We start from the raw sequence: 53,158 nt of genomic DNA on the forward strand, positions 1-53,158 counted from the left end.
CTTCACATAGTCGGCGTGGCCGGGGCAGTCGACGTGCGCGTAGTGACGGTTCTCGGTCTCATACTCCACGTGCGCGGTCGAGATCGTGATCCCGCGAGCCCGCTCTTCCGGCGCGCCGTCGATCTGGTCATAGGCCCGGAATTCGCCGAAATACTTGGTGATCGCCGCCGTCAGCGTCGTCTTGCCGTGGTCAACGTGGCCGATCGTGCCAATGTTGACGTGCGGCTTGTTGCGTTCAAACTTTGCCTTGCCCATTGCGAATTCCGCCCTTGTCCTGATCGGGCCGAAGCCGGGCCCGAGATTACACGGGCGGCGACTTAGCTTGGCGGGGCGGGAAATTCAAGCCTGATTGGCCGCCGGTCGGGGGGCACGCTTTGCCCCGGGGCCCGCGCGCCCTATGTTTCAGGGATCATGCTGGATACCCCGTCCCCCGTCCCCGCCCGCGTCGCCCTGCACACCGAGCCGATGGGCGTCTGGCAAAGCTTCCGCGCGGCCCAGCGCAACGTGCTGGAACTGATCCCCGAAGTCGCGACGCGGGTGCCGATCCTGTCGGGCCGGACCGGCAAGCGCTGGCACATGCTGATGGACCCCGACGGTCTGAAGCAGGTTCTGCGCGACCGTGTCGACGACTATCCGAAGTCCGTGGTCACCAAGCTGATCCTGGAACCCGCCATTGGCGACAGCCTGTTCGTGGCCGAGGGCGCACACTGGATGTGGCAGCGGCGGACGGCCGCGCCGGTCTTCTCGCACCGCAACGTGTCGGCATTGGGTCCCGTGATGACAGCGGCAGCCGAGCGGTCTGCCGCGCGTCTGGACCGCGCAGTCGACCGCGCAGCCGACCTCTTCGACGAGATGGTGACGGCGACATTCGAAGTGATCGCGGACGTCACCTTCTCGGACGGATCAGGCTTCGACCGCGAGTCGGTGCATGACGCCATCGAGCAGTACATCGGGGCAACGGCGAAGGTGTCCCTGCTGGACGTGCTGGGTGCCCCGCCTTGGGTACCCCGCCCCAACCGCCTGTTCACCGGATCGGCAATGCGTCAGACAAAGCGACTGGCCGACCGGGCGATCGAGGCGCGGAAGGCCGAGGGCGCGAAGGCACCGCCAGACCTGCTGGACCTCTTGATGGCCGGGTCCGACCCGGAAAGCGGGCGGCAGATGACGACGGCCGAGTTGCGCGACAACCTTCTGACCTTCATCGTCGCGGGGCACGAAACCACGGCGCTGACCCTTAGCTGGGCGCTGTATCTGTGCGCCTTCGATCCCTCGGTGCAGGCCGCCGCGCGGACCGAGGCGCAGGCAGTGCTGGGCGACCGGGCGGCGACGGTGGCAGACCTGTCTGCCCTGCCTCTGGTGCGCCGGATCGTCGACGAGGCCTTGCGCATGTATCCTCCGGCGGCCTTCCTGTCGCGGACGGCGATGGCCTCCGATACCCTCTGCGGACGCGAAGTCCGTCCCGGCGACACCGTGATCCTGCCGATCTACGCACTGCACCGGCATCGGCTGTTGTGGGAGGATCCAGATGCCTTCCGCCCCGACCGTTTCGCCGATCAAAAGGCCATACCGCGTTTCCAGTATCTGCCCTTCGGCGACGGCCCGCGCATCTGCATCGGCGCGTCTTTCGCCCTGCAGGAGGCGGTTATCGTGCTTGCAACCCTGCTGGCGCGCTTCCGGTTCATGCCCATTCCGGGCAAGGAGCCGAAGCCGGTGATGATCCTGACGCTGCGGCCCCAGGGCGGGGTCTGGCTGAAGGTAGAGCGGGCGTGACGGGTTCGGGCGCTTGTTGAATTGAGCGCGTTCCGCGCCGGTCCTTTGTCTCGCCCCTGCGTGTGAAGAACACGCAGGGCCTCGGCAGTGCCTCCGGCGGGGATATTTGCGAACAGGTGAAGGGCGGGGCGGCCCGTCAGGTAAATCGGTTGTCCCGCGGAAAGCCGCGCGGGGCCATCTTGCCGGCGCTGGCGCGCGCGCCGGTCCATTCCAGAAGGTGGGTCTCGGTCCGGGTGCGCCCTGCCGGGTCCTTCCACGACAGGCCCTCGGCCCTGGTGAAGGTGATCGCGTCCGAGAGACCACCATCCTTGTACTTCTGCAGCCTGACTCCCTTGCCCTTGGCCATCTCCGGCAGTTCGGACAGCGGGAAAACCAACATCTTCCTGTTGTCGCCCACCACAGCAATGGTGTCGCCGACCACGGCCACGCAGACGGCGGTCTTGACCCCGTCGCGAGTGGTCAGAACGGCCTTCCCCGCCTTGGTCTGGGCCAGCAGTTCTTCGGACGGCACGATGAACCCGTCACCCGCAGAGGACGCCAGAAGGTACTTCTGACCCGACCGATAGATCAGCAGGTCGGTGATTCCGGTGTCATTCGGCATGTCCACCATCAGGCGCACCGGCTCACCCATCCCGCGCCCGCCGGGAAGGTTCGCGCCCAGAAGCGTGTAGAACCGGCCGTTCTCGGCCACCAGCAGGATCTTGTCCGTCGTCTCGGCATGAAACGCAAAGCGGGGACCGTCGCCGTCCTTGAACTTCTGTTCCACCGCAAGGTCCACATGGCCCTTCATTGCCCGGATCCAGCCCATCTTCGAGCAGATGACCGTGATCGGCTCGCGGTCGATCATCGCCTCGTAGGGGATGTCCTCGACCTCGGTCGCGTCGGCGAAATGGGTCCGGCGGGCACCCAGAGCCGTGCCTTTGCCGTAAAGCTTGCGGACTTCGTCCAGCTCTTTGGCGATGCGCTTCCACTGGCGGCGCTCGCTGTCCAGAAGGTCGGCCAGGTCAGCGCGTTCCTTCATCAGGGCGTCGCGCTCTGCGTTGAGCTCCATCTCCTCAAGACGCCGCAAGGACCGCAGGCGCATGTTCAGGATAGCTTCGGCCTGGACCTCGTTCAGCTGGCCTTCGCCACCCCGGGCCGGAGGTTTATAGTCCTTTTCCGACATCGCCCGGACGTGCGATTTCGACCAGTCCTCGGCCATCAAGGCGGCCTTGGGGTCGTTGTCATATCGGATAATGTCAATCACACGGTCGAGGTTCAGGTAGGCGATCAACAGGCCTTCCAGCACCTCAAGCCTTGCGTCGATCTTTTCGATGCGGTGCAGGGACCGCCGCCGCAGCACATCGCGGCGGTGGTCGAGGAAGGCGCGCAGCACCTCCTTCAAGGAGCAGACCTTCGGCACCTTGCCGTCGATCAGGACGTTCATGTTCAGCGAGAAGCGGACTTCGAGGTCCGAGTTCCTGAACAGGCTGCCCATCAGCACATCCGGGTCGACGTTCCGGGCGCGCGGTTCCAGAATCAGGCGGATATCCTCGGCAGACTCGTCCCGGACATCGGCCAGCAGGGGAACCTTCTTGATCTGGATAAGCTCGGCCAGCTTTTCGATCAGCTTCGATTTCTGGACCTGGAACGGGATTTCGGTGACGACGATCTGCCAGGTGCCGCGGCCCAGGTCCTCGACTTCCCACTTCGCTCGGGTGCGGAACGCGCCGCGGCCGGTCCTGTAGGCCTCCAGGATCGCATCGCGAGGTTCGACGATCACGCCGCCGGTGGGAAAATCGGGACCGGGGACCAGGGCCACCAGCGCCTCGTCGGTCAGGGCCGGATCGGCCAGCAGCGCCTGGCAGCCGTCGATAAGTTCATCCAGGTTGTGCGGCGGGATGTTCGTGGCCATGCCGACGGCAATGCCCGAGGAGCCGTTGGCCAGCAGGTTCGGAAAGGCGGCGGGCAGGACGACCGGCTCTTCCAGGCGGCCGTCATAGTTCGGGCGGAAGTCGACGGCGGTCTCGTCGATGCCCTCCATCAGCGCCTCGGCGGCGGCGGTCACGCGCGCCTCGGTATACCGACTGGCGGCAGGGTTATCGCCGTCGATGTTGCCGAAGTTGCCCTGCCCGTCGACCAGCGGGTAGCGCATGTTGAAGTCCTGCGCCAAGCGCGCCATCGCGTCATAGATCGCGGAATCGCCGTGAGGGTGGAAATCCCCCATCGTGTCGCCCGCGATCTTGGCCGATTTCAGGAAGCCCCCCGTCGGCGTCAGCCGCAGCCGCCGCATGGCCCAGAGGATTCGGCGATGGACCGGCTTCAGCCCGTCGCGCGCGTCCGGCAGCGCCCGGTGCATGATGGTCGACAGCGCATAGGTCAGATACCGCTCTCCGATCGCGCGGGACAGCGGTTCAGAGGTGGTCAGGCCCTGCGGCCCCTCGATCTTGGGTTCGTCGTCGTCTGCGCTCATGGATGTTGTGTAGGGAAAACCCGGTCACGGGTCCAGATGGCAATCCGTGGAACAGGGAACCAACGTGGCGGTTGTGCATTTTTCTTACACTCCCGCAAACCGGCTGTGCTAAGACCGCAGCCAACGACAGAAACGGATTCATTCATGCTGCGCCTCACTTTGCTTCTTTGTATCGGCATGTTCGCCGCCCTTATGATTGCCGGGGAAGACCGCGGGCAAATGCGCCCCGGACTGGCTGCAGCAGCCGCCCAGAAGGTGCTACCAGAGACGGTCGGTGGCGCCGAATCGCAGCCGATCGCGTCGCGCGCTGCGGCTGAGCCGGTGGCCGAACTGGCCGCCGTGGCCCCGTTGGACGACGAGCCCGCACCTGTCTTGGCCGCCCTAGAACCCGCAACCGCCCCCGATGTCGAACCCGCCGCCTATGTCGAACCGGAACGCAAGCTGGTGACGGCCATCGAAGAACCCGTGTTCTCGCTGTCCTCCGTCGGCAACGAAACCTCACCGTCCGCCCCCGAAGCGCCCCAGCCCGAAGTCGCCGCCGGGGGCGAGGGCACGATCTGGTACGTCAACGCCAGCTCGGTGAACGTGCGGGCCGAGCCGTCGACCCAGGCCGAAGTGGTGGGCAAGCTGGCCTCGGGCGAGGCGGCTTTGATGGTGCAGGCGGTCGACAGCGACTGGGCCCGCATCGTGATCCAGGGCGACGGGGTGGAAGGCTTTGTCGCGATGCGCTACCTCAGCGCCGAGGCTCCGTGACGGGCCGCGCGCCCCGGAGCCACTGATGACCCAACGTTCGATCCTGATCACCGGCTGCTCCTCTGGCATCGGGCTTGACGCTGCGCGGGGCCTGAAGGCGCGCGGCTGGCGGGTCTTCGCGACCTGCCGGCAGGAAGCCGATTGTGACCGGCTAAGGACCGAGGGACTGGAAAGCTTCCACCTGGATTACGCCGACGAGGCCAGCATCGAGGCGGCGGTGTCGGAAGCATTGGGCCGCACCGGGGGCACACTTGATGCGCTGTACAACAATGGCGCCTTCGCCTGCCCCGGCGCGGTCGAGGACCTGCCACGTGGCGCCCTGCGCGAAATCTTCGAGACGAACCTTTTCGGCTACCACGACCTTACGCGCCGGGTGATCCCGGCAATGCGGGCGCAAGGGCACGGGCGGATCGTCAACTGCTCTTCGGTTCTTGGCCTGGTCGGTGCCAAATGGCGCGGAGCTTACGTCGCCACCAAGTTCGCGATGGAGGGGCTGACCGATGTCCTGCGGATCGAGATGCGGGGAACGGGCATCGACATCATCCTGATCGAACCCGGCCCCATCGCCACCAAGATCCGCGCCAATGCGGTGCCGCATTTCGAAAGGTGGGTGGACTGGGAAAACTCGGCCCGGCGTGATCAGTATGTCGCCTTGCGGGGGCGGCTCTACGACCAGAAGATCAAGAAGGACGTCTTCGAGCTTGGTCCCGAGGCGGTCACCGTCAAACTGATTCATGCGGTCGAGGCCAAGCGCCCGAAAGCGCGATATTATGTGACAACGCCGACCTATCTGATGGGGGCCTTGCGTCGGGTGTTGCCGACCCGGGCGTTGGACTGGCTGATCGCCAAGGGCTAAGGGCAAGAATTTTAAGTAAAATTCTTGACAAATTTCTTCCTCAAGAGATTTGGCTTCGCTTTTGGCATCGGCGCGCCTAGATGAGGCTCAAAGGGAGTGCAGCCATGTTTTCCGACCCACTTGTCATCTTTGCAGCCATTGCCTGCCTTCTGGTGCTGGCAATCCTTCTGTTCGGAATCGGCACCTTCGCCAAGGGCGGCGAGTTCAACAAGCGCAACGCCAACAAGATCATGCGCTGGCGGCTCGGGGTGCAGTTCGTCGCCGTGGTGGTCATCGCCGGCTTCGCATGGCTGCGGTCGAAAGGGTAAATCATGGTCGTCCTGTCGAAAATCTACACCAAGACCGGGGATGCCGGGGAAACCGCTCTGGGCAACGGCGCACGGGTGGCCAAGCACTCGGTGCGGGTCAGCGCCTATGGCACGGTGGATGAGACGAACGCCACCGTCGGCCTCGCCCGGCTGCACGCGACCGGCGAAATGGCCGACGCCCTGAAGCGCATCTCGAACGACCTGTTCGACCTCGGGGCCGATCTCTGCACGCCTGATCGACACCTTGACCCGACGCTCAGCTACACGCCGCTGCGCATGATCGAGGGCCAGGTCGCGCGGCTGGAACGCGAGATCGACGCGATGAACGAGAAGCTGACACCCTTGCGCAGCTTCATCCTTCCCGGTGGCTCGGTGCTTGCCGCACAGCTCCACCTCTGCCGCACTGTCTGCCGCCGGGCCGAGCGTCTGGTGGTGGAAACCGCGACGATGGAGGACGTGAATCCCGACGCCGTTCGCTACTTGAACCGCCTGTCGGACTGGTTCTTCGTCGCCGGCCGCATCGCCAACAACGATGGCAAGGACGACGTGCTCTGGGTCCCCGGCCTGACGCGCTGACCAGGCAGACTTACCCAACCATGCCCGTCGTGAACTCCTCGCGGTCCTCAACGACGAGTGCACGAAGTGCTCGAGGAGTTTGCCCCCACCTCACCTGATCGCCCCCCACGATCAAAACGCGGCGTCGCGTCGCGCCAACCTGTCGTATTTGCTCTGTTGCGACGTTCCCTGATCCGGTAACAGGCGGGCGAGAGCTTGTGCGCCCTTGCGGCGCGTCGGATGAGGAGTGCGGCCATGAAGGTTCTGGTCCCGGTCAAGCGGGTGATCGACTACAACGTGAAGGTGCGGGTAAAGGCGGATGGGTCGGGGGTCGACCTGGCCAACGTCAAGATGTCGATGAACCCCTTCGACGAGATTGCCGTCGAAGAGGCGATCCGGCTGAAGGAAAAGGGCATCGCGACCGAGGTCGTCGTCGTCTCCATCGGCGTCAAGCAGTCCCAGGAAACGCTGCGCAACGCGCTGGCGATGGGCGCGGACCGGGCGATCCTGATCGAGGCGACCGACAACGTCCATGTGGACATCGAGCCCTTGGCCGTGGCCAAACTGCTGGCCGCCGTGGTCAAGGAAGAGGCTCCGGGCCTGGTCCTCTGCGGCAAGCAGGCCATCGACAACGACATGAACGCGACCGGGCAGATGCTGGCCGCCCTTCTGGGCTGGAGCCAAGCGACCTTCGCCTCGGAAGTCGCGATCGAGGGCGACAGCGCAAAGGTCACGCGGGAAGTCGACGGCGGTCTGCAGACGATCACCGTCAAGATGCCGACGATCATCACCGTCGACCTGCGCCTGAACGAGCCGCGCTATGCCTCGCTGCCAAACATCATGAAGGCCAAGGCCAAGCCGCTGGCCGCGAAGACGCCCGCCGACTACGGCGTCGACGTCGCGCCCCGGCTGTCCGTCGTGAAGACCGTGGAACCGGCGGGCCGCAAGGCGGGCGTCAAGGTCGGCTCGGTGGCCGAACTCATTGCGAAACTCAAAGACGAAGCGGGGGTGCTGTAAGATGGCCGTTCTTCTTCTTGCCGATGTTGTTGACGGAAAACTGGCGACTGACCAGGTCGCCAAGACCCTGACGGCGGTGAAATCGCTGGGCCCGGTGACGGTGCTGGTCGCGGGCACGGGTGGCGACGCCGCCGCGGCCGAAGCGGCGACGCTGGACGGCGTCAGCAAAGTGTTGTTCGCCGACGATCACGCCTATTGCCACGGCATGTCCGAACCCACCGCCGCCCTCGTGGTGTCGCTTGCCGGGGATTACGAGCATATCGTTGCCGCCTCGGGTGCTTTGTCCAAGTCGGTCCTGCCGCGCGTGGCGGCTCTGCTCGACGTGATGGTGATTTCCGAGGTGCTGGCAGTGCATGACACCGCGACCTTCGACCGGCCGATCTATGCCGGGAACGCGATCCAGACGGTCAAGACCTCGGATGCGAAGAAGGTGATGACCATCCGCACCGCGACCTTCGATGCGGCGGGCAAGGGCGGTTCGGCTGCGGTCGAGAAAGTCTCGGCCTCGGTCGATGGCGGGATGTCGGCCTGGGTCGAGGACAGGGTTGCGTCGTCGGACCGGCCGGAACTGACTTCGGCGGGCATCGTCGTCTCGGGTGGCCGCGGCGTCGGCTCGCAGGCCGACTTCGCGCTGATCGAGAAGCTGGCGGACAAGCTGAACGCCGCTGTCGGCGCGTCGCGCGCGGCGGTCGATTCGGGTTATGCGCCGAACGACTGGCAGGTCGGCCAGACCGGCAAGGTCGTGGCGCCGGATCTGTATGTGGCCGTCGGCATCTCGGGCGCGATCCAGCACCTTGCCGGGATGAAGGATTCGAAGGTCATCGTCGCGATCAACAAGGACGAAGAGGCGCCGATCTTCCAGGTCGCCGACTATGGCCTTGTCGCAGACCTGTTCACCGCGGTTCCCGAACTGATCGAAAAACTCTAAGGCAAGGTGGGCGGTATCGCCCACCCTACGCCTGCGCCAGGGGCCGCCTTCGGGTGGCCCTTTTCACATCAGCCGCTGCAGCGCCGGAACCAGTCGGTCCGCCACTTCGACATGCACCGCCGCACCGGGCAGGCAGGCGGCCTGGGCGGCCTCGGTCTCGGGGTAGGTCATGTCGAGGGGCTGCAGCGCCCGTGCGCGGGGGCTGGGCGTGGCGACAACCAGACCCGACACCTGGGGCATGAGCGCGTCAAGCAGCGGCTGGTCGATGAATGGCGGCGCGGGGTCCAGGGTTTCGGCCCGGTCAGGCGGCGGACCCTCGGCAAGCCACAACAGCAGTCGGCGGTCCGGCAACCGCGCCAGCAAAAGACGCATCCGGTCGAGCCAGGTCTGCTTCAATCCTGCCACCAGCCTGTCGTAGGCCGACGCATCGCTCCGCTCCAGCACCTGCATCAGGTGGCGGGTAAAGTGGATGTCGGTGAAATCGACCCGGGGGAACAGGTCGCGCAACGCAGGCGTTGCGGCCAGGAACCTGTCGTTCCGGCGGTGATGGACGCTGTAGTACGCGTTCGTCATCGCCTCGGCCCCGGTCACCTGCACGACAGCCACCCGGGCGCGGGCTGCGATGTCCAGCGCGGCGGAGTCCTGCAAGTAGAAGTCGGGCCCCGCGTTCAGGGCACCAAGATTGGCGACCGGGCATCCCAGCGCCTGTTCGACCAGGGTCGCATAGGGCCGTGTCACGTATTTGCCAAAGGTGGCCGACCCGCCCAGCATCGCGAAATAGGGACGCGACAGGTCCCGCTGCGGCCCCCGGAACACGGCTTTCGACGCGCCATAATGGCACGGAAAGTAATCCAGCCCCCCCGCTTCCGCCGGAATCGACATCATCCCACCACCCGATTGCAATCTACCCGCCGCAAAGCCTGCCCGATGGTGGTTGCCGAATGGCTAAAATCGGGCGCATCGCTAAAGGTCTAGGCATTTCCCCCCGCCTTGCGCGGGCGATACCCACGGGGCATAAGCGAAGGCGTCAGACGAGAGGTGCAGGCGATGGAGATCAAGCTGGTGGGCGTCGTGGGCGCCGGGCAGATGGGCAACGGGATCGCCCATGTCTTCGCCCTGTCGGGCTATGACGTTCTGATGACCGACATCTCGGAAGAGGGTCTGGCGAAAGCGCTGGCGACCATCGAGCGGAACATCGAACGCCAGGTGTCGCGCGGGAAGGTCCTGGCTGCCGACAAGCGCGCGGCGATGGAGCGGATCAAGACCACGCTGAAGCTGTCGGACCTTGGACAGTGCGACCTGATCATCGAGGCCGCGACCGAACGCGAGACGGTCAAGCAGGCGATCTTCGAGGACCTGCTGCCGCACCTGAAGCCGACGACGATCCTGACCTCGAACACCTCGTCGATTTCGATCACCCGGCTTGCTTCCCGCACCGACCGGCCGGAAAAGTTCATGGGCTTCCACTTCATGAACCCCGTCCCGGTCATGCAACTGGTCGAACTGATCCGCGGCATCGCGACCGATCAGGAGACCTGGGAAAGCCTGCACGAGGTGGTGCGCAAGCTGGGCAAGACCGCCTCAAGCTCCGAGGACTTCCCGGCCTTCATCGTCAACCGCATCCTGATGCCGATGATCAACGAGGCGGTCTATACGCTGTACGAAGGCGTCGGCTCGGTGAAGTCGATCGACGAGTCGCTGAAACTGGGCGCCAATCACCCGATGGGGCCGCTGGAACTGGCGGATTTCATCGGGCTGGATACCTGCCTCTCGATCATGAACGTGCTGCACGAGGGGCTGGCGGATACCAAATACCGGCCCTGCCCGTTGCTGACCAAGTATGTCGAGGCCGGGTGGCTAGGGCGGAAGACTCAGCGGGGGTTCTACGATTACCGGGGCGAGGTGCCGGTGCCGACAAGGTGAGAGAACTACTTTAAGTTGAGCTTGTCAGGAACGAGGCTCGGAACCCGGGACTTTCCGTTGTAGTTGAATACTGACCATCTAAAAGCATCGCGCCTCATCTCCAGAACGAGGTCATTTTGTGCTTTTGCGAGTGCCAAGAACTCTGGCGCAAGTGGTGGGCTCGAAGGCGTCAAGGCAGCGTTCGCTTCTTCATATTTCTGAAAGAGCACGCCCGAAGCTACTGCGACCGACTGGTCAGCGTAGAACAGAAGACTTGGAACGCGCTCCATCGCAGGACGAAGAGTCGCCATGAACTCCTCATCCTCAAGTCCCTTGTACGTGTCCTGAAGCGGTGGCAGAGCCTTCAGAAACTCCATGTAGTACTGGCGCTTCTCAGCTAATATTCGTTCAGATTCGGCATAAAAGCGGCCGATGATGAATCCCAAACTTGCGATGATCAGACTTCCAATAAACGCAAGAGCCGTAACCACTGAACCCTCCAAGCCGTCAAGCTAGACGTCTTCTGCTTGCACCGCCTACTTCCCCAACCCCAGCGTATGCTCCCGCAACCAAGCCAGGAACCCCCTCGGGTTCCCCTCCCACTTCTTCAACTCCTCTGCCGGGATCGGTTCCCCGATCACCGGGCGGGTCGGCTTGAACAGACACCGCTTGATCTCATACAGCAGCAACCCCTGCCGGACCGTGTCCGACACCTGGTTGGCGATCTGGAACAGGCGGGAGTTCTGGCCGGGGAAGTAGATCGGCAGGATCGTCGCGCCCGAGGATTTGACGATCTTGTGGGTGAAGACGTTCCACTCACCCTCGACCGCCTCACCCCACCAGCCGGGGCTCATCGCGACCTTCCCCGCGGGGAAGAGAATGATGACACCCCCGGCCTTCAGGTGCGCCATCGTCTCGTCGCGCATCTGCAGGCCGAGCTCACGCGCGTTGTCCTCGTGCGGGAAGGGGACGGGGATCATGAACTCCGCGACCTCGGGGATGCCGGTCAGCAGCGAGCGGGTCAGGATCCGGAAGTCGGACCGGACACGGTTGACCAACTCGGCAAGGACCATGCCGTCCACGAGGCCCGAGGGGTGGTTCGAGACGACGACCAGCGGCCCGGTCGCCGGGATGCGGGCGATCTCTTCGGCCGGAGTGTCGATGCGGATACCCATGTGGCGGATCGCCTTGGGCCAGAACGGCGCGCCGTGGGGGGCGCCGGATTTTTCAAAGCTGCGGATCAGGCGCAGAAGCTGGACCTTTGCGGTCAGCCATTCGATCACCCGGATCGAGCCAGCCTTCCACGGATTCTTGAACGTGCCTGCATAGGACAGCCGCCGCATGTCATACTGGCGGTCAGCCCGACCGGCCGCAGACGTCGGCGTCTCGGTGGCGATCTGGCTGTGGTCTGTCACTAAAAGGTGTTCCCCGGCAGATGCCCGGAACGAGTCAGGGCATCCGTCTCAATAATCCTCTCCGAAGCGGGCCGCAACAAGGGCCTCCAGAGCATCGGCGAGTTTCTCCGCATCATCCCCGCTGGTCGTGACGTCAATCGTGGTCCCGCGTGAGGCGCCCAGCATCAGAAGGCCCATGATGGAATCTCCCGAAACCTCCATCCCGTCCTTCGTCACGGTGGCACGGGCCTCGTGCGCCTCGACCACTTCGACGAACTTGGCGCTGGCGCGGGCATGCAAGCCCTTTTCGTTGACGATTCGAAAGCTGCGGCTGGTCATTGCTGTTCCTCAGGCCCCACCGCCGAGGTCGAGGCTGTTGATATACTTGCGCCCCGCGTCCAGTGCGGCCGCCACGGCCTCAGAAACACCCAGATCGCGCGACTTGGCAAGCTTGATCAGCATCGGCAGGTTCGCACCGTAAAGGATGCGACGTCCAGACGTGGCACAGGCGGGCAGCGACAGGTTCGAGGGCGATCCGCCGAACATGTCGGTCACCAGCACCACGCCATGCCCGGTATCGACGGCATCGGCGGCATCGCAGATTTCCGCCTGCTTGGCGTTGCGGTCGTGGTCGTCCTCGATCGCGATGGCGCGGACCCCGTCCTGACGACCGACGACATGCTCGACCGCAAGGAGATATTCCCGCGCGAGACCGCCATGTGCCACGATCACGATACCGATCAAGCGCCTGCCACCTTCATTGCCTGGGGCTCATGGACCGCAGCCTTGCGTTCCAGCTCCCGGTGCCGTTTTGACACCGGCCAGCCCGCCTCTGCAAGCGCCTTACCGACCAATTCGGCCATCGCGACCGACCTGTGTTGCCCTCCGGTACAGCCAAAGCCGATGGCGAGATGGGCCTTGCCCTCGTCCAGATGGGCCGGAAGCAGAAAGACCAGAAGATCGCTCACCTTCTGGAAGAATTCCGCAAAGCGCGGGTCGGCGCGGACGAAGGCTTCGACCGCCGGATCGCGGCCATCCAGCGGGCGCAGGGCGGGCTGCCAGTGGGGATTCGCCAGGAACCTGCAGTCGAAGATCATGTCAACGCCGCGCGGCGTTCCCCGCTTGTAGCTGAAGGACTGAACCGAAACCGACAGCCGCCCCGACGGTGTAATGTCGAAGATCGCAGCCAGTTCGGCCTTGAGGTCGTGCTGCGTGAGGTCCGTCGTGTCGATCAGGTGATCGGCCCGGACCCGGATCGGGGCCAGCAGGTCGATCTCGCGCTCGATGCCTTGCGCTGGGGTCTCGTTCGGGGCCAGCGGATGACGGCGGCGCGTTTCGGAATAGCGCTGGATCAGGACACCGGGCGCGCAATCCAGGTACAGGACCTCCAGGTCGACCCGGGGATCGCGCGTCAGGCTGTCGATCAGCTCGATCAGTGCCGTCGCGTTGAAGTCGCGGTTGCGGACGTCCAGGCCCAGCACGATGGGCCGGTCCAGCGGCGCGCCTTCGACCAGACGGGGGACCAGCGACAGGGGGATGTTGTCGATCCCCTCATACCCCAGATCCTCCAGCACGCGGATTGCGGTCGTCCGCCCGGCGCCCGAGGGGCCGGTGACGAAGACAAGACGGTGATCGGTCGCGGTATCGGGTGTCATCTGTTGTCCGGCGCAGTCATGCCTGCCGTCCGTGGCGAAGATAGAGCATCAGCGCGTCGGGAAAATGGTCATTCTGCGGGTGCAGCACAAGGGAAAGCGGAATTCCCAGTATCGTGACCGTGCGCGGGGCGGGCAGCCGTTCGGTCGCGGGCTGTCCCAGGTCGATGGCCAGGGTCAACGGCGCACTCTCGACCGACGGCGCGCGCAGGATCCCAAGGCCCCGCGACTCGACCAGGCCTTGCAGCGCGGGGTTCGGGCAGCTTGCCTGCAGCACACCGTCTTGCGCGGTAACTCGGGTGCGGTCATCGGACACCAGCTTGGCCCCCAGCGCGACCAGCCGGATCGCCAGAGCCGACTTTCCGGCCCCCGAAGGACCAAGGATCAGAAGCCCGCGCCCATCGACGGCGACAGAGCTTGCATGCAGGATGTCCGGGATCACACCGGCAGGCCGACGACGAACCGCGCACCCAGCGGTTCCGATGTCGGATCGGCGGCTGTGGGCCGGATGTTCTCGGCCCAGATCACCCCGCCATGCGCCTCGACGATCTGCTTGGAAATCGCCAGACCCAGGCCGGAGTGTTGGCCGAATTCGGCTTGCGGACGTTCCGAATAGAACCGCTTGAACACCTTGGTCAGCGCCTGTTCCGGGATGCCTGGGCCGGTATCCTCGACCACGATCAGCACCCGGTTTTCACGGCGGCGCGCCCAGACGCGGACCGCATCGCCGTCTTCGCAGAAGGAAATCGCGTTGGTCACCAGGTTCACGAAGACCTGTGCCAGCCGCGCCTCAAGCCCGTGGATGGCAATCGGGTCGGACGGCAGGTCGATGATGAAGTCCACCCCCTTCTCGCCCGCCTGCTGGCTTAGGTATTGGCAGAGGTTGGACAGCGTCTTGAGAAGGTTGAACTCTTCCTCGTCCTCCTTCACCAGCTCTGAATCCAGCCGCGAGGCGTTGGAGATGTCGCTGACCAGCCGGTCCAGACGCCGCACGTCATGCTCGATCACATCCAGAAGCTTGTCGCGGTGTTCATCCTTCTTGACGAACCGCAAGGACCCGACAGCCGACCGAAGGGACGCCAGCGGGTTCTTGATCTCGTGCGCCACGTCCGCCGCGAACTGTTCGTTGGCATCGATCCGGTCATACAGCGCCGACACCATCCCCCGCATCGCGACCGACAGACGTCCGATCTCGTCGGGACGGGCGGCAAGGTCGGGGATGCGGACCCGGCTTGGGGCCACCCGGCGCGAGTCGCGGTCGCGGCCCACTTCCGCCGCAGCCGCCAGGTCCGAGAGCGGGTTCGAGATGGTCGAGGCCAGCATCAGGCTAAGACTGATCGACAGGACCACAGCCAGCACGAACATCTGCAGGATCTGCTCGCGCTCATAGCGCACCAGACGGTCGATCTCCTGACTGTTCGAGGTGACGGCAACCACGCCAACCAGGTCCCCGCCGATGCTGATCGGGGTGGCGACGGTGAAATAGTTGCTGCCCTCGCTGTTGCGGGTGACGCGGGTCACCACGTCGCCGCCACGCGCGCCCTCGAAGGCGGCGCGTGCATTGTCGGCGGGGTCTATCGTCTCGGTCCAGTCGGCCTGGCCCTGGCGGAAGAGCACCGTGACCAGGTTCCAGACGCCCTCCAGGAAATCGGTCAGGATCGTCGGCTGGTCCGGGTCGGTGACCAGCGTCCCGGTCCCCTGCCCCACCCGTGACGCCAGAAGCGCACCCGTCGGGTCAAAGACGAAGACCTCCAGCACCGGGTCCAGTTCGATGTCCTGCAAGGGCGTGCGGAAGTCAAAGCCGGTATTGCCCGACCGCAGATGCGCCTCGTAGACCGCCGAGATCAGTTCGGCCTGGCGCACCATGCCCAGTTGCCGCTGCAAGGCCAGACTGTCACGGAAAGGGTTCATGAAAAGAACGCCCACAGCCAGCAGGACCAGCGCCATCAGGTTGAAGACGATGATCTTCCGCGCCAGGGGAGAGCGGTTCAGCCCGACGATGCTGCGGCCGCCGCGGCCTTCCTTCAGCCGCTCGACAGTGGCATCAGGCGATACCCAGTCCTCGCCCAAGAGAACGTCGCCCGACCTTTTCGGTCGGACGTCATCGGGGGCAATCCTGGGGGCCGAGGACATGGCGGCGGCTGTTATTCTTCGTTGTAGCGGTAGCCGATGCCGTACAGCGTCTCGATCGCCGAGAAGGTATCGTCGACCGAGCGCATCTTCTTGCGCAGGCGTTTGATGTGACTGTCGATGGTGCGGTCGTCGACATAGACCTGATCGTCATAGGCCACGTCCATCAGCTGATCGCGCGACTTGACGAAGCCGGGACGCTGGGCCAGCGCCTGCAACAGCAGGAACTCGGTCACGGTCAGCGCAACTTCCTTGCCTTTCCAGGTCACGGAATGGCGCAGCGGGTCCATCCGAAGGGCGCCCCGCTCCATCATCCGGGTTTCCTCGGTGGCAGCAGCCTCGCCCGTATTGATCGCCTCTTGCCGACGCAGAAGCGCACGGATGCGTTCGACCAGAAGGCGCTGGCTGAAGGGCTTCTTGACGTAGTCGTCCGCCCCCATCCGCAGGCCCAGAACCTCGTCGATCTCGTCATCCTTCGAGGTCAGGAAGATCACCGGGATCGAGGTTTTCTGCCGCATGCGCTGCAGCAGATCCATCCCGTCCATCCTGGGCATCTTTATATCCAGGACCGCCATGTCCGGCATCCGGCGACTGAACGCCTCGAACGCGGATTGGCCGTCGTTGTAGGTTTCCACCTCGAAGCCTTCGGCTTCTAGGGTCATGGCGACCGAGGTCAGGATGTTCCTGTCATCGTCGACAAGGGCGATGCGCGACATCTTCGAGCCTCCCTTAACTGCTGCTGCCTGTTATTTATTTTGCCCGATTTTCGGGACTTGCATCGGGATAATCAACAGAAAAGCGAATCACCTGTGAAACAATGCGGCCAAGGGTGACAATTTAGCCAATCATACCAACAATTCCCCACCCCGTCCGGCGCCGGTTCGCCGATGGTGGCGCTAACGGGGAAATGATTGCGCTAACTGTTTGAAATCACGCTATTCTCGTGCAAAAATCCCGTGCTATAGGCCGAGTGTGACCTGTCCTTGCACGGGCCTGTCACGGCATTCATTGGCCCGGATGCCGACCCTTCGGAACCGCCGCGCCAGATTTGCGGCAACGGGAGCTTGCAGGATGATCCAAGGACGCGTGAACCCCAATCAGACGTTGGAGATGCAGGGCATCACGGGTGTCGCGGTCGCCCACTACAACTATGCCGAGTCCTTGCTGGTCGAGGCGGCGGTTTTGCGGGGTGAGGGTCGTCTGGGTCGCGGGGGGGCGTTCCTTTGCACGACGGGCCAGTTCACCGGACGCTCGCCAAAGGATAAATTCGTTGTCCGCACCGCCGCTACGGAAGACACGATCTGGTGGGAAAACAACTCCGCCATGTCGCCCGAGGCCTACGCCCGCCTCAAGGCCGACATGCTGGCCCACCTCCAGGGGGCCGAGCTTTTCGTCCAGGACCTTTACGCCGGGGCCGACCCGATCCACCGGCTTGACGTCCGCGTGGTTACCGAGCTTGCCTGGCACGGCCTTTTCATCCGCCACCTCCTGCGCCGCCCGGACCGGGCCGAGCTGGACAGCTTCACCCCCGATTGGACGATCATCAACTGCCCGTCCTTCAAGGCCGACCCGGCCCGTCACGGCTGCCGGACCGAAACCGCAATCGTCCTGAACTTTGACGAAAAGACCGTGCTGATTGCCAACACTGCCTATGCCGGGGAAAACAAGAAGGCCGTCTTCACCGTCCTGAACTACCTTTTGCCCGCCAAGGGCGTGATGGCGATGCACTGCTCGGCCAACCACGCGCTTGGAAATCCCGTTGATGCAGCCGTGTTCTTCGGCCTTTCGGGCACCGGCAAGACCACGCTTTCCGCCAGCCCAGATCGCACGCTGATCGGCGATGACGAACACGGCTGGTCCGACCGCGGCATCTTCAACTTCGAGGGCGGCTGCTACGCCAAGACCATTGATCTCTCGCCCGAGCATGAGCCCGAGATCTATGCCACAACGCACCGCTTCGGCACCGTGGTGGAGAACATGGTCTTCGACCCCGAGACACTGGAATTGGACTTTTCCAACCGCAGCCTCACCGAAAACACCCGCTGCGCCTATCCTTTGGAAGCCATTTCGAACGCCAGCGCCACTGGCCTTGGCGGCCATCCCCGCCATGTCGTCATGCTGACCTGCGATGCGTTCGGGGTCCTGCCCCCCATCGCGCGCCTTTCCCCGGCGCAGGCGATGTATCATTTTCTCTCTGGCTTCACCTCCAAGGCTGCCGGGACCGAACGTGGCATAACCGAGCCGCAGCCGACCTTCTCGACCTGCTTCGGCGCGCCGTTCATGCCACGCCGCCCGGAAGTCTACGGCAAGCTTCTGCAAGCCAAGATCGCCAAGCACGGCGCCTCTTGCTGGCTGGTGAACACCGGCTGGACCGGCGGCGCCTACGGCACCGGCAAGCGGATGCCGATCAAGGCCACCCGCGCGCTTCTGGCCGCAGCACTGGACGGCACGTTGAACGGGGTAGAGTTCCGCAAGGACCCGAACTTCGGCTTCGAAGTGCCGATAGAGGTCGAGGGCGTGGCGCATGCCCTTCTTGATCCGCGCCGCACCTGGGTCGATCCGAACGCCTATGACGCCCAGGCGGCAAAGCTTGTGGCGATGTTCCAGAAGAACTTCGCGCAGTATGTGCCCTTCATCGACGCCGACGTGAAGGCCGCCGCAATCGGCTAGCCGGGGACACGGTTTGCCTCTGCTGGTTCCAGTTCAAGAACCGGTGCCAGCGGAGCCAGCCCTGCTCTCAACCCAGACCGTTCCCACAACCCCTTCGCCGCCTGCCCCGTTCCCGACCAGGGCGGCGCTGCTTCTTGGCACTGGCCTTGGCGGCTTTGTCGACGGGATTGTCCTGCACCAGATCCTGCAATGGGACCACAGCGCCTCATCGGCTGGGGTCCCCGTCGACACCGTCGAGGGGCTGAAACTGAACACCTTTCTTGACGGCCTCTTTCATGTTGCCACCTGGATCATGACCGTCGCCGGCATCGCGCTGGTCTGGCGCGGCGCAAGGCGCGGGGTGCGAAGTGTCCGGGGCAAGCTTGTCGGCGGCGTGCTGATGGGCTTTGGGCTGTTCAATCTGGTGGAAGGGCTGGTCAACCACCAGCTTCTGGGCCTGCATCATGTGAAGGAAACCGCCCCGCCCGATCGGTGGCTCGCCTGGGATCCGCGCCTCCTTGCATCGGGCCTGCTGCTTCTTGGCCTTGGCTGCGTGATCAGCCGAAAAGCGCCTGCCTGACCATGTTCAGTCCGGTTATGACCAGAAGGCCCTGGGTCCAGCGGCGGAAGCGGGCCTGGTCCAGCCGGTCTTGCACGGCATAGCCCAGGTAAAGCCCGACCAGCGCCGGCACGCACAACGCGGCCGAAAATCCCAGGCTTTGCGGATTTGCAATCCCGGTCCCCAAATGCGACGCCAGCAGCGCCACCGCTCCGATCAGGAAGACTACCCCCTGCGCCCGGACCATCGTCACCTTGTCCGCACCGGTCGACAGCAGCAGCACCAGCAAGGGCGGCCCCCAGATGCCGGAAACTCCACCGTAGAGCCCTCCGATCACCCCCAGCCCCCACTCTGCCCGGTCGCGATGGTGAAGCTTGATCGCCAGACTGCGCCCCATCAGTTGCATGGCCGCAAAGGCGGTGATCGGGACGCCCAGCATCAGAAGATAGGCCACGCGCGGGATCACATCCGCAAAAGGGGCCGAGACCGCGATGCAGATCACCGTTGCAATCAGGAACCTGCGGTAGGTCCGCGCTGTCTGGACCGCCGCCGCCATGCCCTGCCGGAAAGCCTGGCTCAGGTTCGTCACCAGCGTCGGCAGGATCAGGCCCGCCAGCGCCAGGTCCTGCGGCAGGAAGACCGCAAAGGCCGAGACCAGGATCATCGGCATGGCAAAGCCCACCGCGCCCTTCACGAAGCCCGCAAACAGCGTCACTGCCAGCGCCGCGACGAAAGCGTTGCCGGAAAGCCCAGCCAAGACCAGATCGAACATGACTTGCCCTTTCCGCACCCTTGTGGCGCAATCAAAGGCCAGGCGAAAGGCGCTGACGGGTGAAAATCGAATGTTGCGCGGATTGATCCTTGTTGTCTGGCTTGCCGCGCCCCTGCGGGCTGACCCTGCGCCGCCCGTGATCGGCCCCTCGGTCGCCGCGCTGAAAGTCGGCGTCTTCTGCGCTCTGCAGGAGATGAACCAGCGCCCCGCCCCCGGCACCCTGTCGGGCTGGATCCACGTCCCCGAGGGCGAGATCGACTTCCACTGGCCCGACGCCCGCGGCGTCCCCGCCCAGATCGGCCTGGCCTTCGGCGTCAAGTCCCGCATGGCCGCCGGGGTCTTTGCCTCGGGCGAAATGCGCGTCTACCGGCCCGGAAGCACCACCCCCGAAACCTGGAACTCCACCTTTACCGACCTCTCAGACCAGTTCGGCTTCTTCCGCTTCGACCGCGAGGACGAGCTGATCACCGGCACCTGGCGATTCGAGGCCTGGGCGGGCGAAACCCGGCTTTACACAGTCGACTTCGAGGTCGTCCCCACAGCAGCCCTGCCCCAGATCGCCCAGGCCTGCGGGGCGATCTCTTAAAATCGGCTGCGACATTTTCATTCGCACCAATGATCCGGGTTGAAATCTTGTTGCTCTGCGGATGCGAAGACGCTACCTCTTCGCAGGTGCAGAATCTCGCCGGAGCCGACCCATGCCTGACGGACAAGTCATGACCCAGACCCCGATCCTTGCCGACCTTCAGGTCCTGACCGCAGCCGCCCTTCCCGAGGTCGAGGCGCTGTTCGCCACGGCGCGCGACGGGCTCAAGGCGCAGGTCTCGACCAGCGGAAAGGTGTCGAACCAGGCGCTTGAGGCGCGGCAGTACCAGGCGCATGCCCTGGCCTGGCTTGCCACCTATGTCGAGGCGCTGCGCCAGCTTGACGCCTGGGCCGTGCGGCTGAAGACCGCCGGGCAGTTCGGCGAGATGGAAGCGCTGATCCTTCAAATTGGCTTCGGCGAATACCTGACCCAGATCGCCGGCGGCATCCCGATGAGCCAGACCGAATTCGTCCGTCTCACCGACCTCGGCCTGAGCTGGACCCCTGGCGCGGCGGCCACAAGGCTGATGACGCAGGGCAACTCGCCCGAGGCGCGGCACGCCCTTGTCGCCCGGATGCGCGACAACCACGGGCGGGCGACTTTTGGCGCGACCGGCCTTGACGAAGAGCTGGAGATGATCCGCGACCAGTTCCGCCGTTATGCCGACGAAAAGGTCATTCCGCGTGCCCACGACTGGCACTTGAAGGACGAGTTGATCCCGATGGAGGTGATCACCGAGCTTGCCGAGATGGGCGTCTTCGGCCTGACCATCCCGGAAGCCTATGGCGGCTTCGGGCTGTCCAAGGCGTCGATGGTCGTCGTCTCGGAAGAACTCTCGCGCGGCTATATCGGCGTTGGCTCGCTTGGCACCCGGTCCGAGATCGCCGCCGAGCTGATCCTTTGCGGCGGGACGGAAGAGCAGAAGGCGAAATGGCTGCCCGGCCTTGCCAGCGGGGAAATCCTGCCGACCGCCGTCTTCACCGAGCCGAACACCGGGTCCGACCTCGGGTCGCTGCGCACCCGGGCGAAAAAGGACGGCGACGACTGGATCATCACCGGCAACAAGACCTGGATCACCCACGCCGCCCGGACCCATGTGATGACCGTGCTGGCGCGGTCGGTCGAAGGCACCTCCGACTATCGCGGCCTGTCGATGTTCCTGGCCGAAAAGACCCCCGGCACCGACGAGACGCCCTTCGTCGACCCTGGCCTGTCCGGCGGCGAGATCGAGGTCCTCGGCTATCGTGGCATGAAGGAATACACCGTCAACTTCGACGACTTCGCGGTAAAGGGCGAGAACCTTCTGGGCGGCGTCGAGGGGCAAGGCTTCAAGCAGTTGATGCAGACCTTCGAATCCGCCCGCATCCAGACCGGCGCGCGGGCCATCGGCGTCGCGCAGTCGGCGCTGGAAACCGGGATGCAATATGCCGAGGACCGCAAGCAGTTCGGCCGCTCGCTGATCGAGTTCCCCCGCATCGAATCGAAGCTGGCGATGATGGCGGTGGAAATCATGATCGCCCGGCAGCTGACCTACTTCTCGGCCTGGCAGAAGGACCACGACAAGCGCTGCGACCTGGAAGCAGGGATGGCCAAGCTTCTTGGCGCCCGCGTCGCCTGGGCCTCGGCCGACAACGCGCTGCAGATTCACGGCGGCAACGGCTTTGCGCTGGAATACCGGATCAGCCGCATCCTGTGCGACGCGCGCATCCTGAACATCTTCGAGGGTGCCGCCGAGATCCAGGCCCAGGTGATCGCGCGACGCTTGCTGGAGTGACCGCTTGATTTGCTGGATGGCCGCCCTAATCCTGTAAGCAGGGCAAGGGAGAGTCTGGCATGGAAACGGTGCTTCTGACCGGGGTCTCCGGCTTCATCGCCAAGCACATCGCTTTGAAGCTTCTGAACGCGGGCTACGCGGTCCGCGGCACCTTGCGCCGCATGGACCGCGCGGATGAGGTCCGCGCCGCGCTTGCCCCCTATCTGACCGAACAGGCTGGCACCTTGACCTTCGTCCAGGCCGACCTCGAATCCGACGCAGGCTGGGCTGACGCGATGGTCGGTGTCTCGGCCCTGGTCCACAGCGCCTCGCCCTTTCCCATCGCCCAGCCGAAGGACCCCGCAACGGTGATCCGCCCCGCCGTCGAAGGCACCGAGCGCGTGTTGAAGGCCGCCGCAGCCGCAGGGGTGACGCGCGTGGTCCTGACCTCGTCGACCGTGGCGGTGATCAACGAAAGCAAGCAGGACACGCTTCTGGACGAGGCCGACTGGTGCGATGTCCACCTGCCGACGACCACGCCCTATGCCAAGTCGAAAACCCTTGCCGAACGCGCGGCGTGGGAGATCGCCAAGGCCCGTGGGCTGAAGCTTACCACGATCAACCCCGGCCTCGTGCTGGGGCCGCCGCTGGATGAACACTACGGTTCCTCCCTGGGCCTCGTGGAACGTTTCCTGAAGGGCAAGGACCCGATGCTGCCGCCCTTGGGCTTCCCGATCGTCGATGTCCGCGACGTGGCCGAGATGCATCTCCGCGCACTTCAGCGCCCCGAGACCGAGGGGCGACGTTATATTGCCTCGTCGGGGTCGATGGCCTTTGTCGACATGGGCCGCACCCTCAAGGCCGCCTACCCGACCCGCCGCATCCCGACGCGCGAGGCACCCAAGGCCATCGTGAGGTTCCTGTCCCTGTTCGACCCGCAGATCAAGTCGATCCTGCCCAAGCTTGGCCACCTGGAACGCGTCTCGAACGCCCGCGCGGTCAAGGAGATGGAGATGGAGTTCATCGCACCCAAGGCGGCGCTTCTGGCTGCCGCCGACTGGCTGGTCAGGCACGGCAGGATCTGGGCCTAGGCGACCACGCCCCCCCGCGACGGACGCTGCACCCCAAGTCGGGGATGCAGCCGCCCGGCAATCGACCAGGACGCAATCAGCCCCACCCCGGCGGCAATGAAGATCCCCGGCAGCGGCGCCACCCACAGCACCAGCCAGGCCGCCCCCGGCGTCACGATCGACGACACGTCGCGGAAGCTGGAATAGACCGCCGACATCTCGGTCCTCTCGCTGGGCTTGACCGACATCAGGAAGGGCAGCCCCCCCACGACGTCCAGCGTCACCAGAAAGATCGAGGCCGCCATGATCAGCGCCACGCTGGCCCAGGGCAGGAAGGACAGAAGACCCGCCGACAGGAACAGCACCCCGCAGGCCCCGAACGCAAAGCGCACCGACCGGCGCACCGACAGACGCCGGGCCAGCCGGTTCAGGGCGGGCGCGGCAAAGAGCGAGGCGTTGGTGATCGACAGGGCGATGCCGCCGACCTTGTCGCCAAGGCCCGCCTCGATGCAGAAGATCGGCAGGTAGACGACATAGACCCACCAGCCGCAGGACCGCATCACCGCGAACATCCAGCCCGCGATCAGCCGGGGCTGGGTGAAGAACCGGCCCAGATAGCCCAGCGGGTTCACTGCCGGCCGCTTGGCACGGGCGATCTGCTTGCCGTTGCCCAGCCGCAGGACCCAGAAGCTGACCATCAGGATCAGGGCAAAGACCCCCGACGCAATGAAGGGCAGCGCGTGCCACTGGTGGTAAAGCCAAACCCCCGCCATCGGCCCGATCGCCCATGGCGCCGCGGCATAGACCATCTGCGTCGACTGGCTGCGGCCCAGGTTCGCCCGGTCCACGTAATCCAGCACATAGGCGTTCAGGCAGACGAAGATCGTCACCGTCGCCATCGCGTTGCAGATCAGCGCCATCGGCACCGACCAGACCGTCCCGATGGCTCCCAGCGCATTGCCGACCAGATAGAGGCCGACGCCCCCGGTATAGGTCCAGCGCCGGGGGATCAGCCGGGCGGCCCAGGGCACCATCAGCCCCCAGACCAGCGCCACGATCCCCGAGATGAAGAACGCCACCGACGTCGCCTGCGCATCCCCCAGCGCGTCATAGACCACCAGCGGCATGGTCGAGATCAGCATGCCCCGGATCGAGGCATCCAGCCCGGACAGCAGCGCGAAATGCTCGATCCGGGGGGTGGGGCTGTGTCGCAGCGCCAGCGGAATGTAACGGTTGGCCATTGCGTCACTTGGACGGCGGGTCCCTGGTTCCGTCTGTCACAAAGCCGACATCAGTCGTCGTTTCGGGCTGGCCGCCCCAAGAGGTCGACCAACCGCGACCGCGCTTCGGGCAACGGTCGGTCGTGCAGCACCGGCCGCAGTTCGCGGTCCAGGAAGAAGCCGGTCAGTCGCAGCCCCATAAGCACCGCTTCAAGAGCAAGTGGGCCGTCTCTGTCCAGCCCCTCGGGCAAGGGGATCAGGCGGTCGGCCCAGTCTCCCGCGCCTTTCGCTGTCACCGCCCGCCCGGTTTTCGGGCTGACATAGGCCAGCCCCTTTGTCGCCCCGGTGACCGCACAGGCCGACAGATCCAGCCCGAAGCCAAGCTCTTCCAGCAAGCACAGTTCCCACCGCACATAAGCCGCTGTCCAGCCGGTGTCCCCCAGCACATCCATCAGCGCCAGCGTCTTGCGCCACAGCGCCGGATGCGGCTCGCGCTCGGGCAGCGCCTCATGAAGAAGCGCGCAAACCGACATGAGCCCCGCCAAGGCCAGCCGGTCCGCCAGAAGATGCGCGCGGGATTTCACCGGCTCGACCGTGAAGCTGCCGATGTGGTCGTCCAGCCGCGCCCGCCAGTCCAGCGTCAGACTGGTGCCAGGCTGCAATGCCGCTGCCATCTTGCGCGAGGCCCCACCCCGCACCACACCCATGTGCCGCCCATGTGAACCCGTCAGGACCTCGACAATCGCCGAGGTCTCGCCATGCGGTCGCATGGATAGAAGGATACCTTCGTCGCGCCATTCCATGCGCCGGACTATCGGGGGGTCAAGGGTTCGGCGCAACCCCGCCCCAGACGCCTCAATCCGCCAGGCCGTCTTCCTCCAGCAAGGTCCGCCCCTGCCGATCCTCCAGCTCGATCACCCAGAGGTCGGGGTCACGGCCCCTGGTGCGCGAGACAAGCGCATCCACCTCCGCCTCCGACCCCTCGGCCAGCAGGATCCAGGCCCGCGCCCCGGTCATCAGGTCCGACCGACGCTCGTAGGCCCGCGCGGTGCCGTCCAGGAGCGCCACCTTCACCACCACCGCGCCCGCTTCCGCATCGCCCTTGGCTGTCACATAGGTCGGAATATCCGCCAGCCGCAGCCGGGTCAGATAAGCCGCGACCCAGATGCCCGAGGCAAGCCGAGGCGTCATCGCACCACGCCCGGGCCGGGACCAAATTCCTTCGAAGGAATTTGCCCGAACTCTTCGAAGAATTCGGGGCCGCGCCCACGCATCGCCATCCTTGAAATCCAGACCCATCTCGGAATAGCGCTCGGCTTCTTCAAGCCAGTTCGGCCGCACCTTCACCTGCAGGAACAGGTGCACCGTCCGGCCCAGGAATTCCGAGATATCCGCCCGCGCCGCCTGACCGATGGCCTTGATCGTCTCGCCCCGGTTGCCCAGCACGATCCCCTTGTGGCCGTCCCGCGCGACATAGACGATCTGGTCGATCCGGGTCGTCCCGTCGGGCTTGTCCTCCCACTTTTCGGTTTCCACGGTCAGCTGGTAGGGCAGTTCCTCGTGCAGCCGCAGGGTCAGCTTTTCGCGCGTCATCTCGGCCGCGATCATCCGCATCGGCAGGTCGGCAATCTGGTCCTCCGGGTAGAACCACGGGCCCTCGGGCACTTCGGCCGCCAGCCATTCGCGCAGGTCGGCGACGCCGTACCCTTTCTCGGCGCTGATCATGAAGGTCTTGGCGAAGGGAAATGCCTCATTCGCCTCTTCGGCCAGAGCCAGCAGCGTCTCGGCTTTCACCCGGTCCAGCTTGTTGATGGCAAGCGCCACCGACTTGCCCCTCGGCATCTCGTCGCGCAGCCGGTCGATGATCGCCTTGGCACCTTCGGTCAGCCCGCGCTGCGCCTCGATCAAGAGGACGATGATATCGGCGTCCGAAGCCCCGCCCCAGGCCGCCTTGACCATGCTTCGGTCCAGCCGCCGCCGGGGCCGGAAGATGCCGGGCGTGTCCACAAAGACGATCTGGCTTTGTCCCTCCATGCAGACCCCCCGGATGCGGGTCCGAGTCGTCTGCACCTTGTGCGTGACGATACTGACCTTCGCCCCCACCATCCGGTTCAGAAGCGTGGACTTGCCCGCGTTGGGCTCTCCGATCAGGGCGACGAAGCCCGCGCGCGTGGTCATGGGGTGCAGCGATCCTTTGTTGATCTACGCCAGATACGCGACAGACGCGGAAAATGCCAGTTGGCATCGGCAAACCCGCGGATCATCCTTGCTTTGCTGAACAGACGAGTCGCGTGGCATGGGACTTTTACGTCGCCTCCTCCGGGCCTTCACCCGGTCCAGCCGACCGAAAGCGGTTTTTGTCCGGCGTCAGACCACGATCGAGAGAGATTACCAGAACCGGCCCCCGCGCGTCGTTGTCCACCAACGGACCGAGATCCGGGTCGTTGAGGTCACAGAGCTTCGTGGTCGCGCCTGGGTCATCGATGGCGATACGCTCGACATCGCTGGAACGCGCGTCCGCCTTGCTGGCGTGGATGCCCCCGAGATCGACCACCCCTACGGCCAGAGCGCCAAGTGGACGCTGGTCAATCTGTGCAAGGGGCAAGAGGTGCGGGCCGTGTTCGACGGGGACTTGTCGCATGACCGGACTGTCGCGACCTGCTATCTGCCCGACGGGCGCGATCTGTCTGCCGAGATGGTGAAGGCAGGACTGGCGATCGACTGGCCCAAGTTTTCACGCGGGAAGTATGCGACGATGGAGGTCCCCGGCATCCGCCGGAAGCTTTGGCGCTGCGACGCGCGGCAAAAGGGGCTGATGCCGCCAAGCCTGCCCGACTAGGCTTCGCCCGTCTCCATCCGTTGCAAGAGCGTCCGCGCCGCCGCCTGTTCCGCCACCCGCTTCGACCCGGCTTCGGCTTCAGCTGTCGCGCCATTGGCCAGCGTCACCCGCACCGTAAACAAGGGGGCATGGTCGGGCCCGCTACGCCCGGCTTCCTCATAGCTGGGCGGTGCCATGCCACGCGCCTGCGCCCATTCCTGCAAACTGGTCTTTGCGTCCCGCGCGTCCGGTTCCACCGCCGCGATCCGGTCGCGCCACAGCCGCAGGACCAGAGCCCGTGCCGCCTCAAACCCCGCGTCCTGGTAGACGGCGGCGATCACTGCCTCCATCGCGTCGCCCAGAAGCGCCTCTTTCCGCCGGCCTCCGGTCAGCATCTCGCTGCGACCCAGCTTCAGCACATCGCCCAGGCCCACCTCGCGCGCGACGTCGGCGCAGGTCTCCTTGCGGACCAGCGCGTTGAACCGCGGGGCCAGCTGGCCCTCGCGCGCGGCTTCGTCGGCGGAGAGCAGAGCCTCGGCCATCACCAGCCCAAGAACCCGGTCGCCCAGGAATTCCAGCCGTTGGTTGTCCGGCCGCGTGGCGGTGCCGATCGAGGCATGCGTCACCGCGCGTACCAGCAGATCGGGCTTGCGAAAGGTGTGCCCGAGGCGGCCCTGGAAAGCCAGCAGGTCCGCCGCCAACCTCACGCGATCACCCTCACTCGATAGCCTTGAAGAAGCGTTCGGCGCGCCAGGTCCAGAAGTAGAACAGGCTCCGCCCGGCCGACGAGAACATGATCCGGTCCGCCCGGCCGATCAGGAACTCGGCTGGCAGGAAGCCCACGCCGCCCACCGACTGCGGGAAGCGGCTGTCGGTCGAGTTGTCGCGGTTGTCACCCATCACGAAGTAATGGCCCGCAGGCACGGTGAAGATGTCGGTGTTGTCGCCCGCGCCGTCCGTGTCGATGTTCAGCACATGGTGCTGGCGACCCTCTGGCAAAGTCTCGATGAACCGGCTCTTGGTGCAGATACCACCCTCGCCCACCGCGCCGTTCTCGCAGCGCGGGCGGTTGCGCATCGGGCCTTGCGCCTCCATCATCTCTTCGAAGACGCCGTCCGGGGTCTGCGGCGCCGCAACGCCGTTGATGTAAAGGAGGCCGTCCCGCATCTGCATCTTGTCGCCCGGCAGACCGACCAGCCGCTTGATATAGTCGGACCCCGCCGTGGGATGACGGAACACGACCACGTCGCCCCGCTCGGGGTCCGATCCCAGCACCCGGCCCGAGACCGGGCAGAGGCTGATCGTGGTGAACGGGATTTCGCAGGAATAGCGCGAATAGCCGTAGGCCATCTTGTTGACGAAGAGGAAGTCGCCGATCAGCAGCGTGTCCTTCATCGACTCGGACGGAATCCAGAACGGCTGGAACAGGATCGACCGGAACGCGATAGCGATCACCAGCGCCCAGAAGACCGTCTTGATCGTCTCGACGATGCCGCCATCGCCCTTGTTGCCGCTCGCCATGCCTGTCCTGCCTCTTCTCGGTTTGCCGCTTCTTGCGCGCAAGCACGGGGCGAAGTCAAGGCAACCGGCTCTTGCCGCGCGGCCGGTCGGTCGGCACCACCACCTCGGCGCGGAAGTCGGGACCCTTCGTCGGCGCGGCAGCGACCAGCGTCCAGAAGCGCCCGACCGGAGGGATGTTGCTGGCGACCACCTTGCGCATCCCCGGCACATGCACTGTCATGCGGTGACGACTGCCCGTCCCCGGCAGGATGCCGCTTGGCACCGGCTCGGGTCCCACCGAGGCGGGCAGGTCAAAGCGGAACGGCAGGCCCTGTGTGGCGTCCGTCTCGGCCGCCGCTGTCCTTTCGCCAGTCCAGACCGGAAAATTCGAGGTCTTGAATTCGCCGTTGTCTTCGAACTGGTGCACGTCGAAACAGGTCAGCACCAGCCGGAACGGTCCCGTCGCTGCAACCGGCTTTTGCACCCGCAAATGACCGGCGAAGGGCCCGCCAAGGCGCAGATACCCCGGAGGGCCGATCTCCAGAACCGTATCCCCGAAGGCCCGATGCCGCATCTCGTTGCGGGCCGCCTTTACGCCGAACCAGCCCGCCACCCCAAGCAGCCCCAGGATCATGATCGAGAACGGATTGACGAAATCGGGATCGTTCGGGTCGAAGCTGTCGGGCCAGCCGATCATCCAGCCCAGCCACCCGGCCCCGCCCAGCGCCGCCACCGAAATTCCCGCCGCAGCCAGCGCCTCGATCCGGGGCGAGAACTGTGGCTGGGACATCGGTCACCCCTTTGCAGCGATGGGCCTTGCTTCGATCACCACGAAAGCTTGCGCCCAAGGGTGGTCATCGGTCAAGGTGACATGGATCACCGCCTCGTGCCCCGCAGGCGTCATCGCGCGCAGCCGTTCCGCCGCCCAGCCCGTCACATGCATCACTGGCTGGCCTGACCGCAGGTTCGTCACTGCCATGTCTTTCCAGGAAATTCCCATCCGCAGTCCCGTGCCCAGCGCCTTGGAACAGGCCTCCTTCGCCGCCCAGCGTTTCGCATAGGTGGCCGCAATGGCACGCTTGCGGCTTTCGGCCTTGAGCTGCTCGATCTCGGTGAAGACCCGCATCTTGAAGCGGTCGCCGTGGCGGGTCAGCGTCGCCTCGATCCGCTCGATGTTGGCAAGGTCGGTGCCGATGCCCAGGATCATGACGCTTTCCCCCACCGTAGCCCGCAGGTGATCAGCCTGCCTCGGCAAACTCATGGCAGAGTTGCCCGGCCTCTTCCAGCGCCAGCGTGATCTGCAGAAGGCCGCAGGTGCGGGTGCCCCCCGGTCCGATCGAATGGTGGCGGCAGTCCCGGCACATGCCAAAGCTCTTGCCCCCCGCCGAGGCGATCAGGCTGCGCAGCAGGGTCCGGGCGGCCTGCACCGCCTCGGCCGTCTCTGCCTTGGCCGTGCTGGCCAACCAGCCCTCGACCAGCGTCCGCCCGCCTTCGGTCAGGGCATAGCGCCGCTGCCGCCGGTCACCCTCGGTCGCTTCCTCGGTGATCAGCCCCTTTTCGGCCAGGGACTTGAGCGTCTGGGATGCCGTGCCGCGCGTCGTCGCCAGATAGTCCGCGATGACCGACGGGCTGCGCGAGAAGCGGTTCGCCCGCGCCAGATATTCCAGCGTCGCGCATTGCGCATCGGTCAGCGTGACCGCGCGGCGTCGCGCTGCATGCAGGCGCGCGATCCGGTCCAGAAGCAGCATGACCTCGGTCTGGGGCATCATCGCCATATCGTATGGACTCGCTATCAGTTTTGCAATAGTTTCGATTCGCTATCATATGGAGCCAAGCCATGAAACCTCTCTGCTTCCTCGCCATCCTGCTTGCACCGGGCCTTGCCCTGGCCGATGTCACCTCGCCCGCCGACGCCGGCAGGGTGGCCAGCTTCGACATCCTTTCGGCCAAGGTAACCCGCACTGACGCCACGCTGACCTTCCGCATGGCGACCGCCGGGACGGCCGGGGTCGATACACCGGCCCCGATCGGCGCGCTCGCGGGCGCGCCGGTCCACGCCTATGTCTGGCCGACCAGCCTTGACCCGGCCACGGTCGGGTTCGAACCCGCGACCGGCATCCTCGCCCTCGCGGCGACCAGCCACCCGGACTTCGACGACACGCCGCTATACGACGAAAACGGTGACGGCGACCCGGCCAACGACGGGCTGGACTGGCACAGCCACTGGGTCGTCCTGGTCCCGTCCGAAGACTGCGGACCCGGCGCCCTGGCCGTGCGGGACATCCCGGAAGGCGCGACGCCACGACTGCCGAAAACCTGGCCGGGCCTGCCGCTTTTCATCGACAGCCCCGACGTGACGCCGGTGTTCGATGGCCCCGTGGTCAGCGTCGCAATCGAAGTCCAGGGGGCCGAGGGCGCATCCTTCGACGGCGTGACCTCTGCCCTGCGCGTCAATGCGAACCTGCACGCGCCGCTTCTGTGCGTGACCGACGTCTTCGACATCGCCTCGGGTGATCTGTCCCTGCCCGGCCGGATCGACTGAACCAGTGCCCCTGGCGCGTGTCAGCCGCGCGCCAGGTCCATCCGGCGGCGCATCTCCTCGATTGCAGGTTCCAGCCCCCGGAAGATCGCCTCGCCGATCAGGAAATGTCCGATGTTCAACTCGGTCAGTTCGGGGATCGCGGCGATGGGTTCCACGTTGTCATAGGTCAGCCCGTGACCGGCATGGACCTCCAGCCCAAGGCTCGCGGCATACTCCGCCCCGGCCTGAAGCGAGAGAAGTTCCCGCTCGGCCAGACTTCCGTGACCGTCCGCCAGCAGTTCCGAATATAGCCCGGTGTGCAGTTCCACCACCGCTGCGCCGATCCGGGCGCTGGCTTCGATCTGACGGGGGTCGTGGCTGATGAACATGCTGACCCGACACCCGGCCTCACGCAGAGGCGTGATGAAATCCGCCAGCCGGTTCTGGTCCGATGCGACGTCAAGCCCACCTTCGGTCGTCCTCTCCTCGCGCTTTTCCGGCACAAGGCAGATGGCGTGCGGCTTGTGGTGCAAGGCGATGGCCTGCATCTCGGCCGTGGCGGCACATTCGAAGTTCAGCGGTATGGCGATCCCCGCCATCAGGGCCTCGATGTCGGCGTCGCGGATGTGGCGGCGGTCCTCGCGCAGGTGTGCGGTGATCCCGTCGGCCCCCGCCGTTTCGGCCAGCAGCGCCGCGCGCAGCGGATCGGGCCAGGCGCTGCCGCGGGCATTGCGCACCGTGGCCACGTGGTCGATGTTCACCCCAAGCCGAAGCTTGCCGGGCTTTTGCAGTGCTTGGTTCATTCCGGTCTTCCCGCGTTTTCCGACAGTCTAGGGCGTTCCCGGGCTGTCGTCACTGTCCTCGCCGCCTTTTTCGCTGCGCAGCTTCAGTTTGGCCGCCGCCTCGGCCAGCTTGGCCCGCATCTTCTTCCGCCGCTCGGCCCGTTCATGCGCGGTTGCGGCACGCGCCTTCTGATAGGCTTCGACCAGCGGGATGGTAAGGTAATAGGCAATGGTGCTGATGACCACGGCCGGCCCCAGTGCCCCGATCAGATAGGGCACATAGATTTCGTGCCAGAACTGGATCAGCCCGTCCCATTGCGTCTTCTGCGGCCCGAACATCGCCAGAATATTGAACCACAGGTCATGTCCGGCGTCAGCGAAGGCGCGACCGATGTAATGAGCGTTCAGCGGTGCCTCGATCCCCATGATCCAGTGACCGAGCGTCATCGCCAGCACGGCGAAGAAGGGCGTCGTCACCGGGTTGGTGTTGAAGGTCCCCAGAAGGGCTGCCAGCACATTGCCGCGGACCAGGCGCGCCGCGCCCCAGGCCGCAAGGAACTGCAGCCCCGGCAATGGCAGGAACCCGATGAAGAACCCGGCAAAGACCCCGCGCGCCACCCGGTGCGGCTGGTCCGGCAGCCGTCGCATCCGGTAGACGACATAACGTGTCGCCCGCTTGAAGCCCGAGCGCGGATAGACCTGCTCGCGCAGCCAAGCGCCCCAGCCCAACTTGTCCCTACGCCTGAAAACCAACGTCGCCTCTCTGCCGGGCCCTACCCCCGCTGTCCGACCCTATGGCCGGCGTGTCAAATCCCGATGACGCGATATCTGCGCCACATCTGTCTCGGCTTCCAGCGCCGTCATGACCATGTGCAGATGTTCGACGTCGCGCAAGTCCACGTCAATGATAACGCGATAGAAATCGGGTTTCCGATCGGTGAACCGCAGGTCCGAGATGTTCGCTTTCTGCTCTCCGACCAGGGTGCAGATGCGTCCAAGTACCCCGGCATCGTTCGAAATCGTAAGATCCAGGCTGACGGTGAACACGGGCTTGTGACGGCCCGAGTGCCAGTGCAGGTCCACCCAGCGCGAGGTCTGGTCCTCGAACTCTTCCAGCGCAGGGCAGTCGATGGCGTGGACCACGACGCCCTGCCCGCGATAGGTGATGCCCACGATCCTCTCGCCGGGGACAGGCTGGCAGCACTGCGCGCGGCGGAAGGTCTGGTCGGCGGTCAGCCCCACGACCGGGCGCTTGCTGTCGACTTCCTCTGCCACCGCCTGCGCCAGTTCGGGATACAGCGTCTCCACCACCCGCCGGGCCGGCAATTCCGCCGATCCAAGCCGCGCCAGAAGGTCGTTCTCGTCCGCCAAGCCCAGCATCTTCGCCGCCGTCCGCAGCGCCTTGTCGCTGGCTTTCTTGCCCACATGGTCGAACGCCGCCCGCGCCAGTTCCTGCCCCAGCTTGACGAACCGCCCCCGGTCCTCCTCGCGCAAGCTCCGCCGGATCGCCGCTTTCGCCCGGCCCGTCGTCACGATGTCGATCCAGCTGGACTGCGGGCGCTGCCCTTCCGCCGTGATGATCTCGATCGACTGGCCGTTCTTCAGCCGCGTCCACAACGGCACCCGGATGCCGTCGATCTTGGCCGACACGCAGGAATTCCCGATCCGCGTATGGATCGCATAGGCGAAGTCCAGCGGCGTCGCCCCGCGCGGCATCTGGATCACGTCGCCCTTCGGCGTGAAGCAGAACACCTGGTCCGAATACATCTCAAGCTTCACATGTTCGAGGAACTCGTCCGTGTCGCCCTCGTCCAGCCGTTCGGTCAGCGTCGCAATCCACTTGGCCGGATCGACCGCAAACGGGTTCACCGCCCGCACGCCCTCACGATAGGACCAATGCGCTGCGACCCCGGCCTCGGCGACCTCGTGCATCTCGCGCGTGCGGATCTGCACCTCGACCCGCTTGCCATCCCGGCCAGACACAGTCGTGTGGATCGACCGATAGCCGTTGTTCTTCGGCTGGCTGATGTAATCCTTGAACCGCCCCGGCACCGCGCGCCATCTTTGGTGGATCACGCCCAGAATCCGGTAGCAATCCGCGACGGAACTGCAGATCACCCGAAAGCCGTAGATGTCCGACAGGCGCGAAAACGCCAGGTCCTTCTCCTGCATCTTCCGCCAGATCGAGAACGGCTTCTTCGCCCGACCGAACACATCGGCGTCGATCTGCGCCTTATCCAGCTCGTGCAGGATGTCCGCCGTGATCTTGTGGACGACGTCGCCCGATTCCTTCTGCAAGGTCAGAAACCGTCGCAGGATCGAATTACGCGCCTCGGGATTCAGGACCTTGAAGGACAGATCCTCCAGCTCCTCGCGCATCCACTGCATGCCCATCCGCCCGGCCAACGGAGCAAAGATCTCCATCGTTTCGCGCGCCTTCTGGGCCTGCTTTTCCGGCTTCATGCTCTTGATTGTCCGCATGTTGTGCAGACGGTCGGCCAGCTTGACCAGAATGACCCGCAGGTCCCGGCTCATCGCCATGAACAGCTTGCGGAAGTTCTCGGCCTGCTGATTTTCGGTGCTGGACAGCTGAAGGTTGGTCAGCTTGGTGACGCCGTCGACCAGCTCGGCCACTTCCGCGCCGAACATCGCTGCCACGTCGGCATAGGTCGACCGCGTGTCCTCGATCGTGTCGTGCAGCAGGGCGGTCACGATTGTTGCATCGTCCAGCCGCTGTTCGGTCAGGATCGCGGCCACGGCAACGGGATGGGTGAAATACGGCTCGCCCGACTTCCGCATCTGGCCTTCATGCATCTTCAACCCGTAGGCATAAGCCCGGCGGATCAGGTCAGAGTTGCAGCGCGGATTGTAATTGCGAACCAGGGCGATGAGGTCTTCGACGTCGATCATCACCGCCCCTTTGCGGGTCTTGTCCCCGTCAGAACTCGCCCTGGGCTTCCATCAAGGCGCGCAGCAGCTTTTCTTCCGACATGTCGTCGACCATCGGACGATCCATCTCGCCGCCCATCAGAAGCGCCATCTGGTCATCTTCGGGCTCGTCGACCTCGATCTGGGTCTGATAGCTTTCGATCATCCGCTCGCGCAGGACTTCGGCCTGCTGCGCCTCGTCCGCGATCTCGCGCAGGGCGACAACGGGGTTCTTGTCGTTGTCACGGTCCACCGTGACGGGCGAGCCCGCCTGGATCTCTCGCGCCCGATGGGCGGCAAGCATCACCAGCTCGAACCGGTTCGGGACCTTGTCAACGCAATCTTCGACCGTCACGCGGGCCATGGGATACTCCAATCGGAAGCTTCGCTGGAAGTGGCCTATTTATGCCGGTCGGACAGGCTTGACAAGCGGCAAATCGGGCAAAATCAAAGTGGTTTCACGGCCGCGCGTTCCGCTTCGGGCAAGGCCGCCAGCATCTCCGCCACGCTTTTGCCCGTGCGGGGATGCATCCAGTCCGGGGCGACATCGGCCAGCGGCACAAGGACGAAGGCACGGTCCTGCAGCCGTGGATGCGGCAGGATCAGCCGGTCGGGCTCTGCCTTCACCTGAGCCTCCGGCGGCAGCGCCCGCCAGAAATCCTGCGTCGCCGCATCAGGCGCCACCGAATCGCCCAGCGCCAAGAGATCAATGTCCAAAGTGCGCATTCCCCAGCGTTTGTTGCGAACCCGGCCAAAACGCTCTTCCACAACGTGTAGGGCCTCCAAGAGTGACGTTGCGTCACTTTGCTCGCCGACAGCGAGAACGGCCGCCGCATTCACATAATCCGGCCCAGTCCCGGCCGGAAAGCAGGGTGTTGCGTAGAACCGGCTAACCGCAAGAACTGAAAGGCCTTCTTTTGCAAGCGCTTTCAACGCCTGCCGAAGCGTCTCGGCCGGGGCCTCGCCCTCAAATGGCAAGTTTGCGCCAAGTGCAACCAAGGCGGGCGCACCTATCCTTTCATGCATCGGTTTTATCCTTTAGTTCTCTTGTGTGTAGCCGCGTCCGGCTGTTATTTACTGCGGGTTGGCCGTTGGATTTCCTGATTGCGTCTTTGGACTGACAAGGTTTCATCTGACGGCGACTTTGAGGGGACACAGAATGTTTTACAAAGACGAACGGCTTGCGCTGTTCATCGATGGATCCAACCTTTACGCCGCGGCCAAGGCACTGGGGTTCGACATCGACTACAAGCTCCTGCGAATGGAGTTCATGCGCCGGGGAAAGCTCTTGCGCGCCTTCTACTATACGGCGCTTCTGGAAAACGATGACTATTCTCCGATCCGGCCGCTGGTGGACTGGCTGCATTACAACGGCTTCACCATGCGCACCAAGCCCGCGAAAGAATACACCGACAGCCAGGGACGGCGGAAGGTGAAAGGCAACATGGACATCGAGCTTACCGTCGATGCGATGGAGCTTGCCGCACGGGTCGATCACATCGTGCTGTTCTCGGGCGACGGGGACTTCCGCCCGCTGGTGGAAAGCCTGCAGCGTCAGGGGGTTCGCGTGTCGGTCGTTTCGACCATTCGCAGCCAGCCGCCGATGATCGCCGACGAACTGCGCCGTCAGGCCGACAACTTCATCGAACTGGACGAGTTGCGCGAAGTCATCGGCCGTCCGCCGCGTGAACCGCGTCCCGTGACCAGCGAAGAGGCTGTGGTCGACGCGAAGTGAGCCTTGCAACCATCATGACCGGGGCACGGGGGCCCTGGTCATGATCGCTCTTGCAGGCCTGTTTCTTGCGGCCTTCCTGGCGGCGACGCCGGTGCCTTTCCAGTCCGAACTGGTCTTCCTGGGTCTGCAAGCCGCAGGATCGGACACCTTTGCCCTGATCCTCGTGGCATCGATCGGCAATACGCTGGGGTCTTGCGTCACTTATGTCCTTGGCCGCTGGCTTTCTGAACAGCGCGATCACCGCTGGTTTCCGCTGCGGCCCGTGCAGATGGCCCGGGCCGAGGGTTGGTTCCGGCGCTGGGGTCTGTGGCTTCTGCTGCTGTCCTGGGCACCTTTCGGTGACATGATCGTCGCGGTGTCGGGCGTACTGCGGGTGCCGTTCCCGGTGTTCCTTGTGCTGGTCGCGCTGGCCAAGACCGGGCGCTACATCGTGCTGGGCTGGCTCGGATCGGCGGCGTTCGAGGTCTAGACCGAAGGCTGGCCGATCCATTTCTGGCTCTCCTCGCGGCGGCGGCTCCGACGAGAAGACGCAGTCGCACGAGGAGGTTTTTGGTCAACACATCCTGAACGACCACGCCCAACTCGTTGAATTCGTTCAGCACACCAAGCCTGCCCTGCGTGGACACTGGACGCCTGCCCCCGCAGCCCTTAAGTCTGTCCCAACCGCCCTGCCGGAGCCCGCGATGCCCCCCAATCTGCCCCGCGTCCTGCCCCCCCTCACTCTTTACCTCGCCGCCCCCCGCGGCTTCTGTGCCGGGGTGGACCGCGCGATCAAGATCGTCGAGATGGCGATCCAGAAATGGGGCGCGCCCGTTTACGTCCGCCACGAGATCGTCCACAACAAATTCGTCGTCGACGCCCTGAAGGCCCAGGGCGCGATCTTCGTCGAGGAACTGGACGACTGCCCCACCGACCGCCCCGTCGTCTTTTCCGCCCACGGCGTCCCGAAGTCCGTCCCCGCCGAAGCCAGCCGCCGCCAGATGATCGCCGTCGACGCCACCTGCCCCCTCGTCACCAAGGTCCACAACGAAGCCGCCCGCCACCATGAAGCCGGCACCCAGATGATCTACATCGGCCACGACGGCCACCCCGAGACGGTGGGCACGATGGGCCAGCTTCCCCCCGGTGAGGTCCTCCTTGTGGAAACCGTCGCCGACGTCGCTACCCTGCAAGTCCGCGACCCCGCGAAGCTGGCCTTCATCACCCAGACCACCCTTTCCGTCGACGACACGGCCGAGATCGCCGCCGCCCTGAAGGCCCGCTTCCCCCTGATCCACGCCCCCGCCCACGACGACATCTGCTATGCCACCACGAACCGCCAGGCCGCCGTCAAGGCCGTCGCCCCCAGGATCGACGCCCTGCTCGTCATCGGCGCGCCCAACTCCTCGAACTCCAAGCGCCTTGTCGAGGTCGGCACGGCAGCGGGCTGCCCCTATTCCATGCTGATCCAGCGCGCGACCGACATCGACTGGCGCGCCCTGGAAGGCGTCCGCGCCGTAGGCCTCACCGCCGGGGCCAGCGCGCCCGAGGTTCTGGTCAACGAAGTCGTCGACGCCTTCCGCGCCCGCTACACCGTCACGGTAGACCTCGTCGAGACCGCCGTCGAAGACATCGAATTCAAGGTCCCCCGCATCCTGCGTGAGCCGGCATGACCGATTGGGTCGCCTTCGAAGGTCGGGTTGAACCCCTGATCTGGGGGCGGGCGACCTACACCATCCTGCGTCTTCCCGAAGCCGCCCTGGACGCCCTCGGGCCCTGTCGCCGCGTCGAAGGCGAGATCGCGGAGCATCCGGTGAACCTCGCCCTCTCCCGCGCGCCGGGGGTGGAGGGGGTATTCCTCTGGACAGGGCAAAGTCTTCTGCACCGTATCGGTCTCCAACCGGGCGAGCCGGTCGATATTCGCCTGCGCCCCGCCCCGGACGACAACGTCGATCCTGACCCTGATGTCGAAGCCGCGCTGCGTTCGGGCGGGGTGCTGGAAGCCTGGGAGGCGCTTACGCCCGGCAAAAGGCGCGGGCTGCTCTATCAGATCGCGACAGCCAAGACCGACACGACCCGACAGAAACGTATCCAACGCCTTGTCGAGGACCTTACATGACCCGCCTTCTGCCGCTCGCTGCCCTGCTGTTGTCGATTGTCCCGGCTCAGGCCCAGGAGGCCCAGGAGGCCCAGGCCCTTGCGGAATACTGGACCAACAACGGCAGCCTGCCGCCGGAATATGCCTGGGAGACTACAATCACGATCGGGGACGACGGTCGGCTGATCCTCAAGCACTGCAAGGGGTACCAGACCGACGGCTGCAAGACCCGCCGCGCCAAGGTCACGCCAGAGGCGCTGGTGGCCATCCGGTCCGCAGCTATTGCCAGCGGCCTTGCAGACAAACCCGCGCGCGACACCGAGATGCCAATCGTGGGCAGCGGGCTGACAGGTGGGGTCGTCTACCTGGACGGCGTCAAGATCATCCTTCTTGAACAGCCCGCCGACCCCGATGTTCCGCGGGTGGGCAAGGTGCTGGACGCCATAGCGGCGGCCATCCCGGCACGGTTCGACCGCTTCCTAAACGCAGAGTGACCACTGGTCTTGGGCTGCCGCTCAGGCTAGATCAGCCAGATGACCGATGATGCCCGCATCCCGCGACCTGCCCTTCTTCTTGGCCTTGCCGGGCTGATCCCCTTCCTTTGGTCGGCGGCCACGCATCTTTCGCCCGCCCTCTCGGCCTGGGCCGGTCAGTTCCTTCAGCCCATGTTCCTGGGCGCCTATGTCGGCCTGACCTATGGCACCGTCATCCTGTCCTTCATGTCCGGCGTCCTCTGGGGCTTTGCGACCAGGGCCGAGGGCCGCGAGGCCGCCATAGCCTATACCCTGTCGGTCATTCCGGCACTTTGGGCCTTCCTCATGGTCTCTGACGCCTCGGACACCTCGACGATCTTCCTGGCTGCGGGCTTCGTCGGCCTTCTTTTCATCGACGCGATGTTCCAGGCCTGGGGCCTTGCCCCGCGCTGGTGGCTGAGGCTGCGGGTCATGCTGACCGTGGTCGTCCTTGGCTGCCTTGCCATCCCGTTGCAGGCCTGACCCCATGCCCGAGCTTTTCGCCTATACTGATGGTGCCTGTTCCGGGAATCCCGGCCCCGGCGGCTGGGGTGTGCTGATGGTCGCGCGCGAGAACGGCGTCGTCGTAAAGGAACGCACCCTGCAGGGCGGCGAACCCCTGACCACCAACAACCGGATGGAACTTCTTGCCGCCATCTCGGCGCTGGAGGCGCTGACCCGACCGACCGAACTGACGATCGTCACCGACAGCGCCTATGTGAAGAACGGGATCACCGAGTGGATCTCGGGCTGGAAGCGCAAGGGCTGGCGGACAGCCGGAGGCAGCCCGGTCAAGAATGTCGAGCTTTGGCAAAGGCTTGAAGCCGCCGCCGCGACGCACAAGATCACCTGGCGCTGGATCAAGGGCCACGCCGGCCACGCCGAGAACGAGCGCGCGGATGAGCTGGCCCGTGCGGGCATGGCCCCATTCAAGGCCTCGGCATGACGATGCTGGATGCCCTCGATTACGCCTCGGTGCTGGTTTTCGCCCTGACCGGGGCGCTGGCTGCCAGCCGGTCGCAGCTGGATATCGTCGGCTTCATCTTCATCGCATGCCTCACCGCTGTTGGCGGCGGCACGCTGCGCGATGCGATCCTGAACCGTGAAGTCTTCTGGGTTGCCGACCCCCTGACCCTGGGAGTCGCCGCGCTGGCCGCCGTGCTGGTCTTCTTTACCGCTCACCTGCTGGAAAGTCGCTACCGCGCGCTGCTTTGGTTCGACGCCGCGGCCCTTGCCATCGCTGTGCCCGCCGGGGTCGCGGTGGCTTTGGCAGAAGCTCAGGCCTGGCCCATCGTCCTGGTCATGGGGATGATCACCGGCTGTCTGGGCGGCCTGATGCGCGACGTGGTTTGCAACGAGGTCCCGCTGGTCCTGAAACAGGGCGAGCTTTACGCGACCTGCGCCCTTGCCGGATCGCTGGGTGCGGTCCTGTCGCGAATTGCGGGCCTGGGCGACGGCCTGTCGCTTCTGATCTGCGCTGCCATCGTCTTTACGCTGCGGGCCGGCAGCATCGCGCTTGGCTGGCGCCTGCCGGTCTACAAGTCGCAACCCCCCAGTCCCGGTGCGCCCAAACGCTGAGGCTTGTCAGGTGAACGAACATTCGGTTAGCCTTCCCCGATGCCACGCACCCGCACCATTCCCGATGCTCAGGTCTTCGCCGTCATTCAGCGTCTGCTGGAACAGGGAGGCGAGAAAGCGGTCTCCTTCGGCTCGGTTGCAAAAGCCACCGGGCTGGCACCGCCGACACTGGTGCAGCGTTATGGTAGCGTCGAGGGGATGATCCGCGCCGCGCGTCATGCCGCCTGGGACGCGCTGGAGCATCGCACCGTCCAAGCCATTGCGACAACGGCGGACAAGGGGCCGCAGGGGTTGCTCAAGGCCATCGGGCCGTTCGACGCCAGGTCCATCGCAACGGACATGCGCCACCCGGACCTGGCGCAGCGCGCGAATGGCTGGCGCATGGGGGTCGAGAAAGCCCTGGCCATGCGTCTTGGTGCAGGTGTCAAAGCCCGCGAAAGTGCGGCGCTGCTGTTCGCCGCCTGGCAGGGTCAGGGGCTGTGGGGCACTGCGGGCGAGTCGGCCTTTCGGCTGAAAGACGCCGTGAAACGGCTTACTTAGCGTAGGTCTTCCAGGCCCAGATCAACACCAGCGCGCCCAAGAGCGCGCCGACGAAACCTGCCCCGATCCCGGCAAGCATCACCAGCCCGCGCAGCACCAGACTGCCGATCAACGCGCCCAGTACGCCCAGCGCGATGGTGGACGGCGTATCCATGTTCACCTTGAGGATCCGTGAGGCGAGAAAGCCCACGGCAACCCCGACGATCAGAAGTGCAACAAGCGGCATGGCGTCCCTCCCATTCCTGTCTGCCGAATATGGGAACTCTTTGCCCCCTGCGCTATAGTGTCTCAGGCAGAATCAGACCGCGCAGGATCTCGGTCGTCGGCATGGTCCGTTTGCCTTCGCGCTGCGCCTCGGTGATCTCGACGGCACCAGATCCGCATGCGACGGTGAAGCCATGCAGAACCTGTCCGGGCGCGCCCTGACCCTGGACAAGGCGCGACCGCAGAAGTTTCACGCGCTCTCCCTCCACTGCTGTCCAGGCACCCGGAAAGGGCGACAGCCCACGGATTAGACGGTCTACCTCGACTGCCGGGCGGGACCAGTCCACTCGGGCCTCGGCCTTGTCGATCTTTGCCGCGTAGGTCACGCCCTCCGCTGGTTGCGGTTCCGCACGCAACTGCGGCAGGCGCTCCAACGCATCGACGATAAGCCGCGCACCCAGGATGCTCAGTCGGTCATGCAGCTCTGCCGTCGTCTCTTCGGTCCCGATCGTCACGGTTGAACAGAGCAAGACTGGTCCGGTGTCCAGTCCCGCCTCCATCTGCATGATGCAGACCCCGGTCTCGGCGTCTCCCGCCATGATTGCCCGGTGGATCGGGGCCGCCCCCCGCCAGCGCGGAAGCAGCGAGGCATGGATATTCAGGCAGCCGAAGCGGGGGGCGTCCAGCACTGCCTGCGGCAAGATCAGCCCGTAGGCCACCACGACCGCCACATCCGCACCCAAGGCAGCGAACTCTGCGGCAGCGGCTTGGCTGCGCAGCGAAACCGGGTGGCGGACTGTCAGCCCCAGTTCTTCGGCCCGGACCTGCACCGGGCTGGGCCGGTCCGCCTTCCCCCGTCCCGCCGGGCGCGGGGGCTGGCAATAGACGGCCACGACTTCGTGCGCCTTGTGCACCGCGTCAAGCACCGGGACGGAGAACCCCGGCGTACCCATGAAAACTACTTTCATCTGTTCCGGCCCAGCTTTTCCGCCTTGGCGATCAGCATCTTCCGCTTCAAGGGCGACAGGCGGTCGAAGTACATTTTCCCGGCAAGGTGGTCGATCTGGTGCTGGACGCTCGTCGCCCAGAGGCCGACGAAATCACGGTCCTCGACCTTTCCGTCCGAATTCAGGAAGCGCACCGTGACCGCCCGCGGGCGTTGGATGACTGCCGACACACCCGGCAGATTGGGACTGGCCTCCTCATGTTCCCGCAGTTGGACGCTGGCGTGCAGAACCTCGGGATTGGCCATCCGCACCGCTTGCCCACGCGCCTCCGAACAGTCGACAACGGCCAGCCGCAAGGGCACCCCGATCTGCACCGCAGCCAGCCCATATCCCGGCATCGCGTCCATCGTGTCGATCATGTCGGCCCAGATCATGCGCACCTCCTCGGTGATCGCGGCGACATCGGCAGCTTGCGCCCGCAGTACAGGGTTTGGCCAGGGCAGGCACCTGAGGACCGTCATGCCAGCACCTCTGCCTCAGCCACTGATCGCGCCTCGGGCGACAGGCGGTCCAGAGTCAGGATGCCGTTCAGATGATCGAACTCGTGCTGGATGCAGATCGCCGCAAAGCCGTCGAACGTCGCATCCTGCGCGCCGCCATCCAGATCGGTCCACCGCAGCCGCACCTGGTCATTCCGCTCGACGTCGGTCACCGGACCCGGGATCGAGAGGCACCCTTCTGGCCCAAGGATGCGGTCGCCCAAAAGCTCCAGCTCGGGGTTCACGAAGACCATCGGCGCGGGCTCCCCGGTCTTCCACCCGACATCCATGACGAACATCCGCACAAGTCGCCCGACCTGCGGTGCCGCCAACCCTCGTCCCGGGGCGGCATACATCGTCTCCAGCATATCTTTCGCAAGGCTTCGCAGATCAGCGTCCAGCACAGCCGGGGCGCAGGATTGCGAAAGGCGGGGGTCGGGCCAACGCAGGATTGGCAGCAGCATCGGGATTCCCTTCGGATGTCAGCGCCCGCGCATAACCGCTTGGCGCGGAAAAGTCACCCCGGGGCTTAACCCCGCGCCCGCTCGCGCTTCAGCTTTTCCATCTTCCGCGTGATCATCTGGCGCTTCAGCGGCCCGAGGTAATCGATGAAGAGCTTGCCATCCAGGTGGTCGATCTCGTGCTGCACACAGGTTGCCCAAAGACCCGCAAACTGCCGTTCCTGCACCTCGCCATCCAGTCCCAGCCAGCGCACCTTCACTTCGGCCGGCCGCTTTACGTCGGCATATTGGTCGGGGATCGAAAGGCACCCTTCCTCATAGGTGGACAGGTCTTCGGAAGCCCAGATCACCTCGGGGTTGACCAGTGCCATCGGCTCTGGCTCGCCGTCCTTGATGCAGTCCATCACGATGATCCGCTTCGTTACTCCGACCTGCGGCGCGGCAAGGCCGATGCCAGGGGCATCGTACATCGTCTCCAGCATGTCGGCGGCAAGCTGCCGGATCTCGGGCGTGATTTCGGCCACGGGATCGCAGAGCTTCTTGAGGCGCGGGTCAGGATGGATAAGGATAGGGCGGATCATGTCAGCCATCTACGAAAGCGGCCCCGTCATGGCAAGAGGAACGCGGTGATGTCAAAGCGGAACGATCGGTAAAATCCGAAAGAACCCAGTCCCGCCATTCTGTTTTCGTGTGGGACAGAGTTCTGAATATACGATGATAAAAGGGATGACTTCCCGACAATGATGGAATAATCGGATGAACATCCCAACCAACAGGCCGACCGACATGACCTTCGATACCCCCATCTCCCGTGCCGGGTCCCACTGCGTCAAGTGGGACATGCTGGAACCGCTTTATGGCTTCAAGGCTGACGAGGGCCTTGCCATGTGGGTCGCGGACATGGAATTCCGCCCCCCGCAAGTCGTGCAGGACGCACTGCAGAAGATGCTCGACCACGGGGTCTATGGCTATTTCGGCGACGACCGCGCCTATCTTGACGCGATCCGCTGGTGGATGGCCAACCGCCACGGCTGGGAGGTGCAGCCCGACTGGATCTTCACCACCCACGGCCTTGTCAACGGCACCGCGCTTTGCATCCAAAGCTACACCCAGCCGGGCGATGCGGTGATCCTGATGACCCCCGTCTACCACGCTTTTGCACGCGTCATCAAAGCCGCCGGACGTGACGTGCTGGAATGTCCCCTGCTCCTGCAGGACGGCCTTGCGCAGCTGGACATCGCGGGATGGGAGGCACGCCTGACAGGGCGGGAAAAGATGCTGATCCTCTGCTCGCCGCACAACCCCGGCGGTCGGGTCTGGACGGGCGATGAACTACGCCAGATCGCTGGTTTCTGCGTCAGGCACGACCTGATCCTGGTCTCGGACGAGATCCACCACGACCTCGTCTTCCCCGGCCAGACGCATACCGTCATGGCGCTCGCCGCGCCCCAGATCGCCGACCGGCTGGTGATGATGACGGCCACGACCAAGACCTTCAACATCGCCGGCGCGCATATCGGCAACGTCATCATCGCCGACCCCGCCCTGCGCAAGACCTTCGCCGGGACAATCAACGCGCTTGGCATCTCGCCCAACTCCTTCGGCATGCACATGGCGACGGCTGCCTACTCGCCCGAAGGGGCGGCCTGGGTCGACGCGCTGATGCGCTATCTCGACGGCAACCGGAAGCTCTTCGACGAGGGCATCGCAAGGATCCCCGGCCTGACGTCGACCCCGCTGGAGGCGACCTATCTGGCCTGGGTCGATTTCTCGGGCACCGGCATGGCCCCGGCCGAGTTCATCGACAGGGTCGAGAAGCAGGCCAAGATCGCCACCAACCACGGCGCGGCCTTCGGGACCGGCGGCGAGACCTTCCTCCGCTTCAACCTTGCCTGTCCGCGCGTTCAGGTGGTCGAGGCGGTCTCTCGGCTGGAAAGGGCCTTCGCCGACCTTCAATGACCCGGCTCCTGCGGCTTCTGCTTTATCTCTGTCTGCTGATCGGTCTGGGCTTCATTGCGGCCTCGCTCTACAGCCCGATGCGTCCGCTTCCGCCGCCGCCACCCTTGACGGGTCAGGTAGACCATATCGTGATCGAAAAGGCCGCACGCCGGATGCAGCTCTTTCAGGGCGGTGAGCCCGTCCGCACCTACCGCATCGCGCTAGGCTTCACCCCCGACGGCGACAAGGAACGGCAGGGCGACGGCAAGACACCCGAAGGCGAATTCACCGTCGACCGCCGGAATTCTGAAAGCGCTTTTCATCTGTCTATCGGCCTGGACTATCCGCGCCCAGCGGACGTCAGGCAAGCCTCAATGGGCGGCTACTCCCCCGGCGGCGACATCTTCATCCACGGCCAACCGAACGCGCTGCCGGACGGGCTGAAGATCAAGGGCGACTGGACAGCCGGGTGCATCGCCGTGACCAATGCCGAAATCCGGGAAATCTGGGCCGTCACCCCCGTCGGCACCAAGGTCGTAATTCGCCCCTGAGGGCTCGTCGAATGACTTCGTCACTCCTCGCTGGCTCCGACGAGAAGACGAAGTCGCACAAGGAGGTTTAGGCTTATGCCTTGGGCAGATAGCCTACCGGCGCGTTTTCGTCGCGCCAGAAGTCCAGGGGCGCACGGTCCGACACGGCCGTAGCGCGCTTGAAGTCACAGACCAGTTCGCCGTTGTCGATGCTCGAGGCCATAATCAGGCACTGGAAGACGTGCCGCGACCCGTCATAGACATCGACCAGCCCCCGGAGCTTTCCGGGCGAGAAATCCGCATCCAGCGCAAAGCCGTTGTCCCAGAAACGCAGCACCGGATAGACCGCGTCACCGACCTGCACCCGCAGACGCGACTTGCGCTTCATATCCCGCTTCCGCGCGGCCTCAAGCCCTTCGCGCACATATGTTGGCAGAAATTCAAGCATGGCAGCCTCGACCTCTCCCCAAGCTCAATTCTGGAGTGGACCCGCAGAAAAGCAAGCTGCCACAAGGGTATTACCTGAATGTGAACCCGGTATGTCGGCCGGGACACGGATTTGCGCAACCCCAAGTTGATCCCGCGGGCGGCGAGCCATGCTGCGCAGCGAAATCGCAGCAAGTTGCGGGAACGACTTGCGAATCACCGGCGGCCTGCCGATAGCCCTTCGCATGATCCTGATCTTCGCCCTCCTGCTTGATGCTGCCTTTGGCGAGCCGCGGTGGCTCTGGGACCGTCTGCCCCATCCCGCCGTCCTGATGGGCCGCCTGGTCGGCTGGTGCGACCAACGCTTCAACCGCGACGGCGAGTTGAAGCTGAAGGGCACCGTTGTGGCTGCGGGCCTTGCGCTGACCGGCCTCATTGTGGGTTGGCTTATCCAGCTAATCCCTGACCACGGCCTCGTCGAGGCGATCGCAGTTGCGATCCTTGTTGCACAGAAGAGCCTTGTCGAACACGTCCGCGCCGTCGCCACCGCCCTTCGCCGCTCGATCCCCGAGGGTCGCCAGGCCGTTGCCATGATTGTCGGGCGCGACACCGCTCAGATGACCGGCCCCGACATCTCCCGCGCCGCCATCGAAAGTGCGGCCGAAAACCTGTCCGACGGCGTCGTGGCCCCGGTCTTCTGGTACCTGGTCCTGGGCCTGCCCGGCATCCTTGCCTACAAGCTGGTCAACACCGCCGACAGCATGATCGGCCACCTGACGCCCCGCTACAAGGATTTCGGCTGGGCCTCCGCGCGCCTCGACGATGTCCTGAACCTCATTCCGGCCCGCTTGACGGCCCTGCTCATCGCGCTGTCGCACGGCTGGCTTGATCCCTCACCCATCCTTCGGGACGCGCCAAAGCACCGCAGCCCCAATGCGGGCTGGCCCGAAAGCGCGCTTGCCCCGGTCCTGAACGTCGCCCTATCGGGTCCCCGCAGCTACAACGGCGCCCGCAAGGACTACCCCTGGGTCTGGCCCGAAGGCCGCCGCGATCCGGGTGCCGACGACATCGACGCCGCCGCCGATGCGCTGTGGCGGGTTTGGGCTGCCGTCCTTGCGGTTGCCGTTCTGGTAGCGCTCACCTAACTTCTCCGAAACACCCGGAGACCCGATGCGCGCCGCCGTTCTTGCCCTGCTCATGACCAGCCCCGCCGCCGCGGCCCCCTGTGGCGGCGACTTTGACACCTTCCTGCAGGCAATGGAGGCCGAGGCGGTTGCCGCCGGTGTCCCCGCCGACAAGGCCGCCGAATTCTTCGCAGGAGCGCGCCCGGACCCCAAAGTGCTTAAGGCCGACCGCTCCCAAGGTGTCTTCCGCAAGACCTTTCTCGACTTCTCGCAGTCGCTGATCTCCAAGCAGCGCCTGTCGACCGCCCGGTCAAAGTCCGAGGCGCTGAACGAAATCTTCACCCGCGCTGAAACCGACTACGGCGTCTCACGCGGCATCCTCCTGGCCTTTTGGGCCTTCGAGACCGACTTCGGACAAGTGCAGGGCGATTTCAACACCCGCAACGCCCTTCTTACCCTTGCGCATGACTGCCGCAGGCCCGAACTGTTCCAGCCGCAGGTCTTGGCAGCCGCCCAGCTTCATGCGCTGGACGAATTCGACCTGAACACGACCGGCGCCTGGGCGGGCGAGATCGGCATGGTCCAGATGCTGCCGAAAGACATTCTTGAGCGTGGCATCGACGGCGACGGCGACGGGTTGATCCTGCTCAAGACCTCGCAGGCCGACGCGATCCTGTCGGGCGCGCGGATGCTGCAACATCACGGCTGGCGCGCGGGCGAGCCCTGGCTGGTCGAAGTCACCCTGCCCGAAAGCTTCGACTGGTCGCAAACCGGCCTCGATACCGAAAAGCCCATTCAGGACTGGGAGGCCCTTGGCGTAACCTCGCGCAACGGGCCGCTAACCTCTGGCCTCTCTGCCTCGATCCTGCTCCCCCAGGGCCGCAAAGGTCCGGCCTTCCTGGCCTATCCGAACTACCGCGTGCTTTTCGAATGGAACAAGAGCTTCGTCTACGTCACCACCGCCGCCTACTTCGCCACTCGGATCGAGGGAGCCAAGCCCTACGTGGCGGGCAACCCAGACCCGGCGCTGGAACTGGAACAGATGAAGGCGCTGCAAGAGAAACTTGCGGCGCTTGGCCATGATGTCGGCCAGATCGACGGCATCCTGGGCGCGGGCACCCGCACTGCCGTGCAGAAGGAACAGTCTCGCCTTGGCCTGCCCGCCGATGGTTGGCCCAACCGCGCCCTTCTGGATGCGCTCTGATGGCCACGTGGAGCCTTGTCGCCACCGTCAAGGCCCCCGAGGAGAAGGTCCTTGCCTTCGCCGCGCATCACCTGTTGCTGGGGGCCGAGCATCTTTGGCTTTTCTTCGACGATCCCACCCAGCCGGTCCCCGAACCACTGGCCCGGCACCCCCGCGTCACCGTGACCCTCTGCGATGAGGACCACTGGCTTCGCACCAGCAAGAAGCGCCCGCCGCAGCATCAGAACCGCCAGACCCAGAACGCGCGCCTGACCTACCGCGAGCTGGTCACCTCGGACTGGATCGTCCACATCGACGTCGACGAGTTTCTGCTGACCCCGCGCCCCATCGCCGCGATCCTGGATGACACCCCCGCAGATACCATCGCCATGCGGCTGGAACCGTACGAGGCGATGCACGACCCGCTCTTGCCAGACGACATCTACACCGCGCGCGAATTTCGCGGGGCGCTGCGCCACGAACACTGGCCGCGCCGCCGCGCCGCACTTGGCCCCTATCGCAAGATCATCCGGGACGGCATCCTGTCGCACAGCGTCGGCAAGGCGATGTACCGCACTCGCGTCCCCGGCCTTCTGCCGAGGCTGCACGCCGTGATGGTGAACAAGGAAATCGTCTCCCCCGCGAACTGGCAGCCCGAGATCAAGCTTCTGCACTTCCACGCCCAGGACAAGGCCGCCTGGCTGGCCGCCGTGCCCTTTCGCATAAGCAAGGGGGCCTATCAGTTCCGCCCCGAATTGCAGGCCTTCCTCGCCGAGGCAACGCCCGAGGACATCGACCGCTTCTACCGCCGCACCCAGGTCCTGTCGGTCGATGTCCGCGACGACCTTGTGGCCGTGGGTCGCGTGATTCTCGCCGACCTCGGCCTGCGCCCGAAGGTGAAGGCCTTGCGAGACGGGCTGCTCCAGGACCTCTGACCCTAGATTGTGTTCACCAGCATCAGCGCGGCGCGGCGGAAGGTCGCCATGATCTCCTCGCGTTCCTTCTGGGCAACCTCGGTCTCGACCATCGCCCGCTGCATCACCGCCAGCCAATCCTCGGCGTCCTGACGCCGGATCTCCACATGCGCGTGGATCTCGCGCAGGTTCATGTGGCCGTGCAGTTCGTGGTAATAGCGCCGTCCACCGAAGAAACCGCAAAGGAAGTTGAACTGTTCCGGCCGGACATGGGACAACCCGTGCCCCTTCTGGTGCATCTCCATGATCCTGCTGCCCTGCGGCAGCGTCTCGATCAGGTCGTAGAAGTGGTTCACCAGCAGATGAACCTGACCTTCGCCACCAATCCGGTTGATCATCGGCTCCATGGCATCAGCTCTGCGGTCGGGTCTTCTTGGGGTCGTAGTGCGACAGGGGCACGATCACCGCTGGCAGCCGTTTCTGCTGGCCGTCCAGCTTGCCCACCTCAAGCGCCGTGCCCACCTCGGCATGCGCCACATCCACCCGCGCCAGCGCGATGTTCTTGCCCAAGGTGGGCGAGCGGACCGAAGAGGTCACCTCCCCCACCTGCGCGCGGCCCACATGCAGGCAATCGCCATGCCCCACATCGACATTGGCGTCGATTTCCAGCCCGACGAACTTGCGCGACGGATGCTCTTTCCGCCGGATCAGAGCCTCACGCCCGATGAAATCATCCGTCTTCGACTTCAAGGGCACGGTAAAGCCGATCCCGGCCTCGAACGGGTCGGTCTGGTCACTGAAATCATAGCCCGCGAAGATCAGCCCCGCTTCGATCCGCACCATGTCCAGCGCCTGCAACCCCATCGGCCGCAGGCCCAGATCCTCACCATTGGCCCAGACCGCATCATAGACCGCGCTGCCGTCCTTGGGGTGGCAGAAGATCTCGAACCCCAGTTCCCCGGTATAGCCGGTCCGTGACACCACCACCGGCGCGCCCGACAGCCCGCCCAACCGGCCCACGGTAAAGCGGAACCACCCCAGTTCCTCAATCGTCGGCTGGTGCGGCGCGGTCCAGATCATCCGCTTGATGATCTCGCGGCTGTTCGGGCCTTGAACAGCAAGGTTGTGCAACTGGTCGGTCGAGGACCGCACCATCGCCTGCAAGCCCAGCTTTTCCGCCTGCTCGCGGATCCACACGCCGCCATAATCGTCACCGCCGATCCAGCGGAACTGGTCGCGGCCCAGCCGGAACGCCGTGCCGTCGTCGATCATACCGCCGTGGTCATAGCACATGGCGGAATAGACCACCTGACCCTGGCTCAGCTTCTTCATGTCGCGCGTAAGCACCCAGTTCATCAGGGCTTCCGCATCCGGCCCGGTCACCTCGAACTTGCGCAAGGGCGACAGGTCCAGCACCACAGCCGCCTGACGGCAGGCCCAGTATTCCTCCAGCGCGCCGTTCTGCGAATAGGCCTGCGCCAGCCAGTAGCCTTTGTATTCCACCACATTGCGGGTCTTCTGGCTGATCCGGTCGTGGAAGGCGGTTTCCTTGGTCATCTTCGGCTCCGAAGCGGGCGTGGGGCGATAGGCGATGGAACGGGAGAACTTCTCCGCGCCCGAATAGGTGCGGACGTGGATATCGCTGAGATACCAGCCATTCGCGGGCGAGGTGTCGTCGGGACAGGCCGAATTGACGCAGACGATATCGGTCAGCGCCCGGAACAGCACATAGTCGCCCGGCCGCGACCAGGGTTCGTCGCTGATCAGAACCCCATGTGAATCGATGTTCGTATTGAAGAACAGGTTCACCGCCATCCAGCCCGGGCGCGGGTCGACCCCATGCTGCGCCAGCGCCTTGTTGAAGTTGTCCGAGCAGTTCACATGCCCCGGATAGCCGATATCGTCGTAGTATTTCGACGCGCAGGCCATCGCGAAGGCATCATGCCGCCCTACGGTATCCTGCACCACCTCGACCAATGGCACCCAGTCCTGGTCGAAGTATTTCGAATGGAGGCCGGGCATCGAATAGGCGTGCCCCATCAGCGTCCGGCTGGTCGTCACGTCCAGCGCGTGCTGCAAACCCTTGTCCAGCTTGCGCGCGTCGAAGCACTGGAAATCGGTGCATTGCCGACCATCGACGTCAAGGATCTGGATATAGTCGCCAGCCTTTACGAAATAGCTCTCCGCCGTCGCCGACTTGACCCGCAGGTCAAGGATCGGATCAGCCAGCGGATCCGGCAAGTCATAATTTCCGACCATCCGCGGCTTCGCCCGCTGCACCAGCAGCGTCACCTGCGTCGCCGTATCCTGCGCCTCGGGCGCCATCGGCAGACCCGGCGCGCAGACGACCAGCCAACCCTCGTCCAGAGCCACCAGCTCGGCCCGCGTTCCCGCCGGGGTCTCGGCACCGAACAACCGTAGCGCGGACGGCTTCGTCAGGTCGATGCGACGTACGTCCAGCCCCTTGCGCAGCCGCCTCAGACTTTCGTCACCCTGGGCCAACATCGCCTTCAGCCCCTCGGCCAAGGAGTTCGACGCCTGCCCCAGGATCGCCGCATCGATGCGCCCGTCCTTCGCTGCAGCAACCAGTTCCACCGGCTGACCGCCCTCGTCGTTCACCAGGGTCAGCCGATCGCCCGCCATCAACTGCAACAGGACCGCGCCACCACCGGGCACCACGTGTCGCTCTTGCCCATGATGACGCGAGAACCCTTGCGGTGTCAGAATCCTCGACGGTCGCGGTGGTCCCGGAGGAACCGAAGGATAAATCAGGTCAAGCATGACGCCCCCCGCAGCGATTCGGCTGTTGCTGCCGCACCAGTTTAATGAGGATAAAACTTGTTCATCCACAAGAATAGCGACAGGGTAAGCCTGACACAAGCTTGGGGTTAGGGAAAAGCGCGGAAATGCTGGCATTAAGCTTCGGACTCTGTGCCGCGCTCCTTTGGGCGGTGCACGATCTTCTGGCGCGGAAACTCAGCCAGGGCGCGGCACTTCTGCCGATCCTGCTTTTGGTGCTGGCGTCCGGGACAGTCGGCCTGCTGCCTGTCGCCCTGCTGACGGGCGGTTGGCAGGCGATGACCGGCGCCGCTTGGGCGGTGGCCGCTCTGTCCGGCCTTGCCTTCGCGGTGGCGATCGGCGGGCTTTACAGGGCATTCAGCCTGGCGCCGGTCCGCCTCGTGTCGCCCGTCGTCGGGGCCTATCCGCTTTTGATCCTGCTCATCGCCGTGGCCCAGGGCCGCCCCGTGTCGGGCGCAGACTGGCTCGCTGTCCTGGCCATCGTCATCGGGATCACCATCGTTGCCGTCGCCGCACGGGACGATGCACCGGACGGCTACGCCTCCAGTCCCGGCGTGGCGATGGGCTGGGCGGCAATTTCTGCCGCTGGCTTCGCCACCACCTTCGCGCTGGCGCAAGAGGCAACGCGGCTGGGGTCCGAGCTTCCGGTGATGCTGGCCGGACGGGGTGTCGCCCTGCTTGCCATCCTGGGCATGATGCTGTGGCACCGGGGCTCGCTTGCACCGCAGCGGGGACATTTCGGCGTGCTGGGTCTGATGGGCCTTCTGGACGCGCTG

General features: G+C 65.0%; 63 protein-coding genes and 2 pseudogenes (1 of these 65 cut by a window edge). 30 read left to right on the forward strand and 35 right to left on the reverse strand.

All coding sequences use genetic code 11. From position 1 onward, the window contains the following. Positions 1-255: GTP-binding protein (locus Q8M85_RS20015; RefSeq protein ID WP_305547914.1), on the reverse strand; the 255-nt coding region annotated here is incomplete at its 3' end. Between the two features lie 156 nt (positions 256-411). On the opposite strand from Q8M85_RS20015, the gene Q8M85_RS20020 reads away from it, so the two are divergent. After that, positions 412-1,770, forward strand: a complete 1,359-nt coding sequence (locus Q8M85_RS20020; protein ID WP_305547917.1) for a cytochrome P450 — start codon at positions 412-414, stop codon at positions 1,768-1,770. A 136-nt stretch (positions 1,771-1,906) separates the two neighbouring features. Here Q8M85_RS20020 and parC read toward each other — a convergent pair whose 3' ends face one another. Continuing rightward, the gene (gene parC / locus Q8M85_RS20025) at positions 1,907-4,222 is read right to left on the reverse strand and encodes a DNA topoisomerase IV subunit A (RefSeq protein WP_305547920.1); all 2,316 of its coding nucleotides are present in this window, start codon (positions 4,220-4,222) and stop codon (positions 1,907-1,909) included. 144 nt (positions 4,223-4,366) lie between these two features. Between parC and Q8M85_RS20030 the strand changes: the two genes are divergently transcribed. The 6 genes from Q8M85_RS20030 to Q8M85_RS20055 all read left to right on the forward strand — a co-directional run bounded on the left by Q8M85_RS20030 (position 4,367) and on the right by Q8M85_RS20055 (position 8,639). Further along, positions 4,367-4,975: an SH3 domain-containing protein gene (locus tag Q8M85_RS20030; protein WP_305547922.1), complete on the forward strand. Its 609-nt coding sequence runs from the start codon at positions 4,367-4,369 to the stop codon at positions 4,973-4,975. A 25-nt stretch (positions 4,976-5,000) separates the two neighbouring features. Further along, on the forward strand, positions 5,001-5,831 hold the full coding sequence (locus Q8M85_RS20035; RefSeq protein WP_305547924.1) for an SDR family NAD(P)-dependent oxidoreductase: 831 nt from the start codon (positions 5,001-5,003) through the stop codon (positions 5,829-5,831). 104 nt (positions 5,832-5,935) lie between these two features. Continuing rightward, a complete protein-coding gene (locus Q8M85_RS20040; RefSeq protein WP_305547926.1) occupies positions 5,936-6,139 on the forward strand; it encodes a twin transmembrane helix small protein in 204 nt (67 codons plus the stop codon). Positions 6,140-6,142: 3 nt separating this feature from the next. Continuing rightward, on the forward strand, positions 6,143-6,715 hold the full coding sequence (locus tag Q8M85_RS20045) for a cob(I)yrinic acid a,c-diamide adenosyltransferase (protein ID WP_305547928.1): 573 nt from the start codon (positions 6,143-6,145) through the stop codon (positions 6,713-6,715). Positions 6,716-6,949: 234 nt separating this feature from the next. Continuing rightward, positions 6,950-7,711, forward strand: a complete 762-nt coding sequence (locus Q8M85_RS20050; RefSeq protein WP_305547930.1) for an electron transfer flavoprotein subunit beta/FixA family protein — start codon at positions 6,950-6,952, stop codon at positions 7,709-7,711. A gap of 1 nt (position 7,712) precedes the next feature. After that, positions 7,713-8,639 (forward strand): electron transfer flavoprotein subunit alpha/FixB family protein, encoded by a 927-nt coding sequence (locus Q8M85_RS20055; protein ID WP_305547932.1) that lies wholly within the window; start codon positions 7,713-7,715, stop codon positions 8,637-8,639. A gap of 63 nt (positions 8,640-8,702) precedes the next feature. Here the strand turns inward: Q8M85_RS20055 and Q8M85_RS20060 are convergent, their stop codons facing one another. After that, complete coding sequence (locus Q8M85_RS20060; protein WP_305547934.1) at positions 8,703-9,521, reverse strand: DUF6473 family protein; 819 nt, start codon at positions 9,519-9,521, stop codon at positions 8,703-8,705. Between the two features lie 165 nt (positions 9,522-9,686). Between Q8M85_RS20060 and Q8M85_RS20065 the strand changes: the two genes are divergently transcribed. After that, entirely contained in the window at positions 9,687-10,562 is an 876-nt protein-coding gene (locus Q8M85_RS20065; protein WP_305547936.1) for a 3-hydroxybutyryl-CoA dehydrogenase, read from the forward strand. A 5-nt stretch (positions 10,563-10,567) separates the two neighbouring features. On the opposite strand, the gene Q8M85_RS20070 is transcribed toward Q8M85_RS20065, so the two are convergent. The 9 genes and pseudogenes from Q8M85_RS20070 to Q8M85_RS20110 all read right to left on the reverse strand — a co-directional run bounded on the left by Q8M85_RS20070 (position 10,568) and on the right by Q8M85_RS20110 (position 16,433). Next, entirely contained in the window at positions 10,568-11,032 is a 465-nt protein-coding gene (locus tag Q8M85_RS20070) for a hypothetical protein (RefSeq protein ID WP_305547938.1), read from the reverse strand. A gap of 45 nt (positions 11,033-11,077) precedes the next feature. Next, the gene (locus tag Q8M85_RS20075) at positions 11,078-11,956 is read right to left on the reverse strand and encodes a lysophospholipid acyltransferase family protein (RefSeq protein WP_305547939.1); all 879 of its coding nucleotides are present in this window, start codon (positions 11,954-11,956) and stop codon (positions 11,078-11,080) included. A gap of 48 nt (positions 11,957-12,004) precedes the next feature. Beyond that, complete coding sequence (locus Q8M85_RS20080) at positions 12,005-12,274, reverse strand: HPr family phosphocarrier protein (RefSeq protein WP_305547940.1); 270 nt, start codon at positions 12,272-12,274, stop codon at positions 12,005-12,007. Between the two features lie 9 nt (positions 12,275-12,283). After that, a complete protein-coding gene (locus Q8M85_RS20085; RefSeq protein WP_305547943.1) occupies positions 12,284-12,679 on the reverse strand; it encodes a PTS sugar transporter subunit IIA in 396 nt (131 codons plus the stop codon). Next, entirely contained in the window at positions 12,676-13,590 is a 915-nt protein-coding gene (rapZ, locus tag Q8M85_RS20090; protein WP_305547945.1) for an RNase adapter RapZ, read from the reverse strand. Before rapZ ends, Q8M85_RS20085 begins: the two co-directional genes overlap by 4 nt. Before the next feature lie 16 nt (positions 13,591-13,606). After that, positions 13,607-13,975, reverse strand: a complete 369-nt coding sequence (locus tag Q8M85_RS20095; RefSeq protein WP_305548191.1) for an HPr kinase/phosphorylase — start codon at positions 13,973-13,975, stop codon at positions 13,607-13,609. 9 nt (positions 13,976-13,984) lie between these two features. Continuing rightward, positions 13,985-14,050 (reverse strand): annotated as a pseudogene (locus Q8M85_RS20100) (hypothetical protein); the annotation flags it as partial. Continuing rightward, the gene (locus Q8M85_RS20105; RefSeq protein WP_305547946.1) at positions 14,026-15,720 is read right to left on the reverse strand and encodes a sensor histidine kinase; all 1,695 of its coding nucleotides are present in this window, start codon (positions 15,718-15,720) and stop codon (positions 14,026-14,028) included. The gene Q8M85_RS20105 and the pseudogene Q8M85_RS20100, both read right to left, overlap by 25 nt. Before the next feature lie 11 nt (positions 15,721-15,731). Then, positions 15,732-16,433: a response regulator transcription factor gene (locus tag Q8M85_RS20110; protein WP_137111551.1), complete on the reverse strand. Its 702-nt coding sequence runs from the start codon at positions 16,431-16,433 to the stop codon at positions 15,732-15,734. A 355-nt stretch (positions 16,434-16,788) separates the two neighbouring features. Here Q8M85_RS20110 and Q8M85_RS20115 point away from each other — a divergent pair, with 355 nt between their 5' ends. Together Q8M85_RS20115 and Q8M85_RS20120 are read left to right on the forward strand one after the other, a co-directional pair. Further along, positions 16,789-18,387: a phosphoenolpyruvate carboxykinase gene (locus Q8M85_RS20115; RefSeq protein ID WP_305547950.1), complete on the forward strand. Its 1,599-nt coding sequence runs from the start codon at positions 16,789-16,791 to the stop codon at positions 18,385-18,387. A gap of 43 nt (positions 18,388-18,430) precedes the next feature. Then, a complete protein-coding gene (locus Q8M85_RS20120) occupies positions 18,431-18,946 on the forward strand; it encodes a DUF2243 domain-containing protein (RefSeq protein WP_305547952.1) in 516 nt (171 codons plus the stop codon). Here the strand turns inward: Q8M85_RS20120 and Q8M85_RS20125 are convergent. Beyond that, a complete protein-coding gene (locus Q8M85_RS20125) occupies positions 18,924-19,697 on the reverse strand; it encodes a sulfite exporter TauE/SafE family protein (protein ID WP_305547954.1) in 774 nt (257 codons plus the stop codon). The genes Q8M85_RS20120 and Q8M85_RS20125 overlap by 23 nt on opposite strands. A 70-nt stretch (positions 19,698-19,767) precedes the next feature. On the opposite strand from Q8M85_RS20125, the gene Q8M85_RS20130 reads away from it, so the two are divergent. The 3 genes from Q8M85_RS20130 to Q8M85_RS20140 all read left to right on the forward strand — a co-directional run bounded on the left by Q8M85_RS20130 (position 19,768) and on the right by Q8M85_RS20140 (position 23,127). After that, positions 19,768-20,283: a DUF3859 domain-containing protein gene (locus tag Q8M85_RS20130; protein WP_305547956.1), complete on the forward strand. Its 516-nt coding sequence runs from the start codon at positions 19,768-19,770 to the stop codon at positions 20,281-20,283. A gap of 112 nt (positions 20,284-20,395) precedes the next feature. Further along, on the forward strand, positions 20,396-22,057 hold the full coding sequence (locus tag Q8M85_RS20135) for an acyl-CoA dehydrogenase family protein (protein WP_305547958.1): 1,662 nt from the start codon (positions 20,396-20,398) through the stop codon (positions 22,055-22,057). A gap of 59 nt (positions 22,058-22,116) precedes the next feature. After that, positions 22,117-23,127 carry an aldehyde reductase gene (locus tag Q8M85_RS20140; RefSeq protein ID WP_305547959.1) on the forward strand — a complete coding sequence of 337 codons (1,011 nt, stop codon included), beginning with the start codon at positions 22,117-22,119 and terminating at the stop codon, positions 23,125-23,127. Here the strand turns inward: Q8M85_RS20140 and Q8M85_RS20145 are convergent. The 4 genes and pseudogenes from Q8M85_RS20145 to era form a co-directional block, all read right to left on the reverse strand. Further along, positions 23,124-24,347 (reverse strand): MFS transporter, encoded by a 1,224-nt coding sequence (locus tag Q8M85_RS20145; protein ID WP_305547960.1) that lies wholly within the window; start codon positions 24,345-24,347, stop codon positions 23,124-23,126. The genes Q8M85_RS20140 and Q8M85_RS20145 overlap by 4 nt on opposite strands. A 50-nt stretch (positions 24,348-24,397) precedes the next feature. Beyond that, the gene (recO, locus tag Q8M85_RS20150; RefSeq protein ID WP_305547961.1) at positions 24,398-25,129 is read right to left on the reverse strand and encodes a DNA repair protein RecO; all 732 of its coding nucleotides are present in this window, start codon (positions 25,127-25,129) and stop codon (positions 24,398-24,400) included. Between the two features lie 52 nt (positions 25,130-25,181). Further along, the gene (locus tag Q8M85_RS20155) at positions 25,182-25,625 is read right to left on the reverse strand and encodes a DUF1491 family protein (RefSeq protein ID WP_371135319.1); all 444 of its coding nucleotides are present in this window, start codon (positions 25,623-25,625) and stop codon (positions 25,182-25,184) included. After that, a pseudogene (gene era / locus Q8M85_RS20160) lies at positions 25,599-26,504 on the reverse strand (GTPase Era); the annotation flags it as partial. The pseudogene era and the gene Q8M85_RS20155, both read right to left, overlap by 27 nt. Before the next feature lie 118 nt (positions 26,505-26,622). Between era and Q8M85_RS20165 the strand changes: the two are divergent. After that, positions 26,623-27,165, forward strand: a complete 543-nt coding sequence (locus Q8M85_RS20165; RefSeq protein ID WP_305547963.1) for a thermonuclease family protein — start codon at positions 26,623-26,625, stop codon at positions 27,163-27,165. On the opposite strand, the gene rnc is transcribed toward Q8M85_RS20165, so the two are convergent. The 5 genes from rnc to Q8M85_RS20190 are packed head-to-tail and all read right to left on the reverse strand — an operon-like array spanning position 27,162 to position 30,413. Beyond that, a complete protein-coding gene (gene rnc, locus Q8M85_RS20170; RefSeq protein WP_305547965.1) occupies positions 27,162-27,851 on the reverse strand; it encodes a ribonuclease III in 690 nt (229 codons plus the stop codon). The two genes, Q8M85_RS20165 and rnc, sit on opposite strands and share 4 nt — an antisense overlap. Before the next feature lie 10 nt (positions 27,852-27,861). After that, complete coding sequence (gene lepB / locus Q8M85_RS20175) at positions 27,862-28,665, reverse strand: signal peptidase I (RefSeq protein ID WP_305547967.1); 804 nt, start codon at positions 28,663-28,665, stop codon at positions 27,862-27,864. Between the two features lie 55 nt (positions 28,666-28,720). Next, a complete protein-coding gene (locus Q8M85_RS20180; protein WP_305547969.1) occupies positions 28,721-29,434 on the reverse strand; it encodes a hypothetical protein in 714 nt (237 codons plus the stop codon). 3 nt (positions 29,435-29,437) lie between these two features. Next, positions 29,438-29,851 (reverse strand): holo-ACP synthase, encoded by a 414-nt coding sequence (gene acpS, locus Q8M85_RS20185; RefSeq protein ID WP_305547971.1) that lies wholly within the window; start codon positions 29,849-29,851, stop codon positions 29,438-29,440. A gap of 31 nt (positions 29,852-29,882) precedes the next feature. Continuing rightward, entirely contained in the window at positions 29,883-30,413 is a 531-nt protein-coding gene (locus tag Q8M85_RS20190; protein ID WP_305547973.1) for a MarR family winged helix-turn-helix transcriptional regulator, read from the reverse strand. Between the two features lie 68 nt (positions 30,414-30,481). On the opposite strand from Q8M85_RS20190, the gene Q8M85_RS20195 reads away from it, so the two are divergent. Next, positions 30,482-31,186: a hypothetical protein gene (locus Q8M85_RS20195; RefSeq protein WP_305547975.1), complete on the forward strand. Its 705-nt coding sequence runs from the start codon at positions 30,482-30,484 to the stop codon at positions 31,184-31,186. A 20-nt stretch (positions 31,187-31,206) separates the two neighbouring features. On the opposite strand, the gene Q8M85_RS20200 is transcribed toward Q8M85_RS20195, so the two are convergent. The 5 genes from Q8M85_RS20200 to folK all read right to left on the reverse strand — a co-directional run bounded on the left by Q8M85_RS20200 (position 31,207) and on the right by folK (position 35,901). Then, complete coding sequence (locus Q8M85_RS20200; protein ID WP_305547977.1) at positions 31,207-31,968, reverse strand: pyridoxine 5'-phosphate synthase; 762 nt, start codon at positions 31,966-31,968, stop codon at positions 31,207-31,209. Between the two features lie 27 nt (positions 31,969-31,995). Further along, a complete protein-coding gene (locus tag Q8M85_RS20205; RefSeq protein ID WP_305547979.1) occupies positions 31,996-32,676 on the reverse strand; it encodes a DUF2062 domain-containing protein in 681 nt (226 codons plus the stop codon). Positions 32,677-32,739: 63 nt separating this feature from the next. Continuing rightward, complete coding sequence (locus Q8M85_RS20210) at positions 32,740-34,857, reverse strand: bifunctional (p)ppGpp synthetase/guanosine-3',5'-bis(diphosphate) 3'-pyrophosphohydrolase (protein WP_305547981.1); 2,118 nt, start codon at positions 34,855-34,857, stop codon at positions 32,740-32,742. Positions 34,858-34,885: 28 nt separating this feature from the next. Next, positions 34,886-35,239 carry a DNA-directed RNA polymerase subunit omega gene (gene rpoZ / locus Q8M85_RS20215; protein WP_305547984.1) on the reverse strand — a complete coding sequence of 118 codons (354 nt, stop codon included), beginning with the start codon at positions 35,237-35,239 and terminating at the stop codon, positions 34,886-34,888. An 83-nt stretch (positions 35,240-35,322) separates the two neighbouring features. Beyond that, positions 35,323-35,901 (reverse strand): 2-amino-4-hydroxy-6-hydroxymethyldihydropteridine diphosphokinase, encoded by a 579-nt coding sequence (gene folK / locus Q8M85_RS20220; protein ID WP_305547986.1) that lies wholly within the window; start codon positions 35,899-35,901, stop codon positions 35,323-35,325. A gap of 133 nt (positions 35,902-36,034) precedes the next feature. Between folK and Q8M85_RS20225 the strand changes: the two genes are divergently transcribed. The 9 genes from Q8M85_RS20225 (at position 36,035) to Q8M85_RS20265 (ending at position 41,317) form a co-directional block, all read left to right on the forward strand. Beyond that, positions 36,035-36,610 carry an NYN domain-containing protein gene (locus Q8M85_RS20225; RefSeq protein WP_305547988.1) on the forward strand — a complete coding sequence of 192 codons (576 nt, stop codon included), beginning with the start codon at positions 36,035-36,037 and terminating at the stop codon, positions 36,608-36,610. Between the two features lie 40 nt (positions 36,611-36,650). Further along, positions 36,651-37,079 (forward strand): YqaA family protein, encoded by a 429-nt coding sequence (locus Q8M85_RS20230; protein ID WP_305547990.1) that lies wholly within the window; start codon positions 36,651-36,653, stop codon positions 37,077-37,079. Between the two features lie 214 nt (positions 37,080-37,293). Continuing rightward, a complete protein-coding gene (gene ispH / locus Q8M85_RS20235; protein ID WP_305547992.1) occupies positions 37,294-38,262 on the forward strand; it encodes a 4-hydroxy-3-methylbut-2-enyl diphosphate reductase in 969 nt (322 codons plus the stop codon). After that, a complete protein-coding gene (locus Q8M85_RS20240) occupies positions 38,259-38,708 on the forward strand; it encodes a YdeI/OmpD-associated family protein (protein ID WP_305547995.1) in 450 nt (149 codons plus the stop codon). Before ispH ends, Q8M85_RS20240 begins: the two co-directional genes overlap by 4 nt. After that, complete coding sequence (locus Q8M85_RS20245; RefSeq protein WP_305547997.1) at positions 38,705-39,181, forward strand: hypothetical protein; 477 nt, start codon at positions 38,705-38,707, stop codon at positions 39,179-39,181. The genes Q8M85_RS20240 and Q8M85_RS20245 overlap by 4 nt, the downstream gene beginning before the upstream one ends. A gap of 39 nt (positions 39,182-39,220) precedes the next feature. After that, positions 39,221-39,682 carry a DUF3429 domain-containing protein gene (locus Q8M85_RS20250; protein ID WP_305547999.1) on the forward strand — a complete coding sequence of 154 codons (462 nt, stop codon included), beginning with the start codon at positions 39,221-39,223 and terminating at the stop codon, positions 39,680-39,682. A 4-nt stretch (positions 39,683-39,686) separates the two neighbouring features. Further along, positions 39,687-40,145, forward strand: a complete 459-nt coding sequence (gene rnhA, locus Q8M85_RS20255; RefSeq protein ID WP_305548001.1) for a ribonuclease HI — start codon at positions 39,687-39,689, stop codon at positions 40,143-40,145. Beyond that, entirely contained in the window at positions 40,142-40,777 is a 636-nt protein-coding gene (locus Q8M85_RS20260; RefSeq protein ID WP_305548003.1) for a trimeric intracellular cation channel family protein, read from the forward strand. The genes rnhA and Q8M85_RS20260 overlap by 4 nt, the downstream gene beginning before the upstream one ends. A gap of 39 nt (positions 40,778-40,816) precedes the next feature. After that, on the forward strand, positions 40,817-41,317 hold the full coding sequence (locus Q8M85_RS20265; RefSeq protein ID WP_305548004.1) for a transcriptional regulator: 501 nt from the start codon (positions 40,817-40,819) through the stop codon (positions 41,315-41,317). On the opposite strand, the gene Q8M85_RS20270 is transcribed toward Q8M85_RS20265, so the two are convergent. From Q8M85_RS20270 to def (Q8M85_RS20290), 5 genes are all read right to left on the reverse strand, one after another. Further along, a complete protein-coding gene (locus tag Q8M85_RS20270) occupies positions 41,310-41,543 on the reverse strand; it encodes a GlsB/YeaQ/YmgE family stress response membrane protein (protein ID WP_305548007.1) in 234 nt (77 codons plus the stop codon). The two genes, Q8M85_RS20265 and Q8M85_RS20270, sit on opposite strands and share 8 nt — an antisense overlap. A gap of 52 nt (positions 41,544-41,595) precedes the next feature. Beyond that, entirely contained in the window at positions 41,596-42,489 is an 894-nt protein-coding gene (gene fmt, locus Q8M85_RS20275) for a methionyl-tRNA formyltransferase (RefSeq protein ID WP_305548009.1), read from the reverse strand. Continuing rightward, complete coding sequence (gene def, locus Q8M85_RS20280) at positions 42,486-42,989, reverse strand: peptide deformylase (protein WP_305548011.1); 504 nt, start codon at positions 42,987-42,989, stop codon at positions 42,486-42,488. Before def (Q8M85_RS20280) ends, fmt begins: the two co-directional genes overlap by 4 nt. After that, positions 42,986-43,471, reverse strand: coding sequence for a peptide deformylase (gene def, locus Q8M85_RS20285; protein ID WP_305548012.1), 486 nt, complete (start codon positions 43,469-43,471; stop codon positions 42,986-42,988). The genes def (Q8M85_RS20280) and def (Q8M85_RS20285) overlap by 4 nt, the downstream gene beginning before the upstream one ends. Positions 43,472-43,536: 65 nt before the next feature. Further along, a complete protein-coding gene (gene def / locus Q8M85_RS20290) occupies positions 43,537-44,049 on the reverse strand; it encodes a peptide deformylase (RefSeq protein ID WP_305548014.1) in 513 nt (170 codons plus the stop codon). A gap of 205 nt (positions 44,050-44,254) precedes the next feature. On the opposite strand from def (Q8M85_RS20290), the gene Q8M85_RS20295 reads away from it, so the two are divergent. Beyond that, a complete protein-coding gene (locus tag Q8M85_RS20295; RefSeq protein WP_305548197.1) occupies positions 44,255-45,427 on the forward strand; it encodes a MalY/PatB family protein in 1,173 nt (390 codons plus the stop codon). Continuing rightward, positions 45,424-45,957 (forward strand): murein L,D-transpeptidase family protein, encoded by a 534-nt coding sequence (locus Q8M85_RS20300; protein ID WP_305548016.1) that lies wholly within the window; start codon positions 45,424-45,426, stop codon positions 45,955-45,957. Before Q8M85_RS20295 ends, Q8M85_RS20300 begins: the two co-directional genes overlap by 4 nt. 73 nt (positions 45,958-46,030) lie before the next feature. Here Q8M85_RS20300 and Q8M85_RS20305 read toward each other — a convergent pair whose 3' ends face one another. Beyond that, entirely contained in the window at positions 46,031-46,384 is a 354-nt protein-coding gene (locus Q8M85_RS20305; RefSeq protein ID WP_305548018.1) for a hypothetical protein, read from the reverse strand. Positions 46,385-46,607: 223 nt separating this feature from the next. Between Q8M85_RS20305 and cbiB the strand changes: the two genes are divergently transcribed. Genes cbiB through Q8M85_RS20320 form a run of 3 tightly spaced genes read left to right on the forward strand, consistent with a single transcriptional unit; the run spans position 46,608 to position 49,604 of the window. Next, on the forward strand, positions 46,608-47,507 hold the full coding sequence (gene cbiB, locus Q8M85_RS20310; protein WP_305548200.1) for an adenosylcobinamide-phosphate synthase CbiB: 900 nt from the start codon (positions 46,608-46,610) through the stop codon (positions 47,505-47,507). A 25-nt stretch (positions 47,508-47,532) separates the two neighbouring features. Beyond that, a complete protein-coding gene (locus Q8M85_RS20315; RefSeq protein ID WP_305548020.1) occupies positions 47,533-48,690 on the forward strand; it encodes a lytic murein transglycosylase in 1,158 nt (385 codons plus the stop codon). Beyond that, positions 48,690-49,604 carry a glycosyltransferase family 2 protein gene (locus Q8M85_RS20320; protein ID WP_305548022.1) on the forward strand — a complete coding sequence of 305 codons (915 nt, stop codon included), beginning with the start codon at positions 48,690-48,692 and terminating at the stop codon, positions 49,602-49,604. Before Q8M85_RS20315 ends, Q8M85_RS20320 begins: the two co-directional genes overlap by 1 nt. Before the next feature lie 2 nt (positions 49,605-49,606). On the opposite strand, the gene Q8M85_RS20325 is transcribed toward Q8M85_RS20320, so the two are convergent. Together Q8M85_RS20325 and Q8M85_RS20330 are read right to left on the reverse strand one after the other, a co-directional pair. Then, on the reverse strand, positions 49,607-49,990 hold the full coding sequence (locus tag Q8M85_RS20325; RefSeq protein ID WP_305548025.1) for a group II truncated hemoglobin: 384 nt from the start codon (positions 49,988-49,990) through the stop codon (positions 49,607-49,609). 4 nt (positions 49,991-49,994) lie between these two features. Next, positions 49,995-52,364 (reverse strand): DUF1989 domain-containing protein, encoded by a 2,370-nt coding sequence (locus Q8M85_RS20330; RefSeq protein WP_305548027.1) that lies wholly within the window; start codon positions 52,362-52,364, stop codon positions 49,995-49,997. A gap of 125 nt (positions 52,365-52,489) precedes the next feature. On the opposite strand from Q8M85_RS20330, the gene Q8M85_RS20335 reads away from it, so the two are divergent. Beyond that, a protein-coding gene (locus Q8M85_RS20335) for a DMT family transporter (protein WP_305548029.1) crosses the window boundary here: on the forward strand, positions 52,490-53,158 show its 5' portion. It continues 192 nt past the right edge of the window; the window shows 669 of its 861 coding nt (coding positions 1-669); its start codon is at positions 52,490-52,492; its stop codon lies beyond the right edge, outside the window.

This window comes from Tabrizicola sp. (genome assembly GCF_030694085.1).
Taxonomy (GTDB): Bacteria; Pseudomonadota; Alphaproteobacteria; order Rhodobacterales; family Rhodobacteraceae; genus Tabrizicola.

Excerpts from the sequence above, each read along its gene's own strand:
- Q8M85_RS20245 (WP_305547997.1), top strand. The coding sequence starts at position 38,705 with ATGACCCGCCTTCTGCCGCTCGCTGCCCTGCTGTTGTCGATTGTCCCG.
- Q8M85_RS20330 (WP_305548027.1), bottom strand. The coding sequence starts at position 52,364 with ATGCTTGACCTGATTTATCCTTCGGTTCCTCCGGGACCACCGCGACCG.
- Q8M85_RS20110 (WP_137111551.1), bottom strand. The coding sequence starts at position 16,433 with ATGTCGCGCATCGCCCTTGTCGACGATGACAGGAACATCCTGACCTCG.
- parC (WP_305547920.1), bottom strand. The coding sequence starts at position 4,222 with ATGAGCGCAGACGACGACGAACCCAAGATCGAGGGGCCGCAGGGCCTG.
- def (WP_305548011.1), bottom strand. The coding sequence starts at position 42,989 with ATGACGGTCCTCAGGTGCCTGCCCTGGCCAAACCCTGTACTGCGGGCG.
- Q8M85_RS20295 (WP_305548197.1), top strand. The coding sequence starts at position 44,255 with ATGACCTTCGATACCCCCATCTCCCGTGCCGGGTCCCACTGCGTCAAG.
- Q8M85_RS20250 (WP_305547999.1), top strand. The coding sequence starts at position 39,221 with ATGACCGATGATGCCCGCATCCCGCGACCTGCCCTTCTTCTTGGCCTT.
- Q8M85_RS20230 (WP_305547990.1), top strand. The coding sequence starts at position 36,651 with ATGATCGCTCTTGCAGGCCTGTTTCTTGCGGCCTTCCTGGCGGCGACG.
- recO (WP_305547961.1), bottom strand. The coding sequence starts at position 25,129 with ATGGAATGGCGCGACGAAGGTATCCTTCTATCCATGCGACCGCATGGC.
- Q8M85_RS20265 (WP_305548004.1), top strand. The coding sequence starts at position 40,817 with ATGCCACGCACCCGCACCATTCCCGATGCTCAGGTCTTCGCCGTCATT.
- def (WP_305548014.1), bottom strand. The coding sequence starts at position 44,049 with ATGATCCGCCCTATCCTTATCCATCCTGACCCGCGCCTCAAGAAGCTC.
- Q8M85_RS20020 (WP_305547917.1), top strand. The coding sequence starts at position 412 with ATGCTGGATACCCCGTCCCCCGTCCCCGCCCGCGTCGCCCTGCACACC.
- Q8M85_RS20065 (WP_305547936.1), top strand. The coding sequence starts at position 9,687 with ATGGAGATCAAGCTGGTGGGCGTCGTGGGCGCCGGGCAGATGGGCAAC.
- Q8M85_RS20200 (WP_305547977.1), bottom strand. The coding sequence starts at position 31,968 with ATGAACCAAGCACTGCAAAAGCCCGGCAAGCTTCGGCTTGGGGTGAAC.
- Q8M85_RS20080 (WP_305547940.1), bottom strand. The coding sequence starts at position 12,274 with ATGACCAGCCGCAGCTTTCGAATCGTCAACGAAAAGGGCTTGCATGCC.
- Q8M85_RS20225 (WP_305547988.1), top strand. The coding sequence starts at position 36,035 with ATGTTTTACAAAGACGAACGGCTTGCGCTGTTCATCGATGGATCCAAC.
- Q8M85_RS20060 (WP_305547934.1), bottom strand. The coding sequence starts at position 9,521 with ATGTCGATTCCGGCGGAAGCGGGGGGGCTGGATTACTTTCCGTGCCAT.
- Q8M85_RS20270 (WP_305548007.1), bottom strand. The coding sequence starts at position 41,543 with ATGCCGCTTGTTGCACTTCTGATCGTCGGGGTTGCCGTGGGCTTTCTC.
- cbiB (WP_305548200.1), top strand. The coding sequence starts at position 46,608 with ATGATCCTGATCTTCGCCCTCCTGCTTGATGCTGCCTTTGGCGAGCCG.
- rapZ (WP_305547945.1), bottom strand. The coding sequence starts at position 13,590 with ATGACACCCGATACCGCGACCGATCACCGTCTTGTCTTCGTCACCGGC.
- Q8M85_RS20115 (WP_305547950.1), top strand. The coding sequence starts at position 16,789 with ATGATCCAAGGACGCGTGAACCCCAATCAGACGTTGGAGATGCAGGGC.
- Q8M85_RS20125 (WP_305547954.1), bottom strand. The coding sequence starts at position 19,697 with ATGTTCGATCTGGTCTTGGCTGGGCTTTCCGGCAACGCTTTCGTCGCG.
- Q8M85_RS20325 (WP_305548025.1), bottom strand. The coding sequence starts at position 49,990 with ATGGAGCCGATGATCAACCGGATTGGTGGCGAAGGTCAGGTTCATCTG.
- Q8M85_RS20300 (WP_305548016.1), top strand. The coding sequence starts at position 45,424 with ATGACCCGGCTCCTGCGGCTTCTGCTTTATCTCTGTCTGCTGATCGGT.
- Q8M85_RS20155 (WP_371135319.1), bottom strand. The coding sequence starts at position 25,625 with ATGGGTCTGGATTTCAAGGATGGCGATGCGTGGGCGCGGCCCCGAATT.
- Q8M85_RS20320 (WP_305548022.1), top strand. The coding sequence starts at position 48,690 with ATGGCCACGTGGAGCCTTGTCGCCACCGTCAAGGCCCCCGAGGAGAAG.
- Q8M85_RS20260 (WP_305548003.1), top strand. The coding sequence starts at position 40,142 with ATGACGATGCTGGATGCCCTCGATTACGCCTCGGTGCTGGTTTTCGCC.
- Q8M85_RS20190 (WP_305547973.1), bottom strand. The coding sequence starts at position 30,413 with ATGATGCCCCAGACCGAGGTCATGCTGCTTCTGGACCGGATCGCGCGC.
- Q8M85_RS20050 (WP_305547930.1), top strand. The coding sequence starts at position 6,950 with ATGAAGGTTCTGGTCCCGGTCAAGCGGGTGATCGACTACAACGTGAAG.
- Q8M85_RS20180 (WP_305547969.1), bottom strand. The coding sequence starts at position 29,434 with ATGTCCCAGCCACAGTTCTCGCCCCGGATCGAGGCGCTGGCTGCGGCG.
- folK (WP_305547986.1), bottom strand. The coding sequence starts at position 35,901 with ATGCATGAAAGGATAGGTGCGCCCGCCTTGGTTGCACTTGGCGCAAAC.
- rnhA (WP_305548001.1), top strand. The coding sequence starts at position 39,687 with ATGCCCGAGCTTTTCGCCTATACTGATGGTGCCTGTTCCGGGAATCCC.
- Q8M85_RS20105 (WP_305547946.1), bottom strand. The coding sequence starts at position 15,720 with ATGTCCTCGGCCCCCAGGATTGCCCCCGATGACGTCCGACCGAAAAGG.
- Q8M85_RS20315 (WP_305548020.1), top strand. The coding sequence starts at position 47,533 with ATGCGCGCCGCCGTTCTTGCCCTGCTCATGACCAGCCCCGCCGCCGCG.
- lepB (WP_305547967.1), bottom strand. The coding sequence starts at position 28,665 with ATGGCGAGCGGCAACAAGGGCGATGGCGGCATCGTCGAGACGATCAAG.
- Q8M85_RS20135 (WP_305547958.1), top strand. The coding sequence starts at position 20,396 with ATGCCTGACGGACAAGTCATGACCCAGACCCCGATCCTTGCCGACCTT.
- ispH (WP_305547992.1), top strand. The coding sequence starts at position 37,294 with ATGCCCCCCAATCTGCCCCGCGTCCTGCCCCCCCTCACTCTTTACCTC.
- Q8M85_RS20210 (WP_305547981.1), bottom strand. The coding sequence starts at position 34,857 with ATGATCGACGTCGAAGACCTCATCGCCCTGGTTCGCAATTACAATCCG.
- rpoZ (WP_305547984.1), bottom strand. The coding sequence starts at position 35,239 with ATGGCCCGCGTGACGGTCGAAGATTGCGTTGACAAGGTCCCGAACCGG.
- acpS (WP_305547971.1), bottom strand. The coding sequence starts at position 29,851 with ATGATCCTGGGCATCGGCACCGACCTTGCCAACATCGAGCGGATCGAG.
- Q8M85_RS20145 (WP_305547960.1), bottom strand. The coding sequence starts at position 24,347 with ATGGCCAACCGTTACATTCCGCTGGCGCTGCGACACAGCCCCACCCCC.
- Q8M85_RS20035 (WP_305547924.1), top strand. The coding sequence starts at position 5,001 with ATGACCCAACGTTCGATCCTGATCACCGGCTGCTCCTCTGGCATCGGG.
- Q8M85_RS20055 (WP_305547932.1), top strand. The coding sequence starts at position 7,713 with ATGGCCGTTCTTCTTCTTGCCGATGTTGTTGACGGAAAACTGGCGACT.
- Q8M85_RS20165 (WP_305547963.1), top strand. The coding sequence starts at position 26,623 with ATGGGACTTTTACGTCGCCTCCTCCGGGCCTTCACCCGGTCCAGCCGA.
- Q8M85_RS20140 (WP_305547959.1), top strand. The coding sequence starts at position 22,117 with ATGGAAACGGTGCTTCTGACCGGGGTCTCCGGCTTCATCGCCAAGCAC.
- Q8M85_RS20045 (WP_305547928.1), top strand. The coding sequence starts at position 6,143 with ATGGTCGTCCTGTCGAAAATCTACACCAAGACCGGGGATGCCGGGGAA.
- Q8M85_RS20305 (WP_305548018.1), bottom strand. The coding sequence starts at position 46,384 with ATGCTTGAATTTCTGCCAACATATGTGCGCGAAGGGCTTGAGGCCGCG.
- Q8M85_RS20195 (WP_305547975.1), top strand. The coding sequence starts at position 30,482 with ATGAAACCTCTCTGCTTCCTCGCCATCCTGCTTGCACCGGGCCTTGCC.
- Q8M85_RS20130 (WP_305547956.1), top strand. The coding sequence starts at position 19,768 with ATGTTGCGCGGATTGATCCTTGTTGTCTGGCTTGCCGCGCCCCTGCGG.
- def (WP_305548012.1), bottom strand. The coding sequence starts at position 43,471 with ATGCTGCTGCCAATCCTGCGTTGGCCCGACCCCCGCCTTTCGCAATCC.
- Q8M85_RS20240 (WP_305547995.1), top strand. The coding sequence starts at position 38,259 with ATGACCGATTGGGTCGCCTTCGAAGGTCGGGTTGAACCCCTGATCTGG.
- fmt (WP_305548009.1), bottom strand. The coding sequence starts at position 42,489 with ATGAAAGTAGTTTTCATGGGTACGCCGGGGTTCTCCGTCCCGGTGCTT.
- Q8M85_RS20030 (WP_305547922.1), top strand. The coding sequence starts at position 4,367 with ATGCTGCGCCTCACTTTGCTTCTTTGTATCGGCATGTTCGCCGCCCTT.
- Q8M85_RS20040 (WP_305547926.1), top strand. The coding sequence starts at position 5,936 with ATGTTTTCCGACCCACTTGTCATCTTTGCAGCCATTGCCTGCCTTCTG.